44 protein-coding genes are annotated in these 41,552 nt (G+C 67.8%); 27 read left to right on the top strand and 17 right to left on the bottom strand.

Annotated elements, in window-relative coordinates:
- The 6 genes from AC6LJ9_RS20310 to purT form a co-directional block, all read right to left on the bottom strand.
- Positions 1-1,099: ABC transporter transmembrane domain-containing protein (locus AC6LJ9_RS20310; protein WP_498148983.1), on the bottom strand; the 1,099-nt coding region annotated here is incomplete at its 3' end.
- A gap of 2 nt (positions 1,100-1,101) precedes the next feature.
- Complete coding sequence (gene cydX / locus AC6LJ9_RS20305) at positions 1,102-1,227, bottom strand: cytochrome bd-I oxidase subunit CydX (RefSeq protein WP_103271480.1); 126 nt, start codon at positions 1,225-1,227, stop codon at positions 1,102-1,104.
- Positions 1,228-1,243: 16 nt separating this feature from the next.
- Positions 1,244-2,398 (bottom strand): cytochrome d ubiquinol oxidase subunit II, encoded by a 1,155-nt coding sequence (cydB, locus tag AC6LJ9_RS20300; RefSeq protein ID WP_212317787.1) that lies wholly within the window; start codon positions 2,396-2,398, stop codon positions 1,244-1,246.
- Positions 2,399-2,413: 15 nt separating this feature from the next.
- Positions 2,414-3,988, bottom strand: coding sequence for a cytochrome ubiquinol oxidase subunit I (locus AC6LJ9_RS20295; RefSeq protein WP_103271482.1), 1,575 nt, complete (start codon positions 3,986-3,988; stop codon positions 2,414-2,416).
- A 128-nt stretch (positions 3,989-4,116) separates the two neighbouring features.
- A complete protein-coding gene (locus AC6LJ9_RS20290; protein WP_103276236.1) occupies positions 4,117-4,662 on the bottom strand; it encodes a GbsR/MarR family transcriptional regulator in 546 nt (181 codons plus the stop codon).
- A gap of 354 nt (positions 4,663-5,016) precedes the next feature.
- Positions 5,017-6,234 carry a formate-dependent phosphoribosylglycinamide formyltransferase gene (gene purT, locus AC6LJ9_RS20285; RefSeq protein WP_498148982.1) on the bottom strand — a complete coding sequence of 406 codons (1,218 nt, stop codon included), beginning with the start codon at positions 6,232-6,234 and terminating at the stop codon, positions 5,017-5,019.
- A gap of 282 nt (positions 6,235-6,516) precedes the next feature.
- Between purT and AC6LJ9_RS20280 the strand changes: the two genes are divergently transcribed.
- From AC6LJ9_RS20280 to AC6LJ9_RS20240, 9 genes are all read left to right on the top strand, one after another.
- Positions 6,517-7,506 (top strand): KpsF/GutQ family sugar-phosphate isomerase, encoded by a 990-nt coding sequence (locus AC6LJ9_RS20280; protein ID WP_498148981.1) that lies wholly within the window; start codon positions 6,517-6,519, stop codon positions 7,504-7,506.
- On the top strand, positions 7,503-8,111 hold the full coding sequence (locus tag AC6LJ9_RS20275) for a KdsC family phosphatase (RefSeq protein WP_498148980.1): 609 nt from the start codon (positions 7,503-7,505) through the stop codon (positions 8,109-8,111). The genes AC6LJ9_RS20280 and AC6LJ9_RS20275 overlap by 4 nt, the downstream gene beginning before the upstream one ends.
- Positions 8,112-8,161: 50 nt before the next feature.
- A complete protein-coding gene (gene lptC, locus AC6LJ9_RS20270) occupies positions 8,162-8,797 on the top strand; it encodes an LPS export ABC transporter periplasmic protein LptC (protein ID WP_212317776.1) in 636 nt (211 codons plus the stop codon).
- Complete coding sequence (gene lptA, locus AC6LJ9_RS20265) at positions 8,794-9,438, top strand: lipopolysaccharide transport periplasmic protein LptA (protein WP_103271487.1); 645 nt, start codon at positions 8,794-8,796, stop codon at positions 9,436-9,438. The genes lptC and lptA overlap by 4 nt, the downstream gene beginning before the upstream one ends.
- 33 nt (positions 9,439-9,471) lie before the next feature.
- Positions 9,472-10,266, top strand: coding sequence for an LPS export ABC transporter ATP-binding protein (gene lptB / locus AC6LJ9_RS20260; protein ID WP_212317772.1), 795 nt, complete (start codon positions 9,472-9,474; stop codon positions 10,264-10,266).
- A gap of 334 nt (positions 10,267-10,600) precedes the next feature.
- Positions 10,601-10,936, top strand: a complete 336-nt coding sequence (gene hpf, locus AC6LJ9_RS20255) for a ribosome hibernation-promoting factor, HPF/YfiA family (RefSeq protein WP_103271489.1) — start codon at positions 10,601-10,603, stop codon at positions 10,934-10,936.
- Positions 10,937-11,443: 507 nt separating this feature from the next.
- Positions 11,444-11,899 carry a PTS sugar transporter subunit IIA gene (locus AC6LJ9_RS20250; protein WP_199770941.1) on the top strand — a complete coding sequence of 152 codons (456 nt, stop codon included), beginning with the start codon at positions 11,444-11,446 and terminating at the stop codon, positions 11,897-11,899.
- A gap of 22 nt (positions 11,900-11,921) precedes the next feature.
- Positions 11,922-12,848 (top strand): HPr(Ser) kinase/phosphatase, encoded by a 927-nt coding sequence (hprK, locus tag AC6LJ9_RS20245; protein ID WP_053245696.1) that lies wholly within the window; start codon positions 11,922-11,924, stop codon positions 12,846-12,848.
- 29 nt (positions 12,849-12,877) lie between these two features.
- Positions 12,878-14,332, top strand: coding sequence for an aminotransferase-like domain-containing protein (locus AC6LJ9_RS20240; protein WP_498148979.1), 1,455 nt, complete (start codon positions 12,878-12,880; stop codon positions 14,330-14,332).
- A 45-nt stretch (positions 14,333-14,377) separates the two neighbouring features.
- Here the strand turns inward: AC6LJ9_RS20240 and AC6LJ9_RS20235 are convergent, their stop codons facing one another.
- Together AC6LJ9_RS20235 and AC6LJ9_RS20230 are read right to left on the bottom strand one after the other, a co-directional pair.
- A complete protein-coding gene (locus AC6LJ9_RS20235) occupies positions 14,378-15,658 on the bottom strand; it encodes a cytochrome c (RefSeq protein ID WP_498148978.1) in 1,281 nt (426 codons plus the stop codon).
- 10 nt (positions 15,659-15,668) lie between these two features.
- A complete protein-coding gene (locus AC6LJ9_RS20230) occupies positions 15,669-16,430 on the bottom strand; it encodes a c-type cytochrome (protein ID WP_498148977.1) in 762 nt (253 codons plus the stop codon).
- A 184-nt stretch (positions 16,431-16,614) separates the two neighbouring features.
- Between AC6LJ9_RS20230 and rapZ the strand changes: the two genes are divergently transcribed.
- The gene (gene rapZ / locus AC6LJ9_RS20225) at positions 16,615-17,487 is read left to right on the top strand and encodes an RNase adapter RapZ (protein ID WP_498148984.1); all 873 of its coding nucleotides are present in this window, start codon (positions 16,615-16,617) and stop codon (positions 17,485-17,487) included.
- Positions 17,484-18,434: a septal ring lytic transglycosylase RlpA family protein gene (locus AC6LJ9_RS20220; RefSeq protein WP_498148976.1), complete on the top strand. Its 951-nt coding sequence runs from the start codon at positions 17,484-17,486 to the stop codon at positions 18,432-18,434. The genes rapZ and AC6LJ9_RS20220 overlap by 4 nt, the downstream gene beginning before the upstream one ends.
- Positions 18,435-18,516: 82 nt before the next feature.
- On the opposite strand, the gene AC6LJ9_RS20215 is transcribed toward AC6LJ9_RS20220, so the two are convergent.
- Both AC6LJ9_RS20215 and rsmI read right to left on the bottom strand, forming a co-directional pair.
- Positions 18,517-19,101 carry a methylated-DNA--[protein]-cysteine S-methyltransferase gene (locus AC6LJ9_RS20215; RefSeq protein ID WP_212313536.1) on the bottom strand — a complete coding sequence of 195 codons (585 nt, stop codon included), beginning with the start codon at positions 19,099-19,101 and terminating at the stop codon, positions 18,517-18,519.
- Between the two features lie 23 nt (positions 19,102-19,124).
- On the bottom strand, positions 19,125-20,063 hold the full coding sequence (gene rsmI, locus AC6LJ9_RS20210) for a 16S rRNA (cytidine(1402)-2'-O)-methyltransferase (protein ID WP_212313538.1): 939 nt from the start codon (positions 20,061-20,063) through the stop codon (positions 19,125-19,127).
- Between the two features lie 70 nt (positions 20,064-20,133).
- Here rsmI and AC6LJ9_RS20205 point away from each other — a divergent pair, with 70 nt between their 5' ends.
- The 4 genes from AC6LJ9_RS20205 to AC6LJ9_RS20190 all read left to right on the top strand — a co-directional run bounded on the left by AC6LJ9_RS20205 (position 20,134) and on the right by AC6LJ9_RS20190 (position 22,576).
- Positions 20,134-20,610 carry a YraN family protein gene (locus AC6LJ9_RS20205; protein ID WP_498148975.1) on the top strand — a complete coding sequence of 159 codons (477 nt, stop codon included), beginning with the start codon at positions 20,134-20,136 and terminating at the stop codon, positions 20,608-20,610.
- Between the two features lie 98 nt (positions 20,611-20,708).
- Complete coding sequence (locus tag AC6LJ9_RS20200) at positions 20,709-21,302, top strand: phosphoheptose isomerase (RefSeq protein WP_199770942.1); 594 nt, start codon at positions 20,709-20,711, stop codon at positions 21,300-21,302.
- Complete coding sequence (locus AC6LJ9_RS20195) at positions 21,299-22,057, top strand: BON domain-containing protein (protein WP_498148974.1); 759 nt, start codon at positions 21,299-21,301, stop codon at positions 22,055-22,057. The genes AC6LJ9_RS20200 and AC6LJ9_RS20195 overlap by 4 nt, the downstream gene beginning before the upstream one ends.
- A gap of 24 nt (positions 22,058-22,081) precedes the next feature.
- Positions 22,082-22,576, top strand: a complete 495-nt coding sequence (locus tag AC6LJ9_RS20190) for a peroxiredoxin family protein (RefSeq protein WP_212313545.1) — start codon at positions 22,082-22,084, stop codon at positions 22,574-22,576.
- A gap of 85 nt (positions 22,577-22,661) precedes the next feature.
- Here AC6LJ9_RS20190 and AC6LJ9_RS20185 read toward each other — a convergent pair whose 3' ends face one another.
- Positions 22,662-23,453 carry a MetQ/NlpA family ABC transporter substrate-binding protein gene (locus AC6LJ9_RS20185; protein WP_498148973.1) on the bottom strand — a complete coding sequence of 264 codons (792 nt, stop codon included), beginning with the start codon at positions 23,451-23,453 and terminating at the stop codon, positions 22,662-22,664.
- A 312-nt stretch (positions 23,454-23,765) separates the two neighbouring features.
- Here AC6LJ9_RS20185 and argB point away from each other — a divergent pair, with 312 nt between their 5' ends.
- From argB to AC6LJ9_RS20160, 5 genes are all read left to right on the top strand, one after another.
- On the top strand, positions 23,766-24,668 hold the full coding sequence (gene argB / locus AC6LJ9_RS20180) for an acetylglutamate kinase (RefSeq protein WP_006216311.1): 903 nt from the start codon (positions 23,766-23,768) through the stop codon (positions 24,666-24,668).
- Positions 24,669-24,801: 133 nt separating this feature from the next.
- Positions 24,802-25,548 carry a pyrimidine 5'-nucleotidase gene (locus AC6LJ9_RS20175; RefSeq protein WP_103271501.1) on the top strand — a complete coding sequence of 249 codons (747 nt, stop codon included), beginning with the start codon at positions 24,802-24,804 and terminating at the stop codon, positions 25,546-25,548.
- A gap of 53 nt (positions 25,549-25,601) precedes the next feature.
- On the top strand, positions 25,602-26,177 hold the full coding sequence (gene slmA / locus AC6LJ9_RS20170; protein ID WP_103271502.1) for a nucleoid occlusion factor SlmA: 576 nt from the start codon (positions 25,602-25,604) through the stop codon (positions 26,175-26,177).
- A gap of 279 nt (positions 26,178-26,456) precedes the next feature.
- Positions 26,457-27,944 carry a DASS family sodium-coupled anion symporter gene (locus tag AC6LJ9_RS20165; RefSeq protein WP_212313555.1) on the top strand — a complete coding sequence of 496 codons (1,488 nt, stop codon included), beginning with the start codon at positions 26,457-26,459 and terminating at the stop codon, positions 27,942-27,944.
- Positions 27,945-27,956: 12 nt separating this feature from the next.
- Positions 27,957-29,009, top strand: a complete 1,053-nt coding sequence (locus tag AC6LJ9_RS20160) for an Ldh family oxidoreductase (RefSeq protein ID WP_498148972.1) — start codon at positions 27,957-27,959, stop codon at positions 29,007-29,009.
- An 82-nt stretch (positions 29,010-29,091) separates the two neighbouring features.
- Here AC6LJ9_RS20160 and rodA read toward each other — a convergent pair whose 3' ends face one another.
- The 5 genes from rodA to AC6LJ9_RS20135 all read right to left on the bottom strand — a co-directional run bounded on the left by rodA (position 29,092) and on the right by AC6LJ9_RS20135 (position 34,732).
- Positions 29,092-30,228 carry a rod shape-determining protein RodA gene (gene rodA / locus AC6LJ9_RS20155; protein ID WP_212313563.1) on the bottom strand — a complete coding sequence of 379 codons (1,137 nt, stop codon included), beginning with the start codon at positions 30,226-30,228 and terminating at the stop codon, positions 29,092-29,094.
- Positions 30,225-32,153 carry a penicillin-binding protein 2 gene (mrdA, locus tag AC6LJ9_RS20150; RefSeq protein ID WP_498148971.1) on the bottom strand — a complete coding sequence of 643 codons (1,929 nt, stop codon included), beginning with the start codon at positions 32,151-32,153 and terminating at the stop codon, positions 30,225-30,227. Before mrdA ends, rodA begins: the two co-directional genes overlap by 4 nt.
- Before the next feature lie 19 nt (positions 32,154-32,172).
- Positions 32,173-32,733, bottom strand: a complete 561-nt coding sequence (mreD, locus tag AC6LJ9_RS20145; protein WP_498148970.1) for a rod shape-determining protein MreD — start codon at positions 32,731-32,733, stop codon at positions 32,173-32,175.
- Positions 32,720-33,604, bottom strand: coding sequence for a rod shape-determining protein MreC (mreC, locus tag AC6LJ9_RS20140; protein ID WP_103271510.1), 885 nt, complete (start codon positions 33,602-33,604; stop codon positions 32,720-32,722). The genes mreD and mreC overlap by 14 nt, the downstream gene beginning before the upstream one ends.
- Before the next feature lie 84 nt (positions 33,605-33,688).
- Complete coding sequence (locus AC6LJ9_RS20135) at positions 33,689-34,732, bottom strand: rod shape-determining protein (protein WP_006216320.1); 1,044 nt, start codon at positions 34,730-34,732, stop codon at positions 33,689-33,691.
- A 227-nt stretch (positions 34,733-34,959) separates the two neighbouring features.
- Here AC6LJ9_RS20135 and gatC point away from each other — a divergent pair, with 227 nt between their 5' ends.
- The 6 genes from gatC to AC6LJ9_RS20105 all read left to right on the top strand — a co-directional run bounded on the left by gatC (position 34,960) and on the right by AC6LJ9_RS20105 (position 39,691).
- The gene (gene gatC / locus AC6LJ9_RS20130; protein WP_103271511.1) at positions 34,960-35,268 is read left to right on the top strand and encodes an Asp-tRNA(Asn)/Glu-tRNA(Gln) amidotransferase subunit GatC; all 309 of its coding nucleotides are present in this window, start codon (positions 34,960-34,962) and stop codon (positions 35,266-35,268) included.
- 3 nt (positions 35,269-35,271) lie between these two features.
- On the top strand, positions 35,272-36,810 hold the full coding sequence (gene gatA, locus AC6LJ9_RS20125) for an Asp-tRNA(Asn)/Glu-tRNA(Gln) amidotransferase subunit GatA (RefSeq protein ID WP_498148969.1): 1,539 nt from the start codon (positions 35,272-35,274) through the stop codon (positions 36,808-36,810).
- A 1-nt stretch (position 36,811) separates the two neighbouring features.
- Positions 36,812-38,269 (top strand): Asp-tRNA(Asn)/Glu-tRNA(Gln) amidotransferase subunit GatB, encoded by a 1,458-nt coding sequence (gatB, locus tag AC6LJ9_RS20120; protein WP_212313571.1) that lies wholly within the window; start codon positions 36,812-36,814, stop codon positions 38,267-38,269.
- A gap of 104 nt (positions 38,270-38,373) precedes the next feature.
- Complete coding sequence (locus tag AC6LJ9_RS20115; RefSeq protein WP_498148968.1) at positions 38,374-38,625, top strand: hypothetical protein; 252 nt, start codon at positions 38,374-38,376, stop codon at positions 38,623-38,625.
- Positions 38,622-39,419 carry a type II toxin-antitoxin system VapC family toxin gene (locus tag AC6LJ9_RS20110; RefSeq protein WP_498148967.1) on the top strand — a complete coding sequence of 266 codons (798 nt, stop codon included), beginning with the start codon at positions 38,622-38,624 and terminating at the stop codon, positions 39,417-39,419. The genes AC6LJ9_RS20115 and AC6LJ9_RS20110 overlap by 4 nt, the downstream gene beginning before the upstream one ends.
- Before the next feature lie 23 nt (positions 39,420-39,442).
- A complete protein-coding gene (locus tag AC6LJ9_RS20105) occupies positions 39,443-39,691 on the top strand; it encodes a hypothetical protein (RefSeq protein WP_498148966.1) in 249 nt (82 codons plus the stop codon).
- Between the two features lie 21 nt (positions 39,692-39,712).
- On the opposite strand, the gene pyrE is transcribed toward AC6LJ9_RS20105, so the two are convergent.
- On the bottom strand, positions 39,713-40,396 hold the full coding sequence (gene pyrE, locus AC6LJ9_RS20100) for an orotate phosphoribosyltransferase (RefSeq protein WP_212313575.1): 684 nt from the start codon (positions 40,394-40,396) through the stop codon (positions 39,713-39,715).
- Positions 40,397-40,695: 299 nt separating this feature from the next.
- On the opposite strand from pyrE, the gene AC6LJ9_RS20095 reads away from it, so the two are divergent.
- Positions 40,696-41,484 carry an exodeoxyribonuclease III gene (locus AC6LJ9_RS20095; RefSeq protein WP_212313577.1) on the top strand — a complete coding sequence of 263 codons (789 nt, stop codon included), beginning with the start codon at positions 40,696-40,698 and terminating at the stop codon, positions 41,482-41,484.
- The last annotated feature ends 68 nt before the right edge of the window (positions 41,485-41,552 follow it).

Below are 41,552 nucleotides of genomic sequence, written 5' to 3'. Positions count from 1 at the left end.
CGGCGCGCGCGGCGGCCGGCGCAACCGGCGCGGCCCCGGCCGGCGCCACGTCCGGCAAGCCGTCGAACACCGCGTCGATCTGCGTCACCGCCGCCAGCGCGGCCGCGCGGTCATGGTAGTGCGCGGCGAACTGGCGCAGCGGCGCATAGACCTCGGGCGCCATCAACAGGCAGAACATGCCGGCCTGCAAGGTCAACACCGACCAGCGCAGGTCCAGGAAACCCAGATAGGTCAGCCCGATGTACACGGCCACCCCGGCAACGCCCAGGGCAGCAAAGAATTCCAGCACCGCCGAGGACAGGAAGGCGATGCGCAGCACGGACATGGTGCGCTGGCGCAACGCGTCGCTGGCGGCCGCCACCGATTCGGCCTCTGCCTCGGCGCGTCCGTACAGCTTGAGCGTGGACAGCCCGCGCAGGCGGTCGGCGAAGAATCCGGACAGCCGCGCGAAGGCGCGCAGATGCCGCCGGCTCGCGCCCTGCGCGCCCCAGCCGACCAGGGCCATGAACAAGGGAATCAGCGGCGCGGTGATCAGCAGCACCAGGCCCGCGATCACATCCACCGGAAACAGCAACACGGAAAATGCCACCGGCAGCATGGCGGCGGCGGCCATGGCCGGCAGGTATTTGGCGAAGAAGCCATCCAGCGCCTCGACCTGGTCCACCACGGCGCTGGCCAGCACGCCCGAGGCCTGACCCCGGCTCCAGTGCGGCCCCTTGTCCACCAGGCGCTCGAACAGGGCCAGGCGCACCTGGCGCTTGATCCGCTCGGCGGCAATGGCGCCGGCGCGTTCGCCGGCCCAGGCGATACAGGCACGGACCAGCATCAGCGCGGCAATGCCGAGGATGCCGCCCAGCAGTTCCGCGCGCGGCGCCTGCCGCGCGATGGCGGCATCCAGCACGCTGGCCAGCAGCCAGGCCTGGATCACCAGCAGCACGCCGCCCGCGAGCGGCGCGGCGCCGGCCACCAGCAAGGGCGGCCGTGCCGATCCCGCCAGGCGCTTCAACCATTGCGACTGCGCGCGCGAGGGCTTGCGCAGCGCGTCGGCGGGATCATGCTCCAGGCTGCTGGCGCGGCCCGCCGCCGACGTGTCCCGCATGCTCACGCTTCGTCGCGCTTGGCGCGCGGGTCATGCGAATGGCCCTCGCGCAGTTCGAACCACATGGCGTTGAGAATGGCGAAGGCGCAGGCCAGCCCCAGCCCGAGTACCCACGAGAAATACCACATAGCGCTAGCTCCTGATTCAGTATGAGTTGGGGGTGCCGCCGACCGACTCGGGCGTGACCTTGCCGCGCATCACGCGGTACACCCAGGCGGTGTAGAGCGTCACGATGGGCAGGAAGATCGCGACCGCGATCACCATGATCCACAGCGTCATGTGGCTGGACGAGGCATCCCAGACCGTCAGCCCGGCGCGCGGGTTCGACGATGAGGGCATCAGGAACGGGAACAGCGAGAAGCCCGCCGTCAGGATGATCCCGGCGATGGACAGCGCCGATGCCAGGAACGCCAGCATGTGCGCGCGCGCCGTCAACAGCAGCAGCGCCAGCAGCGCCCCTGCCACGCCCAGCGCGGGCGCGATCCACATCAGCGGCCACTTGGCGTAGTTGGCCATCCAGGCGCCGGCCTGCACGCTGACGGTCTTGAGCATGGGATCGGACGGACCCTGCATGTCGACCGCGCTGGTGATGACGTGGCCATTCAGTCCGCCCGCGACCCAGAAGCCGCCGGCCACGAACAGCGCGGCGGTCAGCAGCGCGCACAGCCGGCCCCAGTTGCGGGCGCGGCTGGCCACCGCGCCCTCGGTGCGCCAGGCCAGCAGCACCGCGCCGTGCATGGCCAGCATGGCCACGCTGAGCACGCCGGCCAGCAGCGCGAAGGGGGTGAACAGCTGGTAGAAATGGCCCTGGTAGACCATGCGTAGCGCGGCTTCATCGAACGTGAAGGGCACGCCCAGGATGATGTTTCCCACCGCCACGCCGAACACCAGCGAGGCCACCACGCCCGAGAAACAGAGCACGCCGTCCCAGGTGTTGCGCCAGCGCGTGCCTTCCATCTTGCTGCGGTACTTGAAGCCCACCGGACGCAGGATCAGCGCGATCAGCGCCAGCATCATGGCCAGGTAGAAGCCCGAGAACGAAGCGGCATACAGCAGCGGCCATGCGGCGAAGATGGCGCCGCCGGCGGTGATGAGCCAGACCTGGTTGCCCTCCCAGACCGGGCCGACCACGTTGATCACCACGCGTCGCTCGACGTCGGTCTTGGCCACCAGCGGCAGCAGCGCCGCCACGCCCAGGTCGAAGCCGTCCATGACGGCGAAGCCGATGAGCAGCGCGCCCAGCAGCACCCACCAGACCACCCGCAGGGTGGCGTAGTCGAAAGGAATCAATGCATCCATTCCTGTTTCTCCCGGTCAGGCGCGCACGGCGGCGCGGACAGGATCGGCGGCCGCGCCAGCGGGCGCCGGTCCATCGGATTTCGGACCTGCCTTGATGGCGTGCAGCATCACCTTGACGCCGATGATGAGCAGGACCGTGTACAGCACCAGGAAAATCCCCAGGCTGATGGCCAGGTCCGTGATGGTCAGGCCGGAGGCCGCGTAGTAGGTCGGCAGCACGCCTTCGATCACCCAGGGCTGGCGGCCGTACTCGGCCACGAACCAGCCGCTCTCGATCGCCACCCACGGCAGCGGCAGGCTCCACAGCGCCACCTTGAGCAGGCCGCGCCGGCTGTCCAGCCGGCCGCGCGAGGCCAGCCAGAACGCCACGCCGAAGAACAGGATCAGGTACATGCCGACCGCCACCATGACGCGGAACGCCCAGAACAGCGGCGCCACGTTCGGCACGGTGTCGATGGCCGCCTTCTTGATGTCTTCCTCGGTGACCTTGCTCATGTCGGACTGGTAGCGCTTGACCAGCAGCGCGTAGCCCAGGTCCGGCCAGGTCTTGTCGAACACCATGCGCGCGTCGGTGTTCTTGGGATTGGCGCGGATCTTCTGCAGCGCGTCGTAGGCCACCATGCCGTCGCGGATGCGGTTCTCGGCGCGCAGGATCAGGTCGTCGATGCCCAGCAGCGGCGTGGTGAGCGAGCGCGTGCCGATGATGCCCATGACATAGGGGATCTCGATGGCGAAATCGTTCTTGCGCTCGGCCTGGTTGGGGATGGCGATCAGGTTGAACGCGGCGGGCGCCGGCTCGGTGTGCCACATGGACTCCATGGCGGCGATCTTCATCTTCTGGTGTTCAGTGGTCAGGTAGCCGCTTTCATCGCCCAACACCACCACCGACAGGGCCGAGGCCAGGCCGAAGCTGGCGGCCACCGCCATCGAGCGCTTGGCCAGGTCGGTATGACGACCGCGCAGCAGATACCAGGCGCTGATCGACATCACGAACATGGCGCCGGCCACATAGCCCGCGCTGACCGTGTGCACGAACTTGGCCTGCGCCACCGGGTTGAAGATCACGGCGGCGAAGTCCGTCATCTCCATGCGCATGGTGTCGGGATTGAAGACGGCGCCGACCGGGTTCTGCATCCAGCCGTTGGCGATCAGGATCCACAGGGCCGAGAAGTTGGTGCCGAAGGCCACCAGCCAGGTCACCACCAGGTGGCTGACCTTGGACATGCGGTTCCAGCCGAAGAAGAACAGGCCGACGAAGGTGGCTTCCAGGAAGAAGGCCATCAGCCCTTCGAGCGCCAGCGGCGCGCCGAAGATGTCGCCGACGTAGTGGCTGTAGTACGACCAGTTCATGCCGAACTGGAACTCCATGACCACGCCCGTGGCCACGCCCAGCGCGAAGTTGATGCCGAACAGCGTGCCCCAGAACATCGTCATCTTTTTCCAGATGGCGCGCCCGGTCATGACGTACACGCTCTCCATGATGGCGAGGATGAAAGACAGGCCGAGCGTGAGGGGGACGAACAGGAAGTGGTACAGCGCGGTCGCGGCAAACTGGAATCGCGACAGGTTGACGACGTCGAGATCAATCATTGGGGCGCTCCCATGCGGGCGAGAGGCCACAGCAACCGGCATGATTCCCAGGCCGTCTCTGGCGCCATGATACGGGCGGTATATGCAACTTCATAGGATTTTTCCTAAAAATCAAGGCTCAGCGGCGTTCAGCCCTTGCCTCGCAATTTGCCGGCGAAGCCCAGCACCTTCTGGACCTTGGAGCCCAGTTTCATCAGGTTCTGGAGGGTTTCGGGCGGCAGGCGCTGAACCTCATCGAACCATCCCGTGGACAGTTCGATCAGCTCCAGCATTTCGGTCATGCGCTGCTGCGCGTAGACATCGGCGGGCTTGGACGCCGGCTCCAGCAGCGTGTCGCGCAGCAGCGTGAGCGTGGGGTCGATTTCGCGCTTGCGCTTTTCTTCCATCAGGATGCGGAAGATCTCCCACACATCCTTGGGCGTCTCGAAGTAGTCGCGGCGGTCGCCCACCTGGTGCATCAGCTTGACCAGGCGCCAGGACTGCAATTCCTTGAGACCCATGCTGACATTCGAGCGCGAGAAGCCCAGCGTCTCGGCGATGTCGTCGGCGTTCATCGGCTCCGGCGCCAGGAACAGCAGCGCATAGATCTGGCCGACGGTGCGATTCACGCCCCAGCGGCTGCCCATCTCGCCAAAGTGCAGGACGAAACGTTCGTTTTGAGGGCTGAGGACCATGATCTTTCTCGCGCCAGCCGATTCCACCAACCTGGCCCCGTTTATATGCGGAGCAGATCAGCCCAAACCAGACAAAAGCAGTTACACCGATTTCAGAAATTCCTGAAATTATCGAACAAACCATGAGAAAGCGCAAACTCCAGGATTCGTGGGGGCATGGCCGCAAACTTCCGGCGTATTGGCCTCTTGGCAGGCCATTCCTGGGCAAAAAACAACAATGCCACCGGCCTTGCGGCGGGTGGCATTGAAAGTAGGGACGAACTAAAACCGGGTGAAAAACGATCAGAAAATGCCCGGCTCAGCCAGGACCCTCAAGGGCGGATCCTCGGTCAGTCGGTGACGCCCGCCCGGTGCTCAGCCGGCCTTGACCGTCACGGCGGAAGACACCCGCTTGGCCTTGGCGCGCGCGGCCGCCACGTCGTCGGCGACGGCCAGGCCCACGCCCATGCGGCGCTTGACGAAGGATTCGGGCTTGCCGAACAGGCGCACGTCGGTGCCCGGCTCGGCCAGCGCCTCGGCCACGTTGTGGAACGACACCGCGCCCGCGTCCACGCCGCCGTAGATCACGCTGCTGGCGCCGGGCTGGCGCAGGCCGGTGTCCACCGGCAGGCCCAGCAGCGCGCGGGCGTGCAATTCGAATTCGTTCTGCGCCTGCGTGATCATGGTGACCATGCCGGTATCGTGCGGACGCGGGCTGACCTCCGAGAACCAGACCTGGTCGCCGGCCACGAACAGCTCGACGCCGAAGATGCCCAGGCCACCCAGGTTGGACGTGACCGCCAGGGCGATCTCGCGGGCGCGTTCCAGCGCCGCCGGCGACATGGGATGCGGCTGCCAGCTTTCCACATAGTCGCCGTCCACCTGTTTGTGGCCGATGGGCTCGCAGTAGCGGGTCTCGACCTGGCCGTCGGCGCCGCGCGCGCGGACGGTCAGCAGCGTGATTTCGTAGTCGAAGCGGATGAAGCCCTCGACGATGGCGCGGCCGCCTCCGACGCGGCCGCCTTCCTGGGCGTAGCGCCAGCTCTCGGCCACGTCCCCGGCGGACTTGATCACGGACTGTCCCTTGCCCGAGGACGACATGACGGGCTTGATCACGCAGGGATAGCCGATGCCGCCGTCGATGGCCTCGCGCAGTTCCTGCTCGGTATCGACGAACCGGTACGGCGAGGTCGGCAGGCCAAGGGTCTCGGCCGCCAGGCGGCGGATGCCCTCGCGGTTCATGGTCAGCTGGGCGGCGCGCGCCGTCGGCGTGACTCGTACGGCGCCGGCGGCCTCCAGCTCGACCAGCAGGCTGGTGGCAATGGCCTCGATTTCAGGGACAATGACGTGCGGCCGTTCCTGGTCGATGATCTTGCGCAAGGCGTCCGCGTCCGTCATGGGCACCACGTGGGCGCGATGCGCCACCTGCTGCCCCGGGGCGTCCGCGTACCGGTCCACGGCGATGACCTCCACGCCCAGGCGCTGCAGGGCGATGACGACCTCCTTGCCCAGCTCTCCGGAGCCGAGCAGCATCACTCGGGTGGCGAGGGGCGACAAGGGCGTGCCAAGGACGGGACTGGAAATGCGGGACATGAGGCGGTCCTGGGTAAAAGAGTGAAAGCCGGAAAAACGGGAGCCGCCAGGATGCCATAGCCCCCTCCTGCGGGCAAACAAGGGGTCCCCCCCCGAAGCGCTGCGCGCTTCCCCCCCAGGGGGGCGCAGCTGCGGACCGGCGTAGCCGGATCCGCGCTGCCCCGATTGGGGAGAGCGCCGTCGCCGGGGGGATAGCTGTTTCTCATGTCGGCCTGCGGCACCTGTTTCATGCGTCCGGGGCGGCGCGGTGGCGCCCCCGGCAACTGATATTAAAATCCCGCCATGACTGAGCATCCCTCCCTATCGTCCGACACCGCGCTGTCATCTGCCCGCAGGACGCTGCAAATCGAAAGCCAGGCCCTGCGGGACCTGTCGGCCCGGCTGGACGACAGCTTCGCGCAGGTCGTGGCCCTGCTGCTCGCCTGCCGCGGGCGCGTGGTCGTCAGCGGCATCGGCAAGACCGGCCACGTCGCGCGCAAGATCGCGGCCACGCTGGCCTCCACCGGCACGCCGGCCTTCTTCGTGCATGCCGCCGAGGCGGTCCATGGCGACCTGGGGATGATCACCCGCGACGACGTGCTGATCGCGATTTCCTATTCCGGATCGGGCCAGGAACTGCTGACCATCCTGCCGGTGGCGCGCCGCATGGGCGCCAAGCTGGTGGCGATCACGGGCAATCCTCAGTCCGAGCTGGCCCTGCTGGCCGACGTGCACCTGGACGCCAGCGTCGCGCAGGAAGCCTGCCCGCTGAACCTGGCGCCCACGGCCAGCACCACCGCCGCGCTGGCCCTGGGCGATGCGCTGGCCGTCGCCTGCCTGGAAGCGCGCGGCTTCGGCCCGCAGGACTTCGCCCGCTCGCATCCGGGCGGCGCGCTGGGCCGCCGCCTGCTGACGCATGTGCGCGACGTGATGCGCCAGGGCGACGCCCTGCCCATCGTGGCCGCCGGCACGCCGGTCCCCCAGGCGCTCAAGACCATGTCGGCCAAGGGCATGGGCATGACCGTGGTGGCCGATGCCGCCGGCCGCCCGCAGGGTATCTTCACCGACGGCGACCTGCGCCGCCTGATCGCCAGCCGGGGCGACATCCGCGGCCTGACCGTGGACGACGGCATGACGCGCTCGCCGCGCAGCATCGGACCCGACGCGCTGGCCGTGGAAGCGGCGCAGCAGATGGACGAACTTCGACTCAATCACATGCTGGTGCTCGACAGCGATGGCGCATTGCTCGGCGCGCTGCACATGCATGACCTGATGGCCGCCAAAGTGGTATGACTATGACCCTTCCCACCCCCGTCACGCATCCGGCCGAAGCGCTGGTCCTCGCCCGCATCCCCGCCACCGTGCGCGAACGCGCCGCCGCCGTCCGCCTCATGGTGTTCGACGTGGACGGCGTGCTGACCGACGGCAGCCTCTACTATGGCGAGAACGGCGAACAGCTCAAGCGCTTCAACGCGCTGGACGGCCACGGCCTGCGCCTGCTGCTGGAGGGTGGCCTGAAGGTCGCCCTGATGACCGGCCGATCCGGCCCCATCGTGGCGCGCCGCGCCGCCGAGCTGGGTATCGCCGAGGTCATGCAGGGCGTGCGCGACAAGGGCACGGCCCTGGCCGAACTTGCGCAACGCTCCGGTGTCCAACTGAACCAGGCGGGCTACATGGGCGACGACATCATCGACCTGCCCGCCATGCAACGCGCCGGGTTCGCGGCCACCGTGCCCAACGCGCCCGGCTATGTCAGCCAGGCCGCGCACTGGGTTGCCTCGATTCCCGGCGGCTCTGGCGCGGTGCGCGAATGCTGCGACATGCTGCTGGCCGCCCAGGGCCGCCTGGGCGGCTTCCTGGCCGCGCCGGGCCTGCTGGGTCCGGGCACGATCCAGTAGCCAGCAGACGGCCCGCGCCCCATGACACATACGCCCACACTGCACACTAGATGAAAGAACGTTTTCCTTCCCTGATCGCGCTGTTCCTGCTCGTCGTGCTGGTGCTCAGCAGCTGGTGGGCGGCCGACTACGCGCAGCGGGCCGTGCAGGTCGACCCCCCGCGCCGCGTCACCCATGAAATGGATGCCTGGTCGCGCAACTTCGTCATGCTGCGCACCGACATGACGGGCCGCCCGATCAACCGGCTCGAGGGCGAATACGCCGAGCACTTCCCCGACGACGATTCGTATCACATCACCGCCCCCCGGGCCGTCGGCCAGCGCGAATCCAGCCCGATCACCGTGGGCATTTCCAAGACCGCCATCATGGAACAGGGCGGCAAGCGCATCGTCATGAACGGCGACGCCTACGTGCATCGCCAGCCCGACGCCAACAATGACCTGCTGGACGTGCGCAGCCAGCAGCTGATCATCCTGCCGGACGAGGACGTGGTCTATACCGACCTGCCGGCCGAAGTGCTGAAAGGCCGTTCGCGCATGAACGGCACCGGCATGCACTACAACAACAGGACCCGCCAGTTGCAGGTCTCAGCATCGACCGACGTGGAAATCGCCGGCGGCGAAGGCAAGCAGCAGCGCCGCACCGAGATTCCAGCCCCCAACAATACCGACCAGAAGAAGCCATGACCGACCTCCGGATTCGCCTTGCCCCGACGACGCGCCTGATCGGCGCCGCCCTGCTGGCCGCGGCGGCGCTCGCGCCCTCGGCCCACGCGGCGGACCCCGCGCCCCAGCCGGCGGCCGGCAAGGCCGCGCCCGCCGAAGAACCCAGCACGCTGATCCTGTCGGACACGCTGCACTACGACGACGTGAAGAAGCAGAGCGTGTTCACCGGCAACGTCAACATGACACGCGGGTTGATGACGCTGACCTCCGACACGCTGGAAATGCACGAGGACGCCAAGGGCAACCAGTACGGCACGGCCACCGCGAACAAGGGCAAGGTCGTCACCATCCGCCAGGAACGCCCCGAGAACTTCGAGCTCATCGAAGGCAAGGGCCTGCGCGCCGAATACGACGGCACCAACAGCACCTTCGACCTCATCGGCCAGGCCGTGGTGGTGCGCTACGTCTGTGGCAAACCGTTCGACACCATCCGTGGCGAACGGGTACGCTACAACGAAAAGAGCGGCACCTACGAAGCCCATGGCGGCCCCAACTCGGCCGCGGCCGGCGGCCGGGTGCGCTCGGTGGCCGAGCCCCGCGCCAAGGCGGACGCCGCCATCGCCGAATGCCGCAAGCAGCAGGCCTCGAAGAAGGGGCGCTAAGCGCCTCCCCCCGCAACACATCCGCCGCCACGCATGAATCCACCCTCTGTGCAGACCCCTGTGACCTCCGCCCCTTCGGGCGTCAAGCAGGGCAGCCTGCGCGCAACCGGCTTGCGCAAGACCTATAACGGCCGCACCGTGGTGCAGGACGTCTCCCTGTCCGTCTCCAGCGGCGAAGTCGTGGGCCTGCTCGGCCCGAACGGCGCCGGCAAGACCACCAGCTTCTACATGATCGTGGGCCTGGTGCCGGCCGACGCCGGCCGCATCGAGATCGACGGCGACGCCATCACCGCCATGCCGATCCACAAGCGCGCGCGCATGGGCCTGTCCTACCTGCCGCAGGACGCGTCCGTGTTCCGCCGGCTGACGGTGGAGCAGAACATCCGCGCCGTGCTGGAGCTGCAACTGGGGCCGGATGGCAAGGCCCTGCCCACGGCCAAGATCAACCAGCAGATGGAATCGCTGCTGGAGGAATTGCAGATCGGCCACATCCGCAGCAACGCGGCCATCTCGCTGTCGGGCGGCGAACGCCGCCGCGTGGAAATCGCGCGCGCGCTGGCCACCAGCCCGCGCTTCATCCTGCTGGACGAACCCTTCGCCGGCGTGGACCCCATCGCGGTGATCGAGATCCAGCGCATCGTGCGCTTCCTGAAGGGCCGCGGCATCGGCGTGCTCATCACCGACCACAACGTGCGCGAAACGCTGGGCATCTGCGACCGCGCCTACATCATCAGCGAAGGCAAGGTGCTGACCGACGGCCATCCCGACGAGATCGTCGGCGATCCGGCCGTGCGCCGCGTCTACCTGGGCGAGCACTTCCGCATGTAACAGCGGCGGCCCTGGGGAAGACCCTTAGGGCCGCTCCGCTTTCTCCAGGCGGCCCGGCCCGCCACGGCGCTTGCGCGCTTTTCCCGATTTTTCCCCGCGATTCCCGGCATTTCCCGGCGCCATTTCCGCGCGCCGCGGCGCCTTGCGCCCCCCCGCCGGACTCAGCCATAAAAATGCCACGAACTTGCGCTAGGTCAGCTTGTTTTATCGGCGCGAGTCTATACACTAGTACCAACGACCCACACAAAACCTCTCTACCAAGGAGATCGCCTAACGACCCCACCGCGCCATCGGGCGCACCTCTTATATCCTCTTTACAGAAGGAGAGCACACTATGAACCTGAGCATCTGCGGTCGTCACCTCGACGTCACCCCGGCCATCCGGGAATATGTCATGAACAAACTGGCGCGAGTGCTGCGGCATTTCGATCACGTCATCGATACCCAGGTCATGCTCTCAGTTGAGCCCCTGCGGCACAAAGCCGAAATCACCATGCGTCTGAGCGGCAAGGACATTCATTGTGAAGCAACCGATGAAAACCTCTACGCTGCGATAGACCTCCTCGCCGACAAAGTCGACCGTCAGGTCATCAAGCACAAGGACAAGGTGCGAAGCCACACAGCAGAGTCCGTGAAGCGGCAAGCGGCGAATCTCTCGCCTCCCCAGTAGTACCGCGCCTCACGATCGCTCGCCTGCGAGCGCTTGGCAATACAGCGATTAACCATCCTGCCTGAGTCCCGGTGTCCCGCTAGACCTTGCGTCCAGCCGGGGCATCGGCAAATACCTCCCCCCCCACGCAGTACCCGCGCAACCGCGTCCGCGCCCGACCTGTCCGTCGCCCCGGATCCGCTCCTTATTTTTCCCCGCTTCGACTGTCGTACCGGCCAGGCACATGCCCGCAAGGTCGCGCGCCAGGCGCGACCTGCTCCGAAATATGCGCCCGCGCGCCCCGGAATGCCCACAACCCGGCGCTATCGGTCTATGCTGTCGCTCTTGCGCCTGACGGACGGCACGCCGCCCGGGGCGCGGCGTGCCATGGCCAGCCTCGCGGACAACCCGTCGCGGCCAGCCGGAAGCACAGGGGGACGCGCCTGGAACCAGCAGCGGAAAGTCTGCGGGACAACCCCTGGTCCGGGCGTTTTTTGCAGTGCGTCATATAACCATATAATGCTCCGCATGAATCATCTGTCGCGCATTCTTCCCGCCGGCAACGTCGTGCTAGACATGCTCGCCACGAGCAAGAAACGCGCGTTCGAACAAGCCGGCCTACTCTTCGAAAACAATCACGGCCTGGCGCGTTCGCTGGTGTTCGACAGCCTGTTCGCGCGCGAGCGCCTCGGGTCGACGGCGCTGGGCCAGGGCGTTGCCGTGCCGCACGGCCGCGTCAAGGGCCTGGAGCAGGCGCTGGCGGCGTTCATCCGCCTGGCGCAGCCCATTGCCTTCGACGCCCCCGACGGCCAGCCCGTCTCCATGCTGCTCTGCCTGCTGGTGCCCGAAACCGCGACGCAGCAGCACCTGGACATCCTGGCCGAACTGGCGCAGCTGATGTCAAACAAGGCGCTGCGCGAAGCGCTGGGCACCGAGACCGATCCGGCCGTGGTCCACAAGATGCTGACCACCGGCCAACTCTGATTCTCCACGCGGACACGCAGCCATGCTCACGGTGCAGGAACTGGTCGACGACAACGCCGACAAAATCCCTTTCAACTGGATCGCGGGCCAGGGCGCCGCGGACCGCGCGATTCCCGATGACGGCATGGCGGCCGCCGACCTGGTCGGCCACCTGAACCTGATCCACCCCTCGCGCATCCAGGTGTTCGGCCAGGAAGAGCTGGCGTACTACACCCGCTTCGACCTGCGCCGCCGCATGCACCACATGGACGAGCTGCTGATCGGCGGCGTGCCCGCCATCCTGCTGGCCGACGGCCTGACGCCGCCGCAGGACCTGGTGGACCAGTGCGACCAGCACCAAGTGCCGCTGCTGTCCACGCCGGTCGCCGCCGCGCAGCTGATCGACCTGCTGCGCATCTACCTGGGCAAGAAGCTCGCGCCCACCACCACCGTGCATGGCGTGTTCCTGGACGTGCTGGGCCTGGGCGTGCTGATCACCGGCGAATCCGGCCTGGGCAAGAGCGAACTGGCGCTGGAACTGATCTCGCGCGGCCACGGCCTGGTGGCCGACGACGCAGTCGAGTTCTCGCGCACCGCGCCCAACATGATCGAGGGCCACTGCCCGCAGCTGCTGCAGAACCTGCTGGAAGTGCGCGGCCTGGGCCTGCTCGACATCCGCACCATCTTCGGCGAGACCTCGGTGCGCCGAAAGATGCGCCTGAAGCTCATCGTGCACCTGGTGCGCGCCACCGCGCAGGACAAGTTCGAACGCCTGCCGCTGCAGGACATCACGCAGGACATGCTGGGCCTGCCGGTGCGCAAGGTCATGCTGCAGGTGGCCGCCGGCCGCAACCTTGCCGTGCTGGTCGAGGCCGCCGTGCGCAACACCATCCTTAAGCTGCGCGGCATCGACACGCTGGGCGAATTCATGGAACGCCAGGCCATGGCGATCCTGCAAAGCAGCAAGTAACGCCGTCCACGACAGGCAGGCCCGCGCCCTTGGCCCTGTACGAGACCTTTGCGTCCGAGATCGAGAAATCGATCCGCGACGGCGTGCTGCGCGTCGGCGACAAGCTGCCTTCCGTGCGCGACGCCTGTTCCAGCCGTGGCGTCAGTCCCTCCACCGTCTTCCAGGCCTATTACCTGCTGGAAGCGCGCGGCCTGATCCGCGCGCGCCCCCGCTCGGGCTACTACGTGAGCGCGCGCGCCGAGCCGCTGCCGCCCGAACCCGGCGCATCCTGTCCGGATGGCGAGTCCACCGAGCTGGCGATCAGCGAACGCATCTTCGACATCCTGGGTTCAGTGCGCAACCGCAACGTGGTGCCGCTGGGATCCGCCTTTCCATCGCCACTGCTGTTTCCGCTGCCTCGGCTGGCGCAGGCCATGGCGGCGCATCTCAAGCGCCAGGACCCGCTGGACACGGTCGAGGACCTGTCGCCCGGCAATCCCGCGCTGCGCCGCCAGATCGCGCTGCGCTACCTGATCGCCGGCATCAACATCCCCGCCAGCGACATCGTCGTCACCAACGGCGCGCTCGAGGCGCTGAACCTGTGCCTGCAGGCGGTGACCCGCCCCGGCGACACGGTGATCGTCGAGGCGCCCACGTTCTACGGCGCGCTGCAGGCGCTGGAACGGCAGGGACTGAAGGCATTGGAAGTGCCGACGCACCCGCGCACCGGCATGGACCTGCACGCGCTGGAAAACGCCATCGCCCGGCACCGGCCCGCGGCCTGCTGGCTCATGACGCAATTCCAGAATCCGCTGGGCAGCCTCATGCCCGACGAGCGCAAGCGGCAATTGGTCGAGCTGCTGGCACGCCACGACATTCCGCTGATCGAGGACGACGTCTACGGCGAGCTGTATTTCGGCGCGACGCGCCCGGTGCCGGCCAAGGCCTATGACACGCAGGGCCTGGTGCTGCACTGTTCCTCATTCTCCAAATGCCTGGCGCCGGGCTACCGCATCGGCTGGGCCTCGGCGGGCCGATACACGCAGCGCGTGCAGCGGCTCAAGCTGTCGTCCACGCTGTCGGCGTCCGGCCCGGCGCAGGGCGCGATCGCGGAATTCCTGGAACAGGGCGGCTACGACCGTCACCTGCGCCGGCTGCGCGACACGCTGCAGGCCCAGCAGGCCCGGATGGCGACGGAGGTGGCGCACGCGTTTCCCGCCGGCACGCGCATGACGCGGCCACAAGGCGGCTTCTTCCTGTGGCTGGAGCTGCCCCAGGGCATCGACGCACTGGCGTTGCATCGCCAGGCGCTGGCGCGCGGCATCAGCGTCGCGCCCGGCCCGATCTTCTCGGCCAGCGGCCAGTTCGCCAGCGCGCTGCGCCTGAACTGCGGCCACCCCTGGAACGAAGCCCAGGCCAAGGCCGTGCGCACGCTGGGCGAGCTGGCTCTCGCGGCGCTGGCCCGGCCCAGGCCTGAAGCCCGCGGCCTGACGCTCGGCCCCTGAGCCTCGGGACCGGCAGCCGGCCCCAAGACTCCAGGCGCGCCAACGTCAATTGCGCGTGGACGCGTCGCGCGCGCGCTTGACCTCCAGCGGCGTGACGCCGCCCGCCTCGTTGCCCCAGCTGTTGCGGATATAGGTCACCAGCGCGGCGATGTCGTTGTCGTTCAGCAGTTGCCCGAACGGCGGCATGCCGTGAGGCCGGGGATTGGCCGTCGTGGCCGGCGCGTAACCGCCGTCGAGCACCATGCGGATGGCGTTGACGGGCGACGGCGCGGTCACGCCGGGATTGCCGGCCAGCGCGGGCCAGGCCGAACCCGCGCCCTCGCCCGCCGCCTGATGGCATTGCACGCACTGCTGGCGGTAGATCTTGCCGCCTATGTCCATCAAGGCGGGCGAGGCCGACGCGGCCTGGCGCTGCGTGGCCGCCGGCGTGGCGGGCAAGGTCTTCAGGTAGACCCCGATCGCCAGCGCATCGTCATCGCTCAGGTACTGCGTGCTGCCCCTCACCACCTCGGCCATGGACCCCGTGGCGGTGGAATGCGCGGCGATGCCGGTCTTGAGCAGCGCCGCGATGTCCGTGGCCTGCCAGCGGCCCATGCCGACGCTCATGTCGTTGGTCAGCGGCGGCGCGTACCAGTCCAGCACCGGAATCACGCCGCCGGCCAGCGGCTCGGCCGCGCGCGTGGCGCCCAGGCTGTTGCGCGGCGTATGGCAGGCCGCGCAATGGCCCGGCCCCTCGACCAGATAGCGGCCACGGTTCCAGGGCACCGACTGGCCGGCGTCGGATTGCAGCGTGCCCGGCTTGAAGTACAGCGCCCGCCAGAACGCCAGCAACGCGCGCTGGTTGTAGGGGAAATCCATTTCAGCGGGGCGCTTGGGCTGGTTGACCGGTTCCACCGTGCGCAGGAAGGCATACAGCGCGTCGGCGTCGGCGCGCGTCATGCGCGTGTACTCGGTGTAGGGAAAGGCCGGATACAACAGCGTGCCGTCGCGCGACTTGCCGTTGTGCAGCGCGCGCCAGAAGTCATCCGCGCTCCAGGCGCCGATGCCGGTCTGCGGATCCGGCGTGAGGTTGGGACCGTAGACCACGCCGAACGGCGTGGGCACCGGCGTGCCGCCGGCATAGGGCTTGCCGCCCCGGCTGGTGTGGCAGGCCATGCAGTTGCCCGCCAGCGCCAGGTAGCGGCCGCGCTCGGCCAGGCTGGCCGCGTCGCCGGTCGCGGGCGGACCGCCGCCGGCGTCCTCGCGCGTGCCCATCCAGTACAGCGTGCCCGCCGCCGCCACGATCAGCAGGAACAGGGCCGCCAGGGCGCGTTTGATGTGTTTCATGGCCGCCCCCTCAACGCCGCGCCTGGCTGCCGCACTCGGCGGGCAGCTTGAGCGAATTCGCCGGTTCGGCGGCGTAGGACGCGGGCACCGGCCGCGACGACAGCCAGGCCGCCAGCGCGCTGATGTCCGCCGGCGTCAGCTTGTCGGCCACGTCCGCCATGCAGTCGGGCTCGGCCGCGCGCCGCAGCCCGTTCTTCCAGCTGCCGATCTGGGCGCCGATGTAGTCGCGCGGCAGGCCCAGCAGGCCGGGCACGCCCGGCAATAGCCCGCCCAGCGAGGCGCCGTGGCAGGCGGCGCATGCCGGCAGGCCGCGCGCGGCGTCGCCATCCTGGGCAAGCTTGCGGCCAGCCTCCAGGATCGCGGTGGAAACCTCGGGGCGCACCACCGCCGGATACGGCACGTGCTGGTCGGCGAAATAGGCCGCGATCTCGCGCAGGTAGTCATCGGGCAGGCCGGCCAGCAGATGCGACATGGGCCGGTACTGCCGCCGGTCATCGCGGAAGTTCAGCAGCTGGTGGTAGAGGTATTCCTGGGGCTTGCCGGCCAGGCGCGGGTAGTAGCCATCGGACCCGGCGCGGCCCTGCTCGCCGTGGCAGGCGGTACAGGCGGCGACGCGCGCGGCCATGGTGTCCGGCTTCAGGACCGGCCCCTGCGCCGCCGCTGGCGCGGTGCCCAACGCTGTGGCCAAACCAACAGCGGCGGCCGCCGACAGGCATGTTTTTACCCAGAACCGCGGTGATGCCACACTACAGGAAGAAATGAAGGCTAACATCTAGGTCGAGTTCCAACCCCGGGGACGCCTGCCGGCGGGGCACGTGAATGAATCGATCGGGTATCCTGCCCCGGAGCTTACGCCACGGGATCAGTCGGGGTACAGGCGCAGATTCCGAGTTTACGGCCATAGCAGATGCCATTCCGCCGGCATCGCCCTCGAAAAGCATGCCAAAATCATGTCCATGTTGAAAGTCGTCCTCGTCACCGGCATTTCCGGCTCCGGCAAGTCCGTGGCCCTGCGGATGCTCGAAGACGCCAGCTATACCTGCGTCGACAACCTGCCGGTGCGGTTCCTGGCCGAGTTCATCGCCAACGCCCGCGACAGCGGCCTGGAGCGCGTGGCGGTCGCCATCGACGTGCGCTCGCCCGGCGAACTGGCCGAACTGCCCGACGTGGTCACCGCGCTGCGCGCCATGGGCACCAGCCTGCGCGTGATCTTCCTGGACGCCAGCACCATCACGCTGGTGCAGCGCTACTCCGAATCGCGCCGCCGCCATCCCCTGACCGACCGCCTGAAGCGCGGCGGCACCGCGCCGTCACTGGCCGAGTGCATCGCCGAGGAACGCGAGCTGCTGGCGCCGCTGCGCGAGCAGGAACACGTGATCGACACCTCGGACCTGACGCCGGGCCAGCTGCGCGCCTGGATCCGCGACCTGATCCAGGCCGACGTGGCGCCGCTGGTGCTGACGTTCGAGTCCTTCGCCTACAAGCGCGGCGTGCCAAGGGACGCCGACCTGGTGTTCGACGTGCGCTGCCTGCCCAACCCCTATTACGACCGCGACCTGCGCCCGCTGACGGGCCGCGACGAGCCCGTGGCCCAATGGCTGTCCGGCTTCGACCAGGTCGGCCAGATGGTCGATGACATCGCCGGCTTCATCCAGCGCTGGCTGCCGCAGTACACGCAGGACACGCGCAACTACCTGACCGTGGCCATCGGCTGCACCGGCGGCCAGCACCGCTCGGTCTACGTGGTCGAACAGCTGGCCAAGCGCTTCGCCGACCATGATCCGCTGCTCGTGCGCCATCGCAACCAGCTTCCGGACGAGTCCGCATGACCCTGAACCGCCCGCTCCACCTGATCATGATGTTGCTGCTGGCCATCGCCGTGGCCGGTTGCTCTTCCACCGGGGGACGAAAAAAGGGCGGTGGCTATTACAAGGACGACGGTCCCGACGCGAATCCGCCGTCCAACCTGGACCAGGTGCCCGACGCGGTGCCGCGCATCGAGCCCTACGCCAGCGGCGCGAACCGGCCCTACGTGGTGTTCGGCCAGCGCTACGTGCCCGACACCACCGGCCAGCCCTATCGCAAGCAGGGCATCGCGTCCTGGTACGGCAAGAAATTCCACGGCAACTCCACGTCGATCGGCGAACCCTACGACATGTACGCCATGACGGCGGCCCACACCACGCTGCCTGTGCCCAGCTACGCCCGGGTGACCAGCCTGGTCAACGGCCGTACCGTGATCGTGCGCGTCAACGATCGCGGCCCGTTCCACAGCGACCGCATCATGGACCTGTCCTACGTGGCGGCCTACAAGCTGGGCATCATCGGCCCGGGCAGCGGCCAGGTGGTGGTGGAAAGCATCGGCGCCGACGAGATCCGGCGCCTGGCCTCGCAAGGCCCCGCCGTCCCGCCGCCCCAGCCGTCGTCGGCCACGGGCTCGCAGCCAGTGGCCGAGCCAGTCGCCGCGGCCCCGGTCGCGCTGACGCCGGTGGCGCTGCCGGCCACGCCGCAGCCGGCCCGACCCGCGCCCGCCGGCGGCATCGGCAACGTCTATCTGCAGGTGGGCGCGTTCAGCCAGCCGGCCAATGCGCAGACGCTGGTCAGCCGCATCAATGCGCAGCTGAGCGCGGAAGGCGCGCCGCCCGCCACGATGGAACAGGCCAACAACCTGTACCGCGTCAAGATCGGCCCCTACCCCGATCGCCAGAGCGCGCTGAACGCCGTGCAGCAGGTGTCGGACCGCATCGGCATCCTGCCCAGCATCGCCGCCCAGTAGGCGCGGCGGTCCCGGCGGGCGCGCGTCGCGCCCGTCATCCTCGACGATCCAAAAAAGCCGTCAGGCTATGCGACGCCCGGCGCTACCAGGGCAGTTCGGCCTGCCCGTCGCAGACGCGGCGCGCCCGCGGGCTGCGGCTCACGTACAGATTGCCCTCGTGCGCCAGCAGCGCCTGCTTGCGCGGCAGCCCGCCGCCAAAACCGGTCAGCGAGGTGTCGCTGCCGATCACGCGGTGACAGGGAATGATGATGATGAGCGGATTGCGGCCCACCGCGCCGCCGATGGCCTGCGCGCCCTTGGGCCGGCCCACGGTCCGCGCCAGTTCGCCATAGCTCGTCAGCACGCCGAAATCCAGCGCGCACAGCGCGCGCCAGACTTCATGCTGGAACGGCGTGCCGACCGGATCCAGCGCCACGTCGAACGTGCGCCGGCCGCCGGCGAACCACTCGTCCAGCTCGCGCCGTCCCTGTTCCAGGATCGGATTCGATTCGTCGCGCAGCCAGCCTTCGGACGAAGGCAGCAGCGCCTGGTCGGTGAACCACGCCCCGCGCAGGCCCTTGGCGCTGGCGATCAGGCGCATCTCGCCCAGCGGCGTGGGCATGTCCCGGTAGACCAGCTGTTCGTTGGGGTCGCCGTGCTTGCCGGACGCGACCGTTGCATAGACCATGCCAATTACTCCATCTATCCCGCTTACTGCCCGTCGCCGGCGGCCGTCTTGCGCAGCGCCCGGCTGTACAGCGCGTCCTTGGGCAGGCCCGTGACCTTGGCCGCCACCTTGGCCGCGTCGCGCACGGACAGGGTTTCCAGCAAGGCGTCGAGCAGCGCGTCAGCGCGCGCGTCGACCTCGCCCTCGTCCTCTCCGGCCTCGTCGGCGTGCGCGATCAGCACGAACTCGCCCTGCTCGCGGTGCGGGTCGGCGGCCAGCCAGGCCGCGCCCTCGCCCAACGCGAAGGTGGCGATTTCCTCGAAGCGCTTGGTCAGCTCGCGCGCCACCGTCAGCTTGCGAGCCGGGCCGCAGACCTCCAGCAGGTCCGCCAGCGTGGCGGCCAGCCGATGCGGCGACTCGAACATCACCACCGGCGCCGGCAGCGCGCACCAGGTGCGCAGCCAGCGCTGGCGCGCGGCCGCCTTGGGCGGCGCGAAACCGGCGAAGGCGAAGGCGGGATTCTCGTCGGACGTGACGCCGCTGCCCATCAGTGCCGCGATGACGGCGCTGGGGCCAGGCACCGGCACCACCGCGTAGCCGGCCTCGCGCACCGCGCGGACCACGCGCGCGCCCGGATCGCTGACGGCCGGCGCGCCGGCGTCGGACACCAGCGCCACGCGCTGGCCCTGGGCCAGGCGCTCGCAGATCGCCTGCGCGGCCGAGGCTTCGTTGTGCCGATGGGCGGCCATGAGCGGCGTGCCCACGCCCCAGGCGTCCAGCAGCTTGCGGCTGGCGCGGGTATCCTCGGCGGCGATCACGTCCGCGCGCTGCAGGGCATGCCAGGCCCGCAGGCCCAGGTCGCCCAGGTTGCCGATGGGCGTGGCCACCACGTACAGCGTCGCGGCGGGCCAGTGCTGGCCGGCGACGCTCTCGGCGACCCGGCTCCAGGCATCGCCGGCGGCGGGTGAGACATTTTGATTCATTGCGGGCAGCTCAGGCGGAAAACCATGCCAGTGTAGCCGCCTGGCGCATCCCTTCCGCCCTGGAGCCCGCATGAACGACGAGATCCTGCCCCTGGCCCTGGCGCTCGCGCAGGCCGCGCGGCGCCGCGCCCGGCGCAAACGGCGCGCGACGGCGCGCAAGCCCGCCCCCGCGCCGCGCCGCTCGCCCACCCAGCGCGTCGGCGACGCCCACGAGGACGCCGCGCTGCGCCTGCTGCAGGCGCGCGGCCTGGTCCTGCTGGCGCGCAACCTGGCCTGCCGTCACGGCGAGATCGACCTGGCCATGCGCGACGGCGCGATGCTGGTCTTCGTCGAGGTCCGCGCCCGCCGCGACGCGCGCTTCGGCGGCGCGGCGGCCAGCATCGGCGCGGCCAAGCAGCGGCGGCTGGCCCAGGCGGCCGCGTACTGGCTGCCACGCCTGGCCGCCCGCCACTGGCGCGGCGTCCCGCCGGCCGCGCGCTTCGACGTGGTCGCCTTCGAATCCGGCGTTGCCCGGTGGCTGCGCGATGCCTTCCTGGTCGCGGGCTGAACCATCCGGCGCGCCCGGCGACAGGGCGGTTACGACAAGGCGAAAAGCCGTTACGCCTGGTCAGGCCGGCGTCACGGCCCCATGAGATAATCGCGCCCATGGATATGACCTCTCGTATGACGTCGCACTTTCGCGATGCCGCGGCCACGCTCGAGCAAAGCATGAACGAGCTGGCCGAACCGCTGGCGGTGGCGGTGGACGTGCTGTTTGGCGCCCTGGCGAACAATGGCAGGATTCTGGCTTGCGGCAATGGCGGCTCGGCCGCCGACGCGCAGCATTTCGTCGCCGAACTGGTGGGCCGCTTCGAGCGCGAACGCCTGCCCCTGGCCGGCATCGCGCTCAATACCGACACCTCGATCATGACGGCGGTCGGCAACGACTACGGCTTCGACGAGATCTACGAGCGCCAGGTCAACGCGCTGGGCCAGCCCGGCGACGTGCTGGTGGCCATTTCCACCAGCGGCAACTCGCCCAACGTGGTGCGCGCCATGGAAGCGGCCAGCGCCCGGGAAATGCATGTGCTGGCCCTGACCGGCAAGGGCGGCGGCGTCATGGGGGAACTCATTACGCCAATGGACGTCCATCTATGCGTGCCCAGTGATCGCACGATGCGCATCCAGGAAGTCCACATCTTGCTGCTGCACGCCCTTTGTGACGGCATTGACGCTCTTCTGCTAGGAGACACCGAATGATTTCTGACGCCAGGACCGCGGTCCGCCCGCTGCTGCTCGCCGCCTTGCTCTCGACCGCCGCCCTGTCGCTGTCGGCCTGCGCGCCCCTGATCGTCGGCGGCGCCGCCGCCACTACGGCGGTGGTCGCGACCGACCGCCGCACGTCGGGCACCCAGCTCGAAGACCAGAACATGGCCTTCAAGGCGCAGCACCAGATTTCCCAGAAGCTGGGCGAGACCGCGCGGGTCAACGCCATGGCCTATGGCGGCATCCTGCTGCTGACCGGAGACGTGCCCACCGACGAGGCCAAGAACCAGGCCACCGCCATGGCCCGCGGCGTCGAGAACGTCAAGCAGGTGGTGAACCAGCTGACCGTGGGCCCGATCGCCTCGCTGGGCGTGCGCTCGAACGACACCTGGCTGACCTCCAAGGTCAAGACGGCCCTGATCAACACCAAGTACGTGCCGTCGGGCACCATCGCCGTCACCACCGACCACAGCGTGGTGTACCTGATGGGCAAGCTGACCCAGGCCGAGGGCGACTACGCCGCCAACGCGGCGGCCGACGTGGGCGGCGTGGCCAAGGTTGTTAAACTGTTCGAGACCATCAGCCGCGAGGAAGCCGTGCGGCTGTCCGGCAGCGGATCCAAGTCCTCGCAGTCCGGCTCCTCCGCCGACGCCAAGGCGCCGATCGAAAGCAGCGCCGGCGCCCAGGGCGACGGCAACGCCTCCGGCGGCGGCGGCAGCAGTGGCGTGCAGGCCATACCGATCAAGTAACGCTCTACTCTACGCGGCCCAGCGATGAAAAAAGCCCTTCTAGCCCTGACCCTCCTGGTGGCCGCCGGCATCGGCGGCTGGTTCCTGCTGCGCCCGGCGCAGACCGCGCCGGACGTGCAATTCACCACGCTGGAGGGCAAGTCCTTCTCCATGCAGGACCTGCGCGGCAAGGTCGTGCTGGTGAAGTTCTGGGCGACCAGCTGCGTCACCTGCGTCAAGCAGATGCCGGAAACCATCTCGGCCTACAACGAGTACGCGGCCAAGGGCTACGAAGCCATCGCGGTCGCGATGAACTACGACCCGCCCAACTTCGTGCTGAACTTCGCCGAGACCCGCAAGCTGCCCTTCCCGGTGGCGCTGGACACCAAGGGCGACATCGCCCGCGCCTTCGGCGACATCCGCCTGACGCCCACGGCCTTCCTGATCGACAAGCAGGGCCGCATCATCAAGCGCTACCTGGGCGAATACGACGTGGCCGAATTCCACGCCACCGTGGAAAAGGCGCTGGCCGCGGGTTGAACCGCATTCGATTCCGGTCCCGCCCAAAGAAAAACCGCTCTGAGAAGAGCGGTTTTCTTTTGCCCGGCTGGAAAGCCCGCCCGGCTTAGAACGCCGGCACCACGGCACCCTTGTACTTTTCCTGGATGAACTTCTTCACCTCGGGCGTGTGCAGCGCGTTGACCAGCTTCTTGATGGCCGGCGCGTCCTTGTTGTCGGCGCGGGTCACCAGCACGTTGGCATAGGGCGAGTCGGAGCCTTCGATGAACAGCGCGTCCTTGGTCGGAACCAGGCCGGCTTCCAGCGCGTAGTTGGTGTTGATCAGCGCCAGGTCCACGTCGTCCAGCGAACGCGGCAGCATCGCGGCTTCCAGTTCGCGGAACTTCAGCTTCTTGGGGTTCTCGACCACGTCGGCGGCGGTCGCCAGGATGTTGGACGGATCCTTCAGCTTGACCAGGCCCTGCTTCTGCAGCAGCACCAGGGCGCGGCCGCCGTTGGACGGATCGTTCGGGATGGCGATCGTGGCGCCGTCCTTGAGTTCGGAGATGCTCTTGATCTTCTTGGAGTAGCCGCCGAAGGGCTCGACGTGCACCAGGGCCACCGGCACCAGCGTGGCCTTGCGGTCCTTGTTGAACGACTCCAGGTAAGGCTTGTGCTGGAAGAAGTTGGCGTCGAGCTGCTTGTCGTTCAGTTGCAGGTTGGGCTGCACGTAGTCGCTGAACACCTTGATGTCCAGTTCCACGCCTTCCTTGGCCAGCTGCGGCTTCACCACTTCCAGGATTTCGGCATGCGGCACCTGGGTCGCGCCCACCACGATTTTTTCAGCATGGGCGGCGCCTGCGGCCGCCAGGAAGAAAGCCGAGGCCGCCAGGGCCGACCGGACGAAGTTCAAACGCATGTATTGCCTCTTTTATAGGTAGGAAATCGGGGGCTGATGCCCGGCCGGTTGGGGTTCCGCCCTCTCGTGGAGCGCGGCGCCGTTGTGAAAACGCCCCCAATTTACCTGAATGCCGGTTATTTGTCGGGCATATGAACATGGGTTTTGGATATAAGCCGGCAGCGGGTACTACAATCCGTCGTATGCTTGCGCTGGCGCGGTTCCTGTGCCTTATCGCGCAGGCATTTTCATGCCGCCGCCTCCCAGGAAGCGAAGGCTTTCCCCTCTCATGACCCACGCTTTTTCAATCATCTATTTACCGACTTAGCTGCCATGACCGACACCCCCGACCCTGCTGCCGTCTCGTCTCCCGCCGTCAAAGCCGCCGTGCTGTCCGAGGCCTTGCCGTACATTCGACGATTTCACGGCAAGACCATCGTGGTGAAGTACGGCGGCAACGCCATGACGGAAGAGCGGTTGCAGCGCAGCTTCGCGCACGACGTGGTGCTGCTCAAGCTGGTCGGCCTGAACCCCGTGGTGGTCCACGGCGGCGGTCCGCAGATCGATGACGCGCTGCGTCGCATCGGCAAGCAGGGCACCTTCATCCAGGGCATGCGCGTCACCGACGCCGAGACCATGGAAGTCGTCGAATGGGTGCTGGGCGGCCAGGTCCAGCAGGACATCGTCATGATGATCAACGAAGTCGGCGGCAAGGCCGTGGGCCTGACCGGCAAGGACGGCGGACTGATCCAGGCCCAGAAGAAGCTGATGGCCAACAAGGACAACCCCGCCGAGCCCATCGACATCGGCTTCGTCGGCGACATCACGCTGGTCGAGCCGGCCGTGGTCAAGGCGCTGCAGGACGACCAGTTCATCCCGGTCATCTCGCCCATCGGCTATGGCGAGGATGGCACCGCCTACAACATCAACGCCGACGTGGTCGCCGGCAAGATGGCCGAAGTGCTGGGCGCCGAAAAGCTGTTGATGCTGACCAACACCCCGGGCGTGCTGGACAAGGCGGGCAAGCTGCTGCGCAGCCTGTCGGCCCAGACCATCGACGAGCTGTTCGCCGACGGCACCATCTCGGGCGGCATGCTGCCCAAGATCTCGTCGGCGCTGGACGCCGCCAAGAACGGCGTGAACTCGGTCCACATCGTCGACGGCCGCGTGCCGCACTGCCTGCTGCTGGAAATCCTCACGGACCAAGGCGTCGGCACCATGATCAGCTCGCATTGATGCCCACCCCCGAAGCGCTGCGCGCTTCCCCCTCAAGGGGGCGCTGCTGCGGACCGGCAAAGCCGGCTCCGCGCAGCCCCTGTCGGGGCCGTGTAGCCTCAACTTGGACGGTGCGTAGCGCCATGGGCCACTGATGCGAAGCCTGCGCCAATTGCAGCGGCCCGCGGTGCGCGTGCGGCGGTCCCGCAGGACCGCCGCGCACGACGACGGACTGTTGTGGCTGTTCGACCTGGACAACACGCTGCACGACACGTCGCACGCGATCTTCCCGCGCATCGACCACGGCATGACCATGGCCGTGGCCGAGACACTCGGCGTGGACATCGACACGGCCAACCACCTGCGCCGCAAGTACTGGAAGCGCTACGGCGCCACCATGATCGGCCTGGTGCGCCACCATGGCGTGGACCCGCACGAGTTCCTGCACCGCAGCCACGACTTCGACGTGAACCCGCTGGTGCGCGCCGAGAAGGCGCTGGCCTACAAGCTGCGCCAGCTGCCCGGACGCAAGGTGCTGCTGACCAACGCGCCGCTCGAGTACGCGCGCGCGGTGCTGCGCCGACTGGGCATCCTGCGCCAGTTCGACAGCCTCTGGGCCATCGAGCACATGCGCCTGCATGGCGAGTTCCGCCCCAAGCCATCGCCGGCCCTGCTGCGCTACGTGCTGGCGCGCGAGGGCGCATCACCCCGCCGCACCGTGCTGGTCGAGGACACGCTGGCCAACCTGCGCGGCGCGCGCCGCGCCGGCCTGCGCACGGTCCACGTCTATCATCCCGGCACGCCGTTCGGACGCGGCCGCTCGCAACGGCCGTCCTACGTCGACTTGCGGGTAAACTCGGTCAGTGATTTGCTGTTGCGCCGACGTCCCCTGCGAGGATAGCGGCGGGTCTTACCCCCCACCCTTCCGTCAGCCTGCGTGGACCAGACACTTTCATGGCGAGCAAACCCGGCGAACGCAAGACCCAGATACTGCAGACCCTGGCCGAAATGCTGGAGCAGCCGCACGCCTCCCGCATCACCACGGCCGCGCTGGCCGCGCGCCTGTCGGTATCCGAGGCCGCGCTGTACCGCCACTTCGCCAGCAAGGCGCAGATGTTCGAAGGGCTGATCGAATTCATCGAGACCAGCATCTTCACGCTGGTCAACCAGATCGCCGCCGCCGAGCCGCTGGGCGTGACCCAGGCGCGCCAGACCGTGGCCATGCTGCTCACCTTCTCCGAACGCAACAAGGGCATGACCCGCGTGCTGACCGGCGACGCGCTGGTCACCGAGGACAACCGGCTGCAGGAACGCATCAACCACATCAACGACCGCATCGAGGCCTCGCTGCGACAGTCGCTGCGCACCGCCGTGACCGACGGCGGCCTGCCGCCCGAGGCCAACATCAGCGCCCATGCCAGCCTGCTGACGCACCTGGTGCTGGGTCGCTGGCTGCGCTATGCGCAAAGCGGCTGGCGCGTCGCGCCCACGCTGCACCTGGACGAACAGCTGCGCCTGGCGCTGGGCTGAGCGTCCGCGAAACACCCTTCTGGTTGACGCTCACGGCCGCCGCGCGCGCCTTGCCGCGCATGCGCGCAGCTCCTTGCCGGGCTTGCGATTTTTCAGGGCCGACGAGCATAATGCCGCGGGTGGGTTCCCACAAGCGCGATATCCAAGTGGCTTGACCCACATCAATACGGGTTTTCCTGAATGCCGTCACGATCATACTGTAGCGTCGACATGCCGAATTGATTCATCCCGTGCTCGCGGGGCGGCGTGTCGTCAGTTTGACCTCAACCGGAGATGGATATGACCGCGCCAGCCGCCGTCCCTGCCCCACAAAACAAAACCAAGATCCCCATCGGACTCATCGCCGGCTTTGTCGCGCTGATCGCAGTGCTGCTGATGCCCCTGCCGGCGGACCTGCCGGTTGCCGGCCATCGCATGCTGGCCATCCTGGCCTTCGCCGTGGTCGTGTGGATCACCGAAGCCGTGTCGTACGAAGCCAGCGCCATCATGATCACGACGCTGATGGCCTTCCTGCTCGGCACTGCGCCGACCATCAAGGATCCGCAGGTGCTGTACGGCACCTCCGCCGCCATCAGCATGGCGCTGACAGGCTTCGCCAACTCGGCGCTGGCGCTGGTGACCGGCGCGCTGTTCATCGCCGCCGCCATGACCTTCACCGGACTGGACCGGCGCATCGCGCTGGTCACGCTGTCCAAGGTCGGCACCAGCACGCGCCGCATCCTGATCGGCGCGATCGCCGTGACCATCGTGCTGAGCCTGGTCGTGCCCAGCGCCACGGCGCGCAGCGCCGCGGTGGTGCCCATCATGATGGGCGTGATCGCGGCCTTCGGCGTGGACAAGCGCTCGAACATCGCCGCCGGCATCATGATCATCGTGGCGCAGGCCACCAGCATCTGGAACGTCGGCATCCAGACCGCCGCCGCGCAGAACCTGCTGACGGTCGGCTTCATGGAAAAGATGCTGGGCCAGCGCGTGGCCTGGTCCGACTGGCTGATCGCGGGCGCCCCCTGGTCGCTGATCATGTCGGCCGTGCTGGTCGTCGTGGTGCTCAAGATGCTGCCGCCGGAAAGCAACAGCATCGCCGGCGGCAAGGAAGCCGTCGAGAAGTCGCTGCGTGATCTCGGTCCCATGACCGGCGCGCAGAAGCGCCTGATGGCCGTGTCCGTGCTGCTGCTGCTGTTCTGGGCCACCGAAGGCAAGCTGCACAAGTTCGACACCACCTCCACCACCTACTTCGGCCTGGTGCTGCTGATGCTGCCGCGCTTCGGCGTGATGACCTGGAAAGACGTGCAATCGCGCATACCGTGGGGCACCGTGATCGTGTTCGGCGTCGGCATCAGCCTGGGCACCGCGCTGCTCACCACGCAGGCCGGCCAATGGCTGGGCAACCAGGTGGTCGCGCACACCGGCCTGGACCACCTCGGACCGCTGGCGATCTTCGCCATCCTGTCGGCCTTCCTGATCATCATCCACCTGGGTTTCGCCAGCGCCACCGCGCTGACCTCGGCCATGCTGCCCATCCTGATCTCGGTGCTGGCCACGCTGCCGGGCGAGTTCAGCCGCCTGGGCATGACCATGCTGCTGGGCTTCGTGGTCAGCTATGGCTTCATCCTGCCCATCAACGCGCCGCAGAACATGGTGTGCCTGGGTACGGAAACGTTCAACGCCCGCCAGTTCGCCAAGGTCGGCATCGTCATCACCATCGTCGGCTACCTGCTGATGCTGCTGTTCGGCATGACCTACTGGCGCTGGCTGGGCTGGCTGTAAGGAGAAGCGCGCATGAAAATCTCGCTTGAACAGGCACGGGAATACGGGCGGCGCGTGCTGGCCGCCCAGGGCGTGCCGGAAGACATCGCGCGCGACGTGGCCGATCACCTGGTGGAGTCCGACCGCGTCGGCTACACCAGCCACGGCCTGTCCATCCTCACCAACTACCGCCGCGTGCTGGCCGACGGGCTGGCGCAGGCCGACGGCCGGCCCGAGCTGGTCAACGACCGTGGCGCCATGCTGGCCTATGACGGCCACAACGGCCTGGGCCAGCACGTGGGCAAGGTGGTCATCGAAAAGGCCATCGAGCGCACGCAGCAGCATGGCCAGTGCATCCTGACGCTGCGCCGCAGCCACCACCTGGGCCGCATGGGCCACTACGGGGAAATGGTGGCGGCGCAGGGGCTGATCCTGCTGGCCTTCACCAACGTGATCAACCGCGCGCCCACCGTGGCGCCGTTCGGCGGCGCACAGGCCTGCATGACCACCAATCCGCTGTGCTTCGCCGGGCCGCTGCCTGGCGGGCGGCCGCCCTTCATCGTGGACATGGCCACCAGCTCCATCGCCGTCAACAAGGCGCGCGTGCTGGCCGCCAAGGGCGAACAGGCGCCGCCGGGATCGCTGATCGACGCCCAGGGCAACCCCACCACCGATCCGAACGCGCTGTTCGCCGATCCACCGGGCGCGCTGCTGCCCTTCGGCGGCCACAAGGGCTACGCCATGGGCCTGGTGGCCGAGCTGCTGGCCGGCGTGCTGTCCGGCGGCGGCACCATCCAGCCCGAGCACCCGCGCAACGGCGTGGCCACCAACAACATGTTCGCCATCCTGCTGAACCCGCAGGTCGACTTCAACACCGACTGGCGCTCGCTGGAAGTCGGCGCCTTCATCGACTACCTGCAAGCCTGCCCGCCGCAACCTGGCGTGGACCGGGTGCAGTATCCCGGCGAATACGAAGCCGCCAACCGCGCGCTGAACGCGGATTCGCTGACCTTCGATGCGCGTATCTGGGACGGCATGAAGCAGCTGGCGACGGATCTGGGCGTGGCGGACGCTCTGCCGGCGTAGCGGCTCCGCCTGCCGGACGGCCCATGCCAAAAGCCCCCTCACGGGGGCTTTTTGTCGAGTTCGCTTGCCGGGACTCGCGCCGCTAGGACTTCACCGACCGATACCGGCTGATGCTCATCATGATGCCGAACGCGATGCCCATGGTGAACAGCGCCGTCCCGCCATAGCTCATGAAGGGCAGCGGCACGCCCACCACGGGCAGGATGCCCGTGACCATGCCCACGTTCACGAACACGTAGATGAACAGCATCATGGTCATCGCCCCCGCCAGCAATCGTCCGAACTGCGACGAGGCGCGCGAGGCGATGGTCAGCCCGCGCGCCATCAGCAGCGCGTACAGCACCAGGATGGCGATGCCGCCGTACAGGCCGAATTCCTCGGCGTAGACGGCGAAGATGAAGTCAGTGGTGCGCTCGGGGATGAAATCCAGGTGGGTCTGCGTGCCCTTCATGTAGCCCTTGCCGTACACGCCGCCCGAGCCCACCGCGATCATGGACTGGATGGTGTGGAAGCCCTTGCCCAGCGGATCGGAGCTGGGATTGAGCAGCGTGCAGACGCGGTGCTTCTGGTAGTCGTGCAGCACCACCCAGCTCACGTCCGGCTCGCACAGCTGGTCTTCGTAGTAGATCAGGGTGCCGATGCCGATGATGCCGGCCAGCAAGGCCGGGATCAGCAGCTTGAACGACAGGCCGGCGAAGTAGATCACGAAGAAGCCCGCGCCGAACACCAGCAGCGCCGTGCCCAGGTCGGGCTGCAGCACGATCAGGCCGAACGGCGCGGCCAGCATGGCGGCCGCGGCCAGGAAGTCGCGGATGCGCACCGCGCCCTCGTGGCGCTGGAAGTACCAGGCCAGCATCATGGGCACGCCGATCTTCATCATCTCGGACGGCTGGATGCGGGTCACGCCCAGGTTGAGCCAGCGGGTCGCGCCCTTGCTGGTCTCGCCGAAGAACTCCACGCCCAGCAGCAGCACCACGCCCACCACGTAGAACGGCAGCGCCAGCTTCATCAGCCATTTGGGCGGGATCAGCGCCATGATCCACATGGCGAAGAAGGCGATGACGAAATTGCGCGACTGGTCGGCGAAGCGCCAGTCGGTGCCGCCCACGGCCGAATGCATGACCGTCAGGCCCAGCGCCGCGAACATCAACAGGATGGCGAGCAGCGGCCAATCAAAGGCCGTGAACACGCGCAGGAGGATCAGGCCGAAACGCTTCATGGCTTGCGCACCACGTCAGAGGCGATGGACTCGACCGAGGCCAGCGGATCGGCGCGGTCCGGCCGCACGATCTTGTCCTTGCGTTCCTTGGCCAGCCAGTAGTCGAACACCTTGCGCGCCACCGGCGCGGCCACGCTGGCGCCCCAGCCGGCGTTCTCGACGATCAGCCCCACGGCGATGCGCGGGTGCTCCAGCGGCGCGAAACCCATGAACAGGGCGTGGTCGCGCAGGCGCTCGTCGATGGCGCTGGCGCGGTAGCGCGCGCCGCGCAGGCTGAACACCTGCGCCGTGCCGGTCTTGCCGGCCGCCTGGTAGGGCGCATTGGCGAACGCGCGCCGCGCCGTGCCGGCGCGCACCACGTCGGCCATCGCGTTCTTGATCACGTCCACGTTGGCCTGCTTCAGGGGAATACGATAGTCGGGCACCGAATCGGTGGGCTTGGCCTGGCCCGTGCGCGGATCGCGCACCGCATGCACCAGGTGCGGACGGCGGTACAGGCCGTTGTTGGCCAGCGTCGACGTGCCCTGTGCCAACTGCAGCAGCGTGAACGAGTTGTAGCCCTGGCCCACGGCGACCGAGATGGTCTCGCCCGCGTACCAGCGCTGGCGTTCCTTTTCCTTGTAAGCCGAGCGCTTCCAGTCGGTGGACGGCAGCACGCCGCGCTTCTCGCCTTCCAGGTCGATGCCGGTGATCTGGCCAAAGCCGAACTGCTTGGTGAAGTCATGCAGCGCGTTCACGCCGATCTCGGGGCCCAGCGAATAGAAGTAGGTGTCCGACGACACCACGATGGCCTTGTGCATGTCGGTCATGCCATAGGCGGCGCCGCCGGCGTTGCGGAACTTCTGGCCGCCGAATTCGTAGAAGCCGGGATCGGAGATGCGGTCGGTGGCGCGGCGCTTGCCCAGTTCCAGCGCGGCCAGGCCCACGAAGGGCTTGTAGGTCGAGCCGATGGGATAGGTGCCGTACAGCGGGCGGTTGATCAGCGGATGGTCGGGCGACTCGTTCAGCATGCGCCAGTTGTCCACGTCGATGCCGTCGACGAAGAGATTGGGATCGAACGAGGGCTGCGACACGAAGGCCAGCACCTCGCCGGTATCGGGATCCAGCGCCACCAGCGCGCCGCGCTGCCCCTCGAAAGCCTGTTCGGCCACCTTCTGCAGGCCCATGTCGATGGACAGCATGATGTCCGAGCCGGGCACCGGGTCGATGCGCCGCAGCGTGCGCATGGGGCGTCCGCCGGCCGTCACCTCGACCTCTTCCAGGCCGGTGCGTCCATGCAGCGCTTCTTCCCAGGTCTTCTCGATGCCCTTCTTACCGATCACGTCGGTGCCGCGGTAGTTGCCCAGCTGGCCGGCGCGCTCCAGATCCTCGATGTCGCCATCGGCGATGCGGCCGATGTAACCAACCACGTGGGCGGCCGACAGGCCCTGCGGATACTCGCGCACCCAGCGGGCGCGCAGTTCGACGCCGGGAAACTGGAAGGCATGGGCGGCGAACCAGGCCGCCTCGGTTTCATTCAGGTTGTTGCGCAGCTGCAGGCTGGCGTAGCGACTGGACTCGGCCGCGCGGCGCTTGAAGCGGCGCTGGTCGGTCGGGCTGATGTACACCACTTCGTTGAGCCGCTCGAACAGCGCCGTCAGGTTGCCGGCGTGGGCCGGCACGACTTCCAGCGTGTAGGTGCGGTAGTTGCGCGCCAGCACCTCGCCGTTGCGGTCCAGGATCTCGCCGCGGCGCGGCGGGATCGGCACCACCGCGATGCGGTTGCGGTCGGCGCGTTCGGACAGGCCCTCGTAGCGGTCGACCTGCAGATACCAGAAGCGGCCGATCAGCACGCCGAAGCACAGCAGCGCGAACACGCCGCCCACCCAGGCGCGCAGCAGGAAGCGCTGCTTTTGCTGCTGGCCGGTTTTCTTGAACTCGAACATCGCTTGCGCCCGCCCGCCGTCAGGCGGACGAGGACTCGGCGTCGTCGGCGCCGCGCTGGGGCAGGTGCAGCACCCAGCCGGCCAGGGGCCACAGGGCGGCGGTCAGGCCGGCGCTGACGGCCCAGTCCCAGCCCGGCCACTTGCCCGCCAGCCAGGCGTGGATGATCTGCACCAGCAGCCGCGCGGCGAAGAACACCGGCAGCATGTGCATGGCCTGGCTCCACAGGTCGAAGCGCTGCAGGCGGCGCTGCAAGGCCACGGCGCCATAGGCGATCAGCGTGTAGGACAGCGCGTGCTCGCCCAGCAGGCCGGCGTCGTGCACGTCCATCAGCAGGCCGAAGGTGAAGGCGGTGAACAGGCCGATGCGGCGTGGCTCGTGCGCGCACCAGAAGGCGATGATCAGGATCAGCACGTCGGGCGCGCCCTGCCACAGCCGCCAGGGCAGCAGCGACACCAGCCACATCAGGATGATGGAGGCCCAGACGAAGACGCCGTGCGCCGGCCCGTCCAGCCGCTCGGGCTGGACGTTGCTGGGCGTGCCCAGGCGTCGCCGGGGCGACGAAGCGTTAGTCCGATCCACCGGAATCGACCTCCTGACGGTTGGATTCGGCGCGGGCCACATCCACCTGCAGGACCAGGAAGTGGCGATAGCGTTCGGGATGGGCCAGCGGCTCGCAGACGGCGCGCGCGAAGCCCGAGGCGGTGTCACGCTCGACCGAAGTGACCTTGGCCACCGGCAGGCCGGCCGGGAACAGCCCGCCCACGCCGCTGGTGACTATGGTATCGCCTTCCTTGATGTCGGCGTTGGCCGCCAGGTAGCGGACTTCCATCTTGCCGGGAGAGTTCCCGCCGAAGGCGATCAGCCGCAGGCCGTTGCGCAGCAGCTGGACCGGGATGGACACCTGCTCGTCGGTCACCAGGGCCGCCTCGGCGGTCATCGGGGTGACGCGCACGATCTGGCCGACCACGCCGCCTTCGTCGATGACCGGCATGCCCGGCGCCAGGCCGGCCTTGCTGCCCTTGTTGAAGACCAGGCGCTGATTGAAGGCGCTGGTGGGCTCGTACAGCACCTCGACCACCACCGCCGACTGCGCCACCGTGTCGGTCACGCCCAGCAGGCGGCGCAGCTGCGCGTTCTCGGCGGCGAGCTGCGCGCCATGGGACGCCACCTGGGCCAGCTCGATGCGCTGGCGCTGCAGGGCTTCATTCTCGCTGCGGATGAGGTTGGCGGCGTTGACCCATTCATTGACCTGCTGGACCAGGTCGCGCGGCGCCATGACGGCGCGCTGGAAGGGATAGATGGCCACGGACACCGCCCTGCGCACCGGCTCCAGCACGCGCAGTTGCGAATCCATGATGATCAGGGCCACGGCCAGGACGACCAGGACGACCAGCCGCACCTCTGCCGGCGGGCCGCGCCTGAATAGGGGAGGGGTCCCTTGTCGTTGCATGAATCTCAGCCCGGGCGGTCGCGCCCGGAGCCCCCGCCGCGGCCGGAGCCGCAAGACAGCAGGGCTCCGGGCTGGCGCAAGGAATTAGTCGTTGATGAAGATGGCGCCGAGTTTCTCAAGATGTTCCAGCGCTTCGCCGCAACCGCGCACCACGCAGGTCAGGGGATCGTCGGCCACCACCACGGGCAGGCCGGTTTCCTCTTGGAGCAGGCGGTCCAGGTCGCGCAGCAGCGCGCCGCCGCCGGTCAGGGCGATGCCCTTGTCGGTGATGTCGGCGCCCAGCTCGGGCGGCGTCTGTTCCAGGGCGATCTTCACGGCGGACACGATCTGGTTCAGCGGATCGGTCAGCGATTCCAGGATCTCGTTCGACGAGACCGTGAAGCTGCGCGGCACGCCTTCGGCCAGGTTGCGGCCCTTGACCTCGATCTCGCGGACTTCGGAGCCGGGGAAGGCCGAGCCGATTTCCTTCTTGATGAGTTCGGCGGTGGGCTCGCCGATCAGCATGCCGTAGTTGCGGCGGATGTAGTTGACGATGGCCTCGTCGAACTTGTCGCCGCCGACGCGCACCGAGCCCTTGTAGACCATGCCGCCCAGCGAGATCACCGCCACTTCGGTGGTGCCGCCGCCGATGTCGACGACCATGGAGCCGCTGGCGTCGGACACGGCCAGGCCGGCGCCGATGGCGGCGGCCATGGGTTCCTCGATCAGGAACACGTGCGAGGCGCCCGCGCCCAGCGCGGATTCGCGGATGGCGCGGCGTTCAACCTGGGTGGAGCCGCAGGGCACGCAGACGATGATGCGCGGGCTGGGCGCCAGCATGTTGCGGGGGTGCACCATGCGGATGAACTGCTTGAGCATCTGCTCGGTGACGGTGAAGTCGGCGATCACGCCGTCCTTCATGGGCCGGATGGCCTCGATGTTGCCGGGGACGCGGCCAAGCATCTGCTTGGCTTCGTGGCCGACGGCCTGGATGATCTTCTTGCCGTGGGGACCGCCTTCATGACGGATAGCGACCACGGAGGGCTCGTCGAGCACGATGCCCTTGCCGCGGACGTAGATCAGCGTATTGGCGGTACCGAGGTCGATCGCCATATCGCTGGAAAAATAACTGCGCAGGAATCCGAACATGGGAGCTCAGCAAATTCTGGGGGGGAATTGGGTCAGGCCGCGGGGCGCACGGTCCGGATACACTCGAACCCGCCTGTCGTCACGGCGATTAAACCGTGAATCATAACTTATAATTTCCGTGGAAATAGCGCATAAATGCAGGCTATTCAAGCTTTGTAACGGGTTGGGCGTATGCATACTGTCCCGGCCCTCCCCCGGCCTTCCGTTATTCGAATTTCGAAATCCCCATGGCGCTCAACGACAAAGATGTGGCCCGCATAGCCCGGCTGGCCAGAATCGAACTGACCCCGGAACAGCGCGCCCACGCGCAGACCGAACTGAACGGCATCCTCCACCTGATCGAGCGGCTGCAGTCGGTCGACACGCAAGGCGTCGAGCCGCTGGCCCATCCGCTGTCGGCCCACGAGGACATCACCCTGCGCCTGCGCGAGGACGCCGTCACCGAGCCCAGCTCGGAAACCCGCCGCCAGGAACTGCTGGCCAACGCCCCGGACGCCCAGGACGGCCTGTTCCTGGTTCCCAAGGTCATCGAGTAAGCCATGACGAAACCCGCCCTGCATACCCAATTCGAGGGGATCGCCGGCCTGCGCGCGGCCCTCGCCCAGCGCCAGGTCAGCGCCGTCGACCTGGCGCAAAGCGCGCTGGCCGCCGCCGAGGCCGCCAGCGGCCTGAACAGCTTCTTACATATTGACGCCGAATTGACGCTGGCCCAGGCCCGCGCCGCCGACGCCGCCCTGGCCGCCGGCACCGCCGGCGCCCTGGCCGGCATCCCCATCGCCCACAAGGATGCCTTCGTCACCCGCGGCTGGCGCACCACCGCCGGCAGCAAGATGCTGGACGGCTACGTCAGCCCGTTCGATGCCACCGTGGTCGAGCGCCTGCAGGCGGCCGGCGCCGTGTCGCTGGGCAAGCTGAACTGCGACGAATTCGCCATGGGCTCGGGCAACGAGAACTCCGCCTACGGCCCCGTCCGGAACCCCTGGGACACGACCGCCGTGCCCGGCGGCTCCTCGGGCGGCTCGGCCGCCGCCGTGGCTGCCCGCCTGGTGGCCGCCGCCACCGGCACCGACACCGGCGGCTCGGTGCGCCAGCCCGCCGCCCTGTGCGGCGTCAGCGGCATCAAGCCCACCTACGGCACCGTCTCGCGCTTCGGCATGGTGGCCTTCGGCTCCAGCCTGGACCAGGCCGGCCCGCTGGCCGAGAGCGCCCGCGACCTGCTCGAGCTGCTGGACGTCATGAGCGGCTTCGACCCGCGCGACGCCACCAGCCTGGAAAAATGCGATGCCGCCGTCAACGAGCCGGGCCGCGTGCGGCGCGACTTCGACGCCGCCCAGGCTCGCCATGACGCCGCCGGCAGCCAGCCCCTGAAGGGCCTGCGCATCGGCGTGCCGGCCGAGTACTTCGGCGCCGGCCTGGCGCCAGACGTGGCCGCCGCCGTGGAAGCCGCGCTGGCGCAGTTCGAGGCGCTGGGCGCCGTGCGCGTGCCGGTGTCGCTGCCGCGCACCGAGCTGGCCATCCCCGCCTACTACGTCATCGCCCCCGCCGAAGCGTCCAGCAACCTGGCCCGCTACGACGGCGTGCGCTACGGCCACCGCGCAGCCCAGTACGACGGTCTGGAAAAAATGATCAGCATCTCGCGCGCCGAAGGCTTCGGCGACGAGGTCAAGCGCCGCATCCTGATCGGCACCTACGTGCTGTCCCACGGCTACTACGACGCCTATTACCTGCAGGCCCAGCGCCTGCGCCGCATGATCGCGCAGGATTTCCAGCGCGCCTATGCCGACCAGTGCGACGTGATCATGGGCCCGGTGACGCCAACGGTCGCCAAGAACATCGGCGACAACCGCGACGATCCCACCGCCGACTGGCTGGCCGACGTCTACACGCTGGGCGTGAGCCTGGCCGGCCTGCCGGCCATGTCGGTTCCATGCGGCTTCGGCGGCATGGACAACCGCCGCCCCATCGGCCTGCAGATCATCGGCAACTATTTCGACGAAGGCCGCCTTCTGGCCATCGCCGACCGCTATCAACAAGTCACCGCTTGGCACAAGAAAGTGCCGGCATTCCAGGACGCCTAACATGAACTGGGAAATCGTCATCGGCCTGGAAACGCACACGCAGCTTTCCACCGACTCCAAGATCTTTTCGGGCAGCAGCACCCGCTTCGGCTCGGCCGCCAACACCCAGGCCAACGTGGTCGACCTGGCGCTGCCGGGCAGCCTGCCGGTCATGAATCGCGGCGCCGCCGAGCGCGCCATCCGCTTCGGCCTGGCCGTGGGCGCCGAGATCGCGCCGCGCTCGGTGTTCGCGCGCAAGAACTACTTCTACCCCGACCTGCCCAAGGGCTACCAGATCAGCCAGTACGAACTGCCGGTGGTGGTGGGCGGCTCGCTCTCCTTCTTCGTCGGCGAAGAAGAAAAGACCATCAACCTGACCCGCGCGCACCTGGAAGAAGACGCCGGCAAGTCGCTGCACGACGCCTTTCACCTGGCCAACGGCGCCGCCGCCAGCGGCATCGACCTGAACCGCGCCGGCACGCCGCTGCTGGAAATCGTGACCGAGCCGGAAATGCGTTCGGCCGCCGAGGCCGTGGCCTACGCCCGCGCGCTGCACAGCCTGGTCGTGTGGCTGGGCATCTGCGACGGCAACATGCAGGAAGGTTCGTTCCGCTGCGACGCCAACGTGTCCGTGCGTCCGGTCGGCCAGAAGGAATTCGGCACCCGCACCGAGATCAAGAACGTCAACTCGTTCCGCTTCCTGGAACGCGCCATCCAGTACGAGGCGCGCCGCCAGATCGAGCTGATCGAGGACGGCGGCACGGTGGTGCAGGAAACCCGCCTGTACGACGCCGACCGCGACCAAACCCGTAGCATGCGCAGCAAGGAAGACGCGCACGACTACCGCTACTTCCCCGACCCCGACCTGCCGCCGCTGGTGATCTCGCGCGCCTGGGTCGACGAGGTCCGCGCCGCCATGCCCGAGCTGCCCGCCGCGCTGCGCGCCCGCTTCGAGTCCGACTACGGCCTGACCGCCTACGACGCCGCCCAGCTCAGCGCCAGCCGCGGCCTGGCCGCCTACTTCGAGGCCGTGTCCCAGGCGCTGCCCGCCGGCCAGGCCAAGCTGGCCGCCAACTGGATCATGGGCGAGGTCGCCGCCACGCTCAACAAGGAAGAAAAGGACATCGCCGACGCCCCGGTGCAGGCGCCGGCCCTGGCCGCGCTGATCAACCGCATCATCGACGGCACCATCTCCAACAAGATCGCCCGCGAAGTGTTCGGCGCCATGTGGGCCGGCGAGAACGGCGGCCAGCCCGACGCCATCATCGAGGCGCGCGGCCTCAAGCAGATCAGCGACACGGGCGCCATCGGCGCCATGATCGACGAGGTGCTGGCGGCCAACGCGGCCATCGTCGAGGAATACCGCGCCGGCAAGCAGAAGGCGTTCAATTCCCTGGTCGGCCAGATCATGAAGGCCGCCCGCGGCAAGGCCAACCCGCAACAGGTCAACGACCTGCTCAAGCAAAAGCTGGACGGCTGACAGGGTCAGCGCTTTATCAGACCGACTCAGGGCCGCGGCATATTGCCGCGGCCTTTTTGTTGGCCAAGAATGGACGGGTCGATATTCGATTGGAGACCCGGGCCATGAAGATGCCCTATCTGTCCGTTCCGCTGGAACAGGTTGCCGCGCGCCTTGATGAAATGATCCAGGCGGCCCGGGATGGCGCTTGCGTGGTCATTACGCATGACGGCCAGGCGCATGCCCGCATTTGCGAGGTCAATCCCCTGCTGACCGAAGAGGCGCATCAGGCGATCGAGGATCTCAAGAATTTCCCCCAGCGCCCCCCCATCGACGAAGCCACCTGGTGGTATCTCGTCAAAGGCATACACGGATGAAGCTCGTGCTTGATGCCTCCGTCGCACTAAGCTGGCTGAAACTACCCAACCAGCCCTTCCACACGCAGGCCATGGATATCCTGAACGACCTGCAGGGAAGTTCGGCCCTCGTTCCGGCGATATGGTCGCTGGAGGTCGCCCAAGGCGCACTGCGCGTAGAACGTTCCAAGGCGGCAACCACCGACGAATTGGCACGATTCACACGACTCGTACGCAGCGCACCCATCGTCCACGACTCGCGCCCGCCGGATCGATGGCTTGCCTCCAGCGTATCGCTAGCCCGCACGCACGGGCTGACCGTCTATGACGCATCCTATCTCGAACTCGCGTTGACCTCTCGCGTGCCTCTCGCCACGTTCGATCGAAAACTGGCATCCGTGGCACGCGCGCTGGACCTGGAACTCGCGGCACAGACCAGCGGGCTGGCGGAGCCCATCGTCGGATATGACGTGCCAGCAAGCGTAATTCATTGCGCAACAAGCGACCTCGGTCCCTGTGTTGGCCGGGAATGGACGGCCCGACATCCAAACAGAGGCCAGACCATGACGATGCCCTATGTGTCAGTCCCGCTGGAACAAGTCGCCGAGCGGCTTGATGACATGATCCAGGCCGCCAGGGACGGCGCCCGCGTGGTCATTGCTCATGACGGCCTGGCGCATGCACAGATATGCCAGGCCAATCCCTTACTGACCGAAGAGGCGCATCAGGCGATTGAAGGCCTGAAGAACGGCCCCAAGATCCCCTACACCGACGAAGCCACCTGGTGGTACATGGTCAAGGGCATCTGCGAATGAAGGACTTGAACAAGGGTCCCGAAATGTCCCGCTATCTCGAAGTCCCTCAGGAAAAAGTCGGCGAACGGCTCGACGCATTGATCCGCCTGGCGCATGAAGGCGCGCGCATCGTCATCAAGAAAGACGGCATTGCCCAAGCCTACATCCAGCCCGCCAACCCCAATATGTCCGAAGACATGTACGAGGCGCTGCTGGCGCTCAGGAGCATTCCCGTCGCACCGAACTTCGACAGCGAGCAAATGCGCGCCTGGATGGAAGAGGACCGCAGGTAAAGCGGTGCTGACCGCCCCGCCTTACTTCACCCCGTACTTGGTCCGATAAGCCAGCACCGCCTCGCGGTGCTCGGCGAACGCCGCGTCGTCCTGCAGCAAGGCCAGGATGTCCGCCAGCGACGCAATCGACACCACCGGAATGCCATAGGTCTTGGCCACGTCCTGCACGGCCGAGTGCGCCGACAGCGCGTCGTCCGGGCCGGCGCGTTCCATGCGGTCCATGGCGATGAGCACGGCGGCCGGTTCAGCGCCGGCGGCGCGGATGATCTCCACCGATTCGCGCACCGAGGTGCCGGCGGTGATCACGTCGTCGATGATCACGACCTTGCCCTTGAGCGGCGCGCCGACCAGCGTGCCGCCCTCGCCGTGGTCCTTGGCTTCCTTGCGGTTGTAGGCGAACGGCACGTCACTCTTGCCCTGCATGGCCGGGTGGCCGGCCAGGGCCACGGCGGTGGCGGTGGCCAGCGGGATGCCCTTGTAGGCCGGGCCGAACAGCATGTCGAAGCCCACGCCCGAGTCCAGCAGCGCCTGGGCATAGAAACCGGCCAGCTTGCCGACGGAAGCGCCGGAATTGAACAGGCCGGCGTTAAAGAAGTACGGGCTGATGCGTCCCGATTTCACCTTGAAGCTGCCGAAGCGCAGCACGCCTTCATTCAGGGCGAAACGGACGAAATCGAGGGCGGTGGACGTTTGGGCGGCAGGCATGCGGGCATTCCAGATAGGTGGCGAACGCCAGCATTTTATCCGCTGCGCCGGCCGCGAGAGATCGCCGGCAGTCCGGGCGCGGGCCCGTGCGCGCCGGACTGGCTGCCCGCGCACGCCCGACGCACAATCCTGCGCTCGCCCGAGGTGCACGCCCATTTGCCTCCTCACGCGCACCGCGCCCGCCCCCGACACGCAGCGCGTGCAAGCGGGCCCCAAGCCGCGCGGCCCGCCCGAGTCGGTTAAATTCCAGGCATAGTCCGGCCCCATACGGGGGCCGCCGCCTTATTGGGAGTACCGCCTTGCTGCGCATCACGTCGCTCAACCTCAATGGCATCCGTTCCGCCTTCCGCAAGGGCCTGCAGCCCTGGATGGACAAGCACGGCGCCGACATCCTGTGCCTGCAGGAAATCAAGATCGCGGACGCCGACCTGACCGACGATCTGCGTCACCCGCCCGGCTACACCGGCCATTTCCACCACGCCGAGAAGAAGGGCTACAGCGGCGTCGGCCTGTACCTGCGCGACGCCGCCGAGCGCGTCAACATCGGCCTGGACTGCGAGGAGTTCGATCCCGAGGGCCGCATCATCCGCGCCGACTGGAAAGACCTGTCGGTCATCAGCGCCTACCTGCCGTCCGGTTCCAGCGGCGACGAGCGCCAGCAGGCCAAGTACCGCTTCCTGGACCGCTTCGGCCCGTGGCTGGACGGCCTGATGAAGGAACACAAGAAGAGCGGCCGCGAGTTCGTGGTCTGCGGCGACTGGAACATCGCCCACAAGGAAATCGACCTGAAGAACTGGAAGGGCAACCTGAAGAACTCCGGTTTCCTGCCCGAGGAACGGGCCTGGCTGACCGAGGTCTTCGACAAGCGCGGCTTCGTCGACGTGTTCCGCACGCTGGACGACCGCGCCGAGCAATACACCTGGTGGAGCAACCGCGGCCAGGCCTGGGCCAAGAACGTGGGGTGGCGCATCGATTACCAGATCGCCACGCCCGGCATCGCGGCCCGCGCCCGCGCCGCGTCGATCTACAAGGACGAGCGCTTCTCCGACCACGCGCCGCTCACCATCGACTACGACGTCAAGCTCTGAACCCCGGCCGGGCCAGACCCGGACCCGGCCTCAGCGCCGCTCCGGACGGGTTTGCGCCCGTCCGGAGC

Source organism: Achromobacter sp. 1011811831, assembly GCF_059760905.1.
This window is presented reverse-complemented; position numbering and strand designations above follow the sequence as displayed.

Excerpts from the sequence above, each read along its gene's own strand:
- rapZ (WP_498148984.1), top strand. The coding sequence starts at position 16,615 with ATGTTGAAAGTCGTCCTCGTCACCGGCATTTCCGGCTCCGGCAAGTCC.
- cydB (WP_212317787.1), bottom strand. The coding sequence starts at position 2,398 with ATGGATGCATTGATTCCTTTCGACTACGCCACCCTGCGGGTGGTCTGG.
- AC6LJ9_RS20105 (WP_498148966.1), top strand. The coding sequence starts at position 39,443 with ATGTCCCGCTATCTCGAAGTCCCTCAGGAAAAAGTCGGCGAACGGCTC.
- purT (WP_498148982.1), bottom strand. The coding sequence starts at position 6,234 with ATGTCCCGCATTTCCAGTCCCGTCCTTGGCACGCCCTTGTCGCCCCTC.
- AC6LJ9_RS20215 (WP_212313536.1), bottom strand. The coding sequence starts at position 19,101 with ATGGTCTATGCAACGGTCGCGTCCGGCAAGCACGGCGACCCCAACGAA.
- AC6LJ9_RS20250 (WP_199770941.1), top strand. The coding sequence starts at position 11,444 with ATGAATCATCTGTCGCGCATTCTTCCCGCCGGCAACGTCGTGCTAGAC.
- hpf (WP_103271489.1), top strand. The coding sequence starts at position 10,601 with ATGAACCTGAGCATCTGCGGTCGTCACCTCGACGTCACCCCGGCCATC.
- AC6LJ9_RS20220 (WP_498148976.1), top strand. The coding sequence starts at position 17,484 with ATGACCCTGAACCGCCCGCTCCACCTGATCATGATGTTGCTGCTGGCC.
- AC6LJ9_RS20280 (WP_498148981.1), top strand. The coding sequence starts at position 6,517 with ATGACTGAGCATCCCTCCCTATCGTCCGACACCGCGCTGTCATCTGCC.
- AC6LJ9_RS20230 (WP_498148977.1), bottom strand. The coding sequence starts at position 16,430 with ATGTTAGCCTTCATTTCTTCCTGTAGTGTGGCATCACCGCGGTTCTGG.
- AC6LJ9_RS20160 (WP_498148972.1), top strand. The coding sequence starts at position 27,957 with ATGAAAATCTCGCTTGAACAGGCACGGGAATACGGGCGGCGCGTGCTG.
- rsmI (WP_212313538.1), bottom strand. The coding sequence starts at position 20,063 with ATGAATCAAAATGTCTCACCCGCCGCCGGCGATGCCTGGAGCCGGGTC.
- mreC (WP_103271510.1), bottom strand. The coding sequence starts at position 33,604 with ATGCAACGACAAGGGACCCCTCCCCTATTCAGGCGCGGCCCGCCGGCA.
- AC6LJ9_RS20110 (WP_498148967.1), top strand. The coding sequence starts at position 38,622 with ATGAAGCTCGTGCTTGATGCCTCCGTCGCACTAAGCTGGCTGAAACTA.
- argB (WP_006216311.1), top strand. The coding sequence starts at position 23,766 with ATGACCGACACCCCCGACCCTGCTGCCGTCTCGTCTCCCGCCGTCAAA.
- lptC (WP_212317776.1), top strand. The coding sequence starts at position 8,162 with ATGAAAGAACGTTTTCCTTCCCTGATCGCGCTGTTCCTGCTCGTCGTG.
- AC6LJ9_RS20290 (WP_103276236.1), bottom strand. The coding sequence starts at position 4,662 with ATGGTCCTCAGCCCTCAAAACGAACGTTTCGTCCTGCACTTTGGCGAG.
- AC6LJ9_RS20175 (WP_103271501.1), top strand. The coding sequence starts at position 24,802 with ATGCGAAGCCTGCGCCAATTGCAGCGGCCCGCGGTGCGCGTGCGGCGG.
- rodA (WP_212313563.1), bottom strand. The coding sequence starts at position 30,228 with ATGAAGCGTTTCGGCCTGATCCTCCTGCGCGTGTTCACGGCCTTTGAT.
- AC6LJ9_RS20200 (WP_199770942.1), top strand. The coding sequence starts at position 20,709 with ATGGATATGACCTCTCGTATGACGTCGCACTTTCGCGATGCCGCGGCC.
- gatC (WP_103271511.1), top strand. The coding sequence starts at position 34,960 with ATGGCGCTCAACGACAAAGATGTGGCCCGCATAGCCCGGCTGGCCAGA.
- hprK (WP_053245696.1), top strand. The coding sequence starts at position 11,922 with ATGCTCACGGTGCAGGAACTGGTCGACGACAACGCCGACAAAATCCCT.
- cydX (WP_103271480.1), bottom strand. The coding sequence starts at position 1,227 with ATGTGGTATTTCTCGTGGGTACTCGGGCTGGGGCTGGCCTGCGCCTTC.
- AC6LJ9_RS20195 (WP_498148974.1), top strand. The coding sequence starts at position 21,299 with ATGATTTCTGACGCCAGGACCGCGGTCCGCCCGCTGCTGCTCGCCGCC.
- AC6LJ9_RS20165 (WP_212313555.1), top strand. The coding sequence starts at position 26,457 with ATGACCGCGCCAGCCGCCGTCCCTGCCCCACAAAACAAAACCAAGATC.
- mrdA (WP_498148971.1), bottom strand. The coding sequence starts at position 32,153 with ATGTTCGAGTTCAAGAAAACCGGCCAGCAGCAAAAGCAGCGCTTCCTG.
- AC6LJ9_RS20135 (WP_006216320.1), bottom strand. The coding sequence starts at position 34,732 with ATGTTCGGATTCCTGCGCAGTTATTTTTCCAGCGATATGGCGATCGAC.
- AC6LJ9_RS20190 (WP_212313545.1), top strand. The coding sequence starts at position 22,082 with ATGAAAAAAGCCCTTCTAGCCCTGACCCTCCTGGTGGCCGCCGGCATC.
- AC6LJ9_RS20295 (WP_103271482.1), bottom strand. The coding sequence starts at position 3,988 with ATGATTGATCTCGACGTCGTCAACCTGTCGCGATTCCAGTTTGCCGCG.
- AC6LJ9_RS20235 (WP_498148978.1), bottom strand. The coding sequence starts at position 15,658 with ATGAAACACATCAAACGCGCCCTGGCGGCCCTGTTCCTGCTGATCGTG.
- lptA (WP_103271487.1), top strand. The coding sequence starts at position 8,794 with ATGACCGACCTCCGGATTCGCCTTGCCCCGACGACGCGCCTGATCGGC.
- AC6LJ9_RS20185 (WP_498148973.1), bottom strand. The coding sequence starts at position 23,453 with ATGCGTTTGAACTTCGTCCGGTCGGCCCTGGCGGCCTCGGCTTTCTTC.
- slmA (WP_103271502.1), top strand. The coding sequence starts at position 25,602 with ATGGCGAGCAAACCCGGCGAACGCAAGACCCAGATACTGCAGACCCTG.
- AC6LJ9_RS20205 (WP_498148975.1), top strand. The coding sequence starts at position 20,134 with ATGAACGACGAGATCCTGCCCCTGGCCCTGGCGCTCGCGCAGGCCGCG.
- lptB (WP_212317772.1), top strand. The coding sequence starts at position 9,472 with ATGAATCCACCCTCTGTGCAGACCCCTGTGACCTCCGCCCCTTCGGGC.
- gatA (WP_498148969.1), top strand. The coding sequence starts at position 35,272 with ATGACGAAACCCGCCCTGCATACCCAATTCGAGGGGATCGCCGGCCTG.
- AC6LJ9_RS20275 (WP_498148980.1), top strand. The coding sequence starts at position 7,503 with ATGACTATGACCCTTCCCACCCCCGTCACGCATCCGGCCGAAGCGCTG.
- AC6LJ9_RS20115 (WP_498148968.1), top strand. The coding sequence starts at position 38,374 with ATGAAGATGCCCTATCTGTCCGTTCCGCTGGAACAGGTTGCCGCGCGC.
- pyrE (WP_212313575.1), bottom strand. The coding sequence starts at position 40,396 with ATGCCTGCCGCCCAAACGTCCACCGCCCTCGATTTCGTCCGTTTCGCC.
- gatB (WP_212313571.1), top strand. The coding sequence starts at position 36,812 with ATGAACTGGGAAATCGTCATCGGCCTGGAAACGCACACGCAGCTTTCC.